The organism is Amphibacillus sediminis NBRC 103570 (genome assembly GCF_001552275.1).
Classification (GTDB): domain Bacteria; phylum Bacillota; class Bacilli; order Bacillales; family Amphibacillaceae; genus Amphibacillus_B; species Amphibacillus_B sediminis.
Genome location: NZ_BCQW01000022.1, coordinates 1 through 48,605, shown reverse-complemented (window position 1 = coordinate 48,605; position 48,605 = coordinate 1). Strand labels below are relative to the sequence as shown.

At 37.8% G+C, this 48,605-nt stretch carries 46 protein-coding genes and 1 pseudogene; 38 read left to right on the top strand and 9 right to left on the bottom strand.

The features are described 5' to 3' along the window. Positions 1–87: 87 nt before the first annotated feature. A complete protein-coding gene (locus tag ASE01S_RS12315; protein ID WP_067842793.1) occupies positions 88–1,794 on the bottom strand; it encodes a sensor histidine kinase in 1,707 nt (568 codons plus the stop codon). Between the two features lie 230 nt (positions 1,795–2,024). On the opposite strand from ASE01S_RS12315, the gene ASE01S_RS12310 reads away from it, so the two are divergent. The 8 genes and pseudogenes from ASE01S_RS12310 to ASE01S_RS12275 all read left to right on the top strand — a co-directional run bounded on the left by ASE01S_RS12310 (position 2,025) and on the right by ASE01S_RS12275 (position 12,037). Beyond that, complete coding sequence (locus tag ASE01S_RS12310) at positions 2,025–3,671, top strand: extracellular solute-binding protein (RefSeq protein ID WP_067842789.1); 1,647 nt, start codon at positions 2,025–2,027, stop codon at positions 3,669–3,671. Between the two features lie 158 nt (positions 3,672–3,829). Next, positions 3,830–4,747, top strand: a complete 918-nt coding sequence (locus tag ASE01S_RS12305; RefSeq protein WP_067842786.1) for an ABC transporter permease — start codon at positions 3,830–3,832, stop codon at positions 4,745–4,747. Between the two features lie 14 nt (positions 4,748–4,761). Then, positions 4,762–5,658 carry a carbohydrate ABC transporter permease gene (locus ASE01S_RS12300; protein WP_067842782.1) on the top strand — a complete coding sequence of 299 codons (897 nt, stop codon included), beginning with the start codon at positions 4,762–4,764 and terminating at the stop codon, positions 5,656–5,658. A gap of 38 nt (positions 5,659–5,696) precedes the next feature. Then, positions 5,697–6,329 carry a YesL family protein gene (locus ASE01S_RS12295; protein ID WP_067842779.1) on the top strand — a complete coding sequence of 211 codons (633 nt, stop codon included), beginning with the start codon at positions 5,697–5,699 and terminating at the stop codon, positions 6,327–6,329. Between the two features lie 404 nt (positions 6,330–6,733). Next, positions 6,734–7,412: pseudogene (locus tag ASE01S_RS12290) on the top strand (response regulator transcription factor). Continuing rightward, the gene (locus tag ASE01S_RS12285; RefSeq protein ID WP_067842776.1) at positions 7,409–9,244 is read left to right on the top strand and encodes a sensor histidine kinase; all 1,836 of its coding nucleotides are present in this window, start codon (positions 7,409–7,411) and stop codon (positions 9,242–9,244) included. Before ASE01S_RS12290 ends, ASE01S_RS12285 begins: the two are co-directional and overlap by 4 nt. A gap of 584 nt (positions 9,245–9,828) precedes the next feature. Next, entirely contained in the window at positions 9,829–10,707 is an 879-nt protein-coding gene (locus ASE01S_RS12280; protein WP_067842774.1) for a polysaccharide deacetylase family protein, read from the top strand. A gap of 292 nt (positions 10,708–10,999) precedes the next feature. Further along, entirely contained in the window at positions 11,000–12,037 is a 1,038-nt protein-coding gene (locus ASE01S_RS12275) for an LCP family protein (RefSeq protein WP_245630375.1), read from the top strand. Positions 12,038–12,131: 94 nt separating this feature from the next. Here ASE01S_RS12275 and arsB read toward each other — a convergent pair whose 3' ends face one another. Further along, positions 12,132–13,205, bottom strand: a complete 1,074-nt coding sequence (arsB, locus tag ASE01S_RS12270) for an ACR3 family arsenite efflux transporter (RefSeq protein WP_067842768.1) — start codon at positions 13,203–13,205, stop codon at positions 12,132–12,134. Positions 13,206–13,378: 173 nt separating this feature from the next. Further along, the gene (locus ASE01S_RS12265) at positions 13,379–13,723 is read right to left on the bottom strand and encodes an ArsR/SmtB family transcription factor (RefSeq protein ID WP_067842765.1); all 345 of its coding nucleotides are present in this window, start codon (positions 13,721–13,723) and stop codon (positions 13,379–13,381) included. A 322-nt stretch (positions 13,724–14,045) separates the two neighbouring features. Here ASE01S_RS12265 and ASE01S_RS12260 point away from each other — a divergent pair, with 322 nt between their 5' ends. Next, positions 14,046–14,585, top strand: a complete 540-nt coding sequence (locus ASE01S_RS12260) for a superoxide dismutase family protein (protein ID WP_373277955.1) — start codon at positions 14,046–14,048, stop codon at positions 14,583–14,585. Between the two features lie 138 nt (positions 14,586–14,723). On the opposite strand, the gene ASE01S_RS12255 is transcribed toward ASE01S_RS12260, so the two are convergent. Then, entirely contained in the window at positions 14,724–15,440 is a 717-nt protein-coding gene (locus ASE01S_RS12255; RefSeq protein ID WP_083512134.1) for a class I SAM-dependent methyltransferase, read from the bottom strand. Positions 15,441–16,187: 747 nt separating this feature from the next. Here ASE01S_RS12255 and ASE01S_RS12245 point away from each other — a divergent pair. The 24 genes from ASE01S_RS12245 (at position 16,188) to ASE01S_RS12145 (ending at position 36,067) form a co-directional block, all read left to right on the top strand. Next, a complete protein-coding gene (locus tag ASE01S_RS12245; protein WP_067842757.1) occupies positions 16,188–16,433 on the top strand; it encodes a spore gernimation protein GerQ in 246 nt (81 codons plus the stop codon). A 14-nt stretch (positions 16,434–16,447) separates the two neighbouring features. Beyond that, a complete protein-coding gene (locus tag ASE01S_RS12240; protein WP_067842754.1) occupies positions 16,448–16,816 on the top strand; it encodes a spore coat protein in 369 nt (122 codons plus the stop codon). Between the two features lie 20 nt (positions 16,817–16,836). Then, complete coding sequence (locus ASE01S_RS12235; RefSeq protein WP_067842751.1) at positions 16,837–17,973, top strand: zinc-dependent alcohol dehydrogenase; 1,137 nt, start codon at positions 16,837–16,839, stop codon at positions 17,971–17,973. 16 nt (positions 17,974–17,989) lie between these two features. Further along, complete coding sequence (locus ASE01S_RS12230) at positions 17,990–18,217, top strand: hypothetical protein (RefSeq protein WP_067842748.1); 228 nt, start codon at positions 17,990–17,992, stop codon at positions 18,215–18,217. Next, entirely contained in the window at positions 18,201–18,500 is a 300-nt protein-coding gene (locus tag ASE01S_RS12225) for a spore coat protein (RefSeq protein WP_067842745.1), read from the top strand. Before ASE01S_RS12230 ends, ASE01S_RS12225 begins: the two co-directional genes overlap by 17 nt. A gap of 385 nt (positions 18,501–18,885) precedes the next feature. Further along, positions 18,886–20,130 (top strand): MerR family transcriptional regulator, encoded by a 1,245-nt coding sequence (locus ASE01S_RS12220; protein ID WP_067842743.1) that lies wholly within the window; start codon positions 18,886–18,888, stop codon positions 20,128–20,130. Positions 20,131–20,341: 211 nt separating this feature from the next. Further along, entirely contained in the window at positions 20,342–21,616 is a 1,275-nt protein-coding gene (locus ASE01S_RS12215; RefSeq protein WP_169793108.1) for an MFS transporter, read from the top strand. A 962-nt stretch (positions 21,617–22,578) separates the two neighbouring features. Further along, the gene (gene skfA, locus ASE01S_RS15585) at positions 22,579–22,755 is read left to right on the top strand and encodes a sporulation killing factor (RefSeq protein ID WP_083512133.1); all 177 of its coding nucleotides are present in this window, start codon (positions 22,579–22,581) and stop codon (positions 22,753–22,755) included. A 228-nt stretch (positions 22,756–22,983) separates the two neighbouring features. Continuing rightward, entirely contained in the window at positions 22,984–24,177 is a 1,194-nt protein-coding gene (gene skfB / locus ASE01S_RS12210; RefSeq protein WP_245630374.1) for a sporulation killing factor system radical SAM maturase, read from the top strand. Between the two features lie 16 nt (positions 24,178–24,193). After that, on the top strand, positions 24,194–25,687 hold the full coding sequence (locus ASE01S_RS12205; protein WP_067842736.1) for a CPBP family intramembrane glutamic endopeptidase: 1,494 nt from the start codon (positions 24,194–24,196) through the stop codon (positions 25,685–25,687). Between the two features lie 19 nt (positions 25,688–25,706). After that, positions 25,707–26,426 (top strand): ABC transporter ATP-binding protein, encoded by a 720-nt coding sequence (locus ASE01S_RS12200; RefSeq protein ID WP_067842733.1) that lies wholly within the window; start codon positions 25,707–25,709, stop codon positions 26,424–26,426. Next, on the top strand, positions 26,419–27,918 hold the full coding sequence (gene skfF, locus ASE01S_RS12195; RefSeq protein WP_067842730.1) for a sporulation killing factor system integral membrane protein: 1,500 nt from the start codon (positions 26,419–26,421) through the stop codon (positions 27,916–27,918). Before ASE01S_RS12200 ends, skfF begins: the two co-directional genes overlap by 8 nt. A 299-nt stretch (positions 27,919–28,217) precedes the next feature. Continuing rightward, positions 28,218–28,613 (top strand): TlpA disulfide reductase family protein, encoded by a 396-nt coding sequence (locus ASE01S_RS12190; protein WP_067842727.1) that lies wholly within the window; start codon positions 28,218–28,220, stop codon positions 28,611–28,613. A 297-nt stretch (positions 28,614–28,910) separates the two neighbouring features. Continuing rightward, the gene (locus ASE01S_RS12185) at positions 28,911–30,092 is read left to right on the top strand and encodes a T7SS effector LXG polymorphic toxin (protein WP_067842724.1); all 1,182 of its coding nucleotides are present in this window, start codon (positions 28,911–28,913) and stop codon (positions 30,090–30,092) included. Positions 30,093–30,175: 83 nt separating this feature from the next. After that, entirely contained in the window at positions 30,176–30,469 is a 294-nt protein-coding gene (locus ASE01S_RS12180; protein ID WP_157065210.1) for a hypothetical protein, read from the top strand. Between the two features lie 17 nt (positions 30,470–30,486). Beyond that, positions 30,487–31,113, top strand: a complete 627-nt coding sequence (locus tag ASE01S_RS12175) for a DUF443 family protein (protein WP_245630373.1) — start codon at positions 30,487–30,489, stop codon at positions 31,111–31,113. 43 nt (positions 31,114–31,156) lie between these two features. After that, positions 31,157–31,243, top strand: a complete 87-nt coding sequence (locus ASE01S_RS16535) for a DUF4176 domain-containing protein (protein WP_373277954.1) — start codon at positions 31,157–31,159, stop codon at positions 31,241–31,243. A gap of 14 nt (positions 31,244–31,257) precedes the next feature. Further along, the gene (locus ASE01S_RS12170; RefSeq protein WP_373277953.1) at positions 31,258–31,467 is read left to right on the top strand and encodes a DUF4176 domain-containing protein; all 210 of its coding nucleotides are present in this window, start codon (positions 31,258–31,260) and stop codon (positions 31,465–31,467) included. Between the two features lie 157 nt (positions 31,468–31,624). Further along, entirely contained in the window at positions 31,625–32,350 is a 726-nt protein-coding gene (locus ASE01S_RS12165; RefSeq protein ID WP_067842719.1) for a hypothetical protein, read from the top strand. 393 nt (positions 32,351–32,743) lie between these two features. Continuing rightward, positions 32,744–32,950, top strand: a complete 207-nt coding sequence (locus tag ASE01S_RS16400) for a GrpB family protein (protein ID WP_306303218.1) — start codon at positions 32,744–32,746, stop codon at positions 32,948–32,950. Further along, a complete protein-coding gene (locus ASE01S_RS12160; RefSeq protein ID WP_306303217.1) occupies positions 32,919–33,272 on the top strand; it encodes a GrpB family protein in 354 nt (117 codons plus the stop codon). Before ASE01S_RS16400 ends, ASE01S_RS12160 begins: the two co-directional genes overlap by 32 nt. Before the next feature lie 144 nt (positions 33,273–33,416). Beyond that, positions 33,417–34,481, top strand: a complete 1,065-nt coding sequence (locus ASE01S_RS12155; protein ID WP_217995657.1) for a TPM domain-containing protein — start codon at positions 33,417–33,419, stop codon at positions 34,479–34,481. Between the two features lie 24 nt (positions 34,482–34,505). Further along, entirely contained in the window at positions 34,506–35,189 is a 684-nt protein-coding gene (locus tag ASE01S_RS12150; protein ID WP_067842717.1) for a PspA/IM30 family protein, read from the top strand. A gap of 383 nt (positions 35,190–35,572) precedes the next feature. Next, positions 35,573–36,067, top strand: coding sequence for an LURP-one-related/scramblase family protein (locus ASE01S_RS12145; protein WP_067842716.1), 495 nt, complete (start codon positions 35,573–35,575; stop codon positions 36,065–36,067). Between the two features lie 230 nt (positions 36,068–36,297). Here the strand turns inward: ASE01S_RS12145 and ASE01S_RS12140 are convergent, their stop codons facing one another. After that, complete coding sequence (locus ASE01S_RS12140; protein ID WP_245630372.1) at positions 36,298–36,909, bottom strand: NAD(P)H-dependent oxidoreductase; 612 nt, start codon at positions 36,907–36,909, stop codon at positions 36,298–36,300. Between the two features lie 296 nt (positions 36,910–37,205). Continuing rightward, positions 37,206–38,108, bottom strand: a complete 903-nt coding sequence (locus ASE01S_RS12135; RefSeq protein ID WP_067842714.1) for an NAD(P)/FAD-dependent oxidoreductase — start codon at positions 38,106–38,108, stop codon at positions 37,206–37,208. A gap of 583 nt (positions 38,109–38,691) precedes the next feature. Between ASE01S_RS12135 and rpsN the strand changes: the two genes are divergently transcribed. After that, positions 38,692–38,961, top strand: a complete 270-nt coding sequence (rpsN, locus tag ASE01S_RS12130; protein WP_067842711.1) for a 30S ribosomal protein S14 — start codon at positions 38,692–38,694, stop codon at positions 38,959–38,961. Positions 38,962–39,331: 370 nt separating this feature from the next. On the opposite strand, the gene ASE01S_RS12125 is transcribed toward rpsN, so the two are convergent. Then, complete coding sequence (locus ASE01S_RS12125) at positions 39,332–40,516, bottom strand: DUF4317 domain-containing protein (protein ID WP_067842708.1); 1,185 nt, start codon at positions 40,514–40,516, stop codon at positions 39,332–39,334. A 92-nt stretch (positions 40,517–40,608) separates the two neighbouring features. Further along, positions 40,609–41,328, bottom strand: coding sequence for a MurR/RpiR family transcriptional regulator (locus tag ASE01S_RS12120; protein WP_067842705.1), 720 nt, complete (start codon positions 41,326–41,328; stop codon positions 40,609–40,611). A gap of 212 nt (positions 41,329–41,540) precedes the next feature. Between ASE01S_RS12120 and ASE01S_RS12115 the strand changes: the two genes are divergently transcribed. The 3 genes from ASE01S_RS12115 to ASE01S_RS12105 all read left to right on the top strand — a co-directional run bounded on the left by ASE01S_RS12115 (position 41,541) and on the right by ASE01S_RS12105 (position 44,602). Further along, positions 41,541–42,992 (top strand): glycoside hydrolase family 1 protein, encoded by a 1,452-nt coding sequence (locus tag ASE01S_RS12115; protein ID WP_067842703.1) that lies wholly within the window; start codon positions 41,541–41,543, stop codon positions 42,990–42,992. 326 nt (positions 42,993–43,318) lie between these two features. Then, positions 43,319–43,981, top strand: a complete 663-nt coding sequence (locus ASE01S_RS12110) for an RNA polymerase sigma factor (RefSeq protein WP_067842700.1) — start codon at positions 43,319–43,321, stop codon at positions 43,979–43,981. A 27-nt stretch (positions 43,982–44,008) separates the two neighbouring features. Continuing rightward, on the top strand, positions 44,009–44,602 hold the full coding sequence (locus tag ASE01S_RS12105) for an ATP-dependent Clp protease proteolytic subunit (protein ID WP_067842697.1): 594 nt from the start codon (positions 44,009–44,011) through the stop codon (positions 44,600–44,602). A 319-nt stretch (positions 44,603–44,921) separates the two neighbouring features. On the opposite strand, the gene ASE01S_RS12100 is transcribed toward ASE01S_RS12105, so the two are convergent. Next, positions 44,922–46,082: a hypothetical protein gene (locus tag ASE01S_RS12100; RefSeq protein ID WP_067842694.1), complete on the bottom strand. Its 1,161-nt coding sequence runs from the start codon at positions 46,080–46,082 to the stop codon at positions 44,922–44,924. A gap of 561 nt (positions 46,083–46,643) precedes the next feature. Here ASE01S_RS12100 and ASE01S_RS12095 point away from each other — a divergent pair. After that, positions 46,644–47,825 (top strand): M20 metallopeptidase family protein, encoded by a 1,182-nt coding sequence (locus ASE01S_RS12095; RefSeq protein WP_067842691.1) that lies wholly within the window; start codon positions 46,644–46,646, stop codon positions 47,823–47,825. Positions 47,826–48,605: the final 780 nt, after the last annotated feature.

Below are 48,605 nucleotides of genomic sequence, written 5' to 3'. Positions count from 1 at the left end.
AAAGAGGAGGCTGACTAAGTTCGTGCCGTCGTGTCACAGCGTCTGCACGAGTACATCCTATGCATCGAACCCCCACTGAACGAAGTTTCACTTTATTAATGGTAATCGAACGGTCACATGGGTGCCTTTATTCAGGTAGCTTGTGTAGTCTAGTCCAAAAGCATCGCCATAGTTTAACTGGATTCGATTATGAACATTTCGAACGCCATAGCCTTTCGTTTTGATGGTTAAAATCTGCTCAACTAGTTCTTGGCTCATCCCTTTACCATTATCACTCACAATAAAGACAATTTGATCATGATCCATCTTTCCATCTATTGAAACAATTCCCTTTAGACCGTTTTCTTTATGATCTAGTCCATGATGGATTGCATTTTCGACTAAAGGTTGTAAAGTCAGGTTAGGCATTTGATAATCCAACAACTGATCATCAATATTCAGATAATAATCAAATGATTGATCATGCATCATCTGTTGAATTTTTAGGTACGACTGGACATTTTCTAGTTCTTCCTTAATCGTAATATAATCCTGGCCGCGATTTAGGGTTGTACGATAAAACGTAGATAAATATTGCGTCATCAAACTAATGTCTTCTTGTCCAGCTAGGATTGCCTTACTATTGATTAGGGATAGAGCATTATAAAAGAAATGGGGATTAATTTGAGCTTGTAAGGCTTTTAATTCATATTCCTGCTTTTCAATCTTTGAGATATAGACTTCATTAATCAGATGCTCGACTCTTTGGACCATTTTTTTAAAGATATGAATAAGTGTACTAACTTCATCATTTGAATTCGTTGTAACGGTAACGTTAAAGTTGCCTGAGTCAATGGCTTTCATATTTAAGGCTAGGCTTTCTAATGGACGAACAATGATTCTTGAGAATAGATATACAAGTAAAACTAACAAAAATAAACTGATTAGTGTCACAATGAAAAATGTAATGGCAATGCTCATAATCGAATGATTAATGGAATGCATCGGTCTCATGATCATAATCGACCAATCTGCACTTGGGATACGATCCTGTTTGAAAATATAATTTCGCTGAAAGGAATCATCTGTAAAGAAATCAGGAATGGAAGCAGGATCAATAAAAGCTTCGTCCGATTGTGTGTTTTTTTGGAAATCAAAGATCAAATGTTGATCTGCATCAAAGATGAAAATTCCATACTGATCCTCATAAAGGCTGTAGAGCGAATCAAACAGTGCTTGATAATGAATCGATAGATTAATGATGCTTCTGGTATCCTTTGCGTTGGTATAGAGTTCAGCTGCAAGATTTAGGAGGGAATGGTTTTCAGACACATAATAAACGGGGCGTGTTGTTTGCTGAATTTGTTCATACCATTCGTTATCCTCAATCTCTGATAAAGGACGAAGAAATCGGTCATAGCGATTGATTTTTTGCTCGGTATAAAGTGTAATCCCAGCAAAGTCACGATTCAAAGAAAGCGTATTAAAAAATAAAGGTTCTAACGTATCTCGGAAAAATAAATACATCTCGTAATTATTGGTAAAATGGTTCGTCAGCTCCGTATTCAAATTATGATCGAGTAAGACATAGTTCAAACTATTATGGTAAGCATTCATTTTATAATCCAAATGAAGTATGGCTTGATTCATCGTCTCCTCTAATACTTCTTGTTCCCGATTATGTAAAAGCTCGTTTATTTGTAGGTATCCGAATATACCCAATAGCAAAAGCGGAAAAAAGCCAGATATTAAACTAATAATCAGTACTTTATTTTTAATTTTTAATTGTAAATAAAACTGTTTGATTTTTTTCATGTTAAGGCTTCCTCCCCCGTTGGTCACTAGTCTTGAGCTGGTCCAACGACTATAACATACCATGCTCATTAAACAATCACAATATGGAGAAGCAGGAGCAGGAAAAAGTGATATGAAAGCGGTTTATTTAATATAGGTATGTCGATGTATTTGCGTTAAACTAAAGCTAGGAATACATGATATGATCATATTAATTTGGCAATGATTTTATTTTATGGGGGTTAGTAAAAATGAACACCAAGAAGGGCTTTATCTATCTTGTTTTATTAATTAGTTTGCTTGGCTTACTAGGTTGTGTTGGAGAAAGTGAGCCAGAGCATAATGAAGATGGTCAGTTAATTGTCAAATTAGGCAAGCAAACAGCAACCAATCCGAAGCTGCCTGAAGGCGACACGTTTGAAGACAACGCTTATATGCGCCTTGCTGAAGAAGTATTGGACATTGAACTTGTGAATGAGTTTGAAGCAAATGGAGAGGACTATGATCGTCAGGTTGCCTTAGCGATCTCCTCGGGAGAGTTGCCTGATATTATGCAGGTTAGCCAAGAGGAATTTGAAGAACTTTATGAAAACGATTTAATTGCAGATTTAACAGATGTTTTTGAGGAACATGCGAGTGATTATATTCAAGAACTCTATGACTCTTATGAGATTAATCCATTAGAGGATACAACATTTGACGGGCGTATTTATGGACTTCCAGCAGCGGTTAATGTAACACCTCCGCACATGATCTGGATTCGACAAGACTGGATTGATCAGCTTCAACTAGATTTTGATGCTGATGGTGATAAATTAATCACATTAGAAGAATTAGAATCTCTTGCATTGACGTTTATTGAAGAGGATCCTGGTAATACTGGCAATCCAGTCGGGATACCACTAGCACACTGGTTAAATGAGCCGGGATATGGTGGTGCCTTTACTATGACAACGATTGGTTCGGTATTTGGTTCTTATCCAAGAAACTGGATTGAGGATGCGGATGGAAACATTACCAACGGTTCATTAACACCAGAAACGAAAGCAGCGTTGGCACAGATTAAAGACTGGTTTGATCGTGGAATCTTGGATCCCCAGTTCGGTACACGTTCATGGGATGACATCATGGCACTAGCGGTTAACGGTCAAACAGGAATTGTAACTGGAGCATGGCATATGCCAGATTGGGGTTTAAGCAATGTTAAAGAAATGCATCCAGATGTTGTGTTTGACGCCTATACGTTAGTTGATGATCAAAATAAAGTCAATATCGCTAGTCAAAGTCCTGGCGGATCAATTGCAGTGGTAAGAAAAGACTTTAGTAACCCAGAGATTTTGATTAAGCTGATTAACCTGTTCTACGATACGTTAAAAAATGAGCCGAATCTGGAAGAGGTCTACCCAGACATTTATCAGTATCAAGTGTTAGATGTTGATGGTGCTGTGCGCCCACTGAATATGGAGATTCTTGGAGCAACCTCAGAGCTTGATCATTATGCAGAAATTAGGGACGCGATCAATGGAGAGATTGAAGTCTCTGACATACCAGATGCTAGAAATCAGTCGATTGCGACATCAATTATGGAATATAGCGATAATCCTGAGGAAGCCTCAACAGCCGCTTGGGCCCTTTATCACTCGCGCATGAAAGGTCTTGAGTTAGGTCAGTATTTAATTGATCATGATCACTTTGAATGGGTCAATCCAGTGTTCTTTGGCTCAACACCAGCTATCGAACAATATTATGGTAATTTACTTTCAATGGAGGAAGAAGAATTTATCAAGATTGTAACAGGCGTAGAATCGATCGATCACTTTGATACATTTGTAGAAATGTGGCATAGTCAAGGTGGTGACGAGATTCTAGCTGAAATTGAAGCAGAAATAGCTGAGTGAGAATACATTCATCCCAAGGAGCTGTCCTGTTCTAGGGCAGCTCTTAATCAAATGCGCCTTGGCGTATTTGCGCCCAGTTTTTGTCGAGCTTTCCACTTATAGAAGTGGGAGACTTTTGCAGAATGAAGTAAAACTATATTTTCAAAGGGGCTAGAATCATGCAACAAAGAAAAAGGACTGCTTCAAAGCGTTTAACTAATCCAAATCTAACGTATCATTTGATGATACTTCCTGGGATTATTTTTTTGCTGATCTTTAATTATACACCGATGTTTGGCTTGGTTATGGCTTTTCAAGACTATGTACCGGCAAAAGGGATATTTGGTTCGGATTTTGTTGGCTTTCAGCATTTTGCTTATATGTTTTCATTACCAAGTATCGGACGTGTATTTACAAATACAATTGTGATCGCAGGAGGTAAGATTATTTTTAATACTTTACTGGCGATTGTTTTTGCCATCCTGCTAAATGAGGTTAGGGTTCGCTGGTTGAAGAAATCGGTTCAGACGATTGTTTATTTACCCAACTTTTTATCATGGGTGGTGCTTGCTTCAGTTGTGGTCAATATGTTTAATTTAGACGGAAATGTCAACCAGATTTTAGAGAGCTTTGGACTTGGCCCTTTCAACTTTCTAGGAAGTAATCAGCTCTTTAGACCACTAATTATTGGTACTGATGTATGGAAAAGCTTTGGCTTTAACTCGATTGTCTATCTTGCTGCTATTACGTCCATTGATCCAGGTTTACATGAAGCGGCTAGCATTGATGGAGCAAACTGGTGGCGTCGTATTTGGCATGTCACCTTGCCAGGGATGCTTCCGATTATCTTATTACTCGCTATTCTGAACCTACCTAATATTCTAAATGGTGGCTTTGATCAAATTTACAACCTCTATTCGCCGGTGGTTTATCAGTCGGGAGACATTATCGACACGTATGTGTATAGAGTAGGGCTCATGGGACGTGATTATAGCTTTGGTACAGCGGTAGGCTTATTTAAGTCAATTATAGGTCTAGTTCTAATTTTATCTGCTAATCAAACAGCCAAAAAATTCACAGAACGGCAACTATTCTAGAAAGAAGGGATATTATGAATCTCCAAAATAAAAGCTTAGCCGCGAAGATCGGTAAAGCGTTGATATATTTGATTATTATTTTTCTTGGTTTAGTGACACTGCTGCCTTTATTAAATATTGTTGCAATTTCTTTGAGTAGTAGTGGAGCGGTAACGGCAAATGCGGTAGGGATTATACCAGTAAATTTCACGTTAGAGCCATACAAAATGCTAGTTGACGATCCACAGTTTTGGCGTTCCTTCGGTATTTCAGTACAACGCGTGTTTCTATCATTAGGCTTGAATATGATTTTGATTATTTTAATGGCCTATCCACTATCAAAAAGAAAGTCCGAATTTAAAGGACGTAGCATTTATATGAATCTATTAATCTTTGCGATGCTCTTTAACGGTGGGATGATTCCAACCTATTTAGTTGTCCGTAATTTAGGTTTACTTAATACAATATGGTCACTTGTATTGCCGAGTGCAGTACCAGTCTTTAGTGTTATTCTAATGATGAACTTCTTTAGAGGAGTTCCAAAGGCTCTTGAGGAGGCAGCGATTATAGATGGCGCAACACCGATGCAGGTTTTATTAAGGGTCTATTTACCGATTTCGATCCCTTCTTTAGCAACGGTTGCCTTATTTAGTATTGTGGGAAGCTGGAATGACTTTTTCTCTGGTCTTATTTATATGACAAGAACGAGTAACTATCCATTGATGACCTATATTCAATCATTAACAGTTGATATTCAACAGATGATTCAGCAAGGCATTAATTCTACCAATTTATCTGAACTCATGGGTGTTTCAGATCGAAACTTGAATGCAGCAAAAATTGTGGTCTCAAGTATCCCATTAATTCTTATTTACCCATTGTTACAAAAGTACTTTATCACAGGGATTGTAGTCGGCTCGGTTAAAGAGTAAAACAATCATTGAAAGTATACTTAGTTGAGGTGTGAGTAATGTTTAACTTATTTGAAATGGATGGGCCGTTTTACCGTGCAATGGCAAAGGTAGCTGATTTGATGATCGTCAATTTTTTGTTTATTATCACTGCCCTACCCATTTTTACCTTAGGTGCTGCTTTAAGTGCCCTTTATGGTGTTCTATTAAATTATGATGCAAAGCGAGAAGATAATATTTTTGTCCGCTATATAAGAGCCTTTAAACAGAATTGGAAGCAGAGCACGGTTATGAATTTATTGGTTGTACTCATATCAAGTGTACTGATCACAAATATCGTGCTATATCCTAGCTATCAAGGTGGCTTTAAGCTCTTGGTCATTAGTTCACTCATCATTGCTTCCATCATCTTATTTTTATTTTCGATCTTGATTTATCCCTACTTTGCAAAATTTCATGATTCGATCAAAAATGCCAGTAAAAATGTGTTGAAGATGATAGCAGATAATATATTTCGGACATTAGGCATTGCCTGCATTAGCTTAACCCCAATTGGCATCATGCTACTGTCTGCGGAATTATTATTACTAGGGCTCTATCTCTTTCTCTTTATTGGTTTTGCCCTTGTTGGCTATATCAATTCACGTCTGTTAAATCAGATCTTTAATAAATACCTTAATCATAGTCATTGATTCATTTAGATTGGATTGCTTATTACGAGTTGTACTCTGAAATGGTATTTTAGCATCTCGAATCCTCTTTGGTATATAAGCAGGTGACCATTCAAGTTAGTCTGTCCCTGTATATACTAAAGAGGTTTTTTTTGGAGGAACAGCGTGGAGAAGTCGCGGTCTAGCGTAAAAGGAACATGTAAAATTTCTGATTGACTTTTGATTTTTTTCAACTTCGTTATTGCCCCTTTAGAACTGATAAAAAATGGTCGTTCTTCTTAAATTTCACCTACAAATTGAGTAATGTGTTCTAATTTTTCGATTCCAGATACTGAATTCTTCATTTAATCTTTACATGTTTCTGTTATAATTTTAGCTATTAATAAAATAACTAGTGATGAATCATTATCATAGAGGACGATTATATGAAAGAAACAATACTGATCGTAGAAGATGAAGATATACTAAGGGAGATAAGTAAGGATTACTTTCTCGATGCTGGTTATCAAGTATTGGAGGCACGCAATGGTGCAGAGGCCTTAACATTATTTGAGAGCTTGAACATTGATTTAGTCATTTTAGACATTATGATGCCGGAATTAGATGGCTGGGCAGTCTGTAAGAAAATTCGGGAACAATCAGTCGTGCCCATTATTATGCTAACTGCAAGATGAAGAAGATACATTGATGGGTTTTGAATTGGGTGCAGATGATTATGTCACTAAGCCATATAGTCCAAGAGTTTTGTTAGCAAGGGCAAAACGTTTACTAGCGTCACAACTTAGCCATAGTCTAACCGAAGATCATGAAATATTAAAAAGTCATCATCTCGAGGTTGACTTGCGCTCACACACAGTCAAGGCTGATGGTGAAGCCATCAAATTAACACATACAGAATTCGAAATACTGTCCTACCTGATGAAAAATAAAAACATCGTCGTGTCAAGGGAACAATTAATTGTGAAAATTTGGGGTTATGAATATGCAGGTGATGAGCGTACGATAAATACACATATCCGCAATTTACGACACAAGCTTGGCAAAAGCGCAAACCATATAAAAACGGTCGTCCGTGCCGGGTATAAATTTGAGGATTTAAAATGAGAAATCGTATCGTTATTAAATTGTTTTTGCTCACATCTGGCTTGTGCTTATTAATTTTAGCTAGCATTTATATTGGTCAAACGATCTTATTTGAGAACTACTATGCTTACAATAAAATGACACAGCTATCACAAGCAGTCGATATCTTTAAATTAGACTATCAAAATCTAAATGAAGATGAAATGAGGCGGCATGAATTAGAGCAACAATTTTATCAGGAACATAATGCATGGATAACGGTGTTAGATAAAAATGGCTATATTAAAGGAACAGATGACTTTTATATAAAATTAGCGGGTAGATTTGTTTATCAAAATGATGAAATCGAATATTTAAATGAAAGTTTAATGATCCCAATCTTTTATTTAGAAAATACGTATAATCCAAATGAGCAGTTCGATTTATTAAAAGATAAGCAAAATCATGTGATTGAAATTTATGCTATTGAAAAAGATGATATCTATTTTCCTTATGAGCTGTTTTTAAGAACAGAAGAAACGGTTCTTGAGTGGCAAGGTCCGCTTCCGTTTAGGCTAAACGAAGGAATAGATAATGTTGACTATTGGAAAAATAATATACTTGCTTCAGAGGTCGATGAGGCCGTCAATAGAAATCAAAAAATGATCTTTGGCAATATTGATCAGATTCAATTACCGAGTCAAAACAACCTTTTATACAACACAATATTATCTAATCGTCTTTTTTTTGAAACGATTAAACAATTTCAAGTTGACTTACTTTATCATGAGCAGGAAATATCAGATACGAAAGAATTGGAATATGAGGAAAATGGGATCAATTATCGTGTGCTCATTGATAAGGAAAAGGATAAGGATGGAGAGATCATTTATTTTATGGCCATGGCATCATTACAGCCAATTGATGAAGCGGTCGGAATGATGGAAGAGTACTATGTCTACCTGATTATAGCTGTGGTGGTTTTAATTTTATTGGTTGCTTTTTATTATTCCAAAAAAATAGCCAGTCCATTATTAAAAATAAATGAAACGGCTAAACGGATTGCAAATTTAGATTTTGCCGAGAGCGTTCCAGTTAAGACGAAAGATGAGATAGGGGAATTATCGAAGAACATTAATTTTCTGTCTGATACGTTACATGAATACATTGATGCATTGCAGCAGGATATTGCGAAAGAAAGGCAGTTAGAAAAAACACGTAAAGAGTTTATTGCAGGCGTCTCACACGAATTAAAGACACCGTTAAGTATCATTAAAAGCTGTATATCTATTCTTCAAGATGATGTAGCAGTTGACAAAAGAGAGCATTATTTCTCGGCGATGAATAAGGAAGTTAACCGGATGGATCGCCTCATCGTAGATATGCTAGAGTTAGCTAAGTTTGAATCAGGAACCTATAAAATGAAGATGGAAGCAATCTTTGTTGATGATCTGATCCATAATGTTTATCATCAGCTTTTGATCAAAACCCAGAACAAAAGGTTAAAGGTAAGTTTAGAGCTACAATCTATCGAAGTTTTGGCTAATCAACATTGGATTGAACAGGTGGTTACAAACTTCCTTACAAATGCGATCCGCCATACACCTGAAACAGGACAAATTATCATTTCTGCTAGCGAAGAAAATGAACGAGTCAAAATCACCATCGAAAATGAGGGCAGTCAGATTGAACCCAATCAACTAGAAAAAATCTGGGATCGCTTCTATCAAAGTGAGAAGAATCAACGTTCCAAAGAAGGAACAGGGTTAGGACTGGCTATTTCTAAAAACATTTTAAAATTGCACAACTCGGAATACGGTGTAACGAACACGAAAAAAGGGGTGCGCTTTTACTTTTATTTGGCTAAAAAGTAAAGTCTAAGGCGTTTGGTTCCTTACTGAAACAGGAGTTAAGGCAGTTGATAAGGAAACCTTAAATATATGGAAGAAGGTATAACACGATAACAAGAAGCTTAGTCTTGAGACTAAGCAAAAAAGAATGAAAAGTTCATCCAGCTTTTAAATATCATTTAGTTGGATGGCTTTTTTTGTACTATTAGATAGTCTAACTTTTCAATTGGATTAAGTTAAAGAAAAACGAAACCTATCACCGTCGGACTTGGCTGTAAGTCGTTTTTTTTTAGTTAACTAGAGCAGCTGGTTACCGGCTTTTAACTCCATTTAGCAGACGTCTCCGGCTTCATATACGTTTTGAATGCCTATTTGTATTTCATTCAGTAGGAGCTGAAACCTCGACTGATTAAAGTTAAGCCCTCTGGCTGACGCCACAGATATTCAGTGGAAATTGATCGATCGAAGCTCGATCAAATCTGGGCATTTGATCTTTTTCAATTTTTAATCGATATTGATGTGATCTTAATCTTATCTTTATTTTATTATATTATTCTAACACCATATCAATATGATCATTAAAAGATGTGAAGGGAAATGTTTGCTCTATGATAAAGAAATATCAACCCATTATTATTTGTTCATTGGCAGTATTACTGCTTTTTGTATTTATAGAGGGAATCAAATTCATCTCAATTAGCTCAACTGAAAATAAACAGGAAAGTGAACAAATATTAGACAATCATCCAGAAGACGAACAAGACGCAACCGACCAAATCGAAGCAATCAATGATAGTGACAAGGATGAAGAAGATGAAGACGAAGACGAAGACGCAACTAGCGTTGAAGAGGACGGTAAGTTTGTTTACTTAACCTTTGATGATGGGCCAAGCTCTGTCACAACTGAAATTTTGGACACACTCGAACAATTTAATGCAAAAGCGACATTCTTTATGCTTGAGCCAGCAATGAGATCCTATCCAGAAGCCGTGAAGCGTACGGTTGAAGATGGCCATGCTGTGGCATTACATGGCGTAACCCATCAAAAGGAGAAATTCTATCACTCGGAACAATCTGCATTAGATGAGATGAAAACAGCTCAGGAAACTTTACTCAATATTACCGGTGTTCAGTCATATCTAATTCGTACCCCTTACGGCAGTATCCCGTATTTGACAGATTCTTTTCGAAAGGTATTGACGGAGAATGGCTTTAAAATTTGGGATTGGAATGTAGACAGTAGTGATTGGAATTTATCTAAGGATCAATATGTGCAAAACGTGATCGCACAGGTTGAAAAAATTGATAAAAGTGGAGGAACACCGATAATTCTTATGCATGATCGAGGGGAAACTGCTCATCATCTGTCCACATTATTAAGCTATTTACAAAAACATGACTTTCAAACCAGAATCATTGATGAAAATCTAGAATCCTATCAGTTTAATTGTTACGATCGTTGTTACCGACTTGATGGTGGTAATTAACTTCATTCACAGAAGTTTCCTACTTCTATAAGTGGTGAGCTGAATCCCTATTTGTAGCCCATTCAGTGCCTTAAACCTCAACTGAATGTTAGATGGCCACAGATTTTCAATGGGAATTGATCGATAAAATCTGGGCGCAGATACGCCAAGGCGCATTTGATATATTAATCTATTGTTTATTCATACTCATTTTTATGTTAAATTATTAAATAGTGTTTAAGTTTTAAATGCGATCAAATTTTGTTCGATATACAATGTATTAATTTAAGTCAAAAAAAGTGAGGTTGAAATAGTGAGAAGAAGAAGATCAAAAAGATGGAAAAAGCCAATAATATTGATTCTATTGGTAGTCCTTATTACTGTTATCGCATATAGTGTAAATGCATTTATCGATGTATATAATGCATCAAAAGAAGCACATGAAGAGATAGATCGTGAGGATAATAAGTCACAGCTTCGAGATGAGGATGTCACCGTTGGTCATGATCCAATTTCGATTTTGTTAATAGGTGTTGAGGATTACGAAACAAACGGCCAAAATGGACGGGCAGATACTCAGATTGTTGTCACATTAAATCCAAATACAAGCCAAATGACGATGACAACGATTCCGCGTGATACAAGAATGGAATTTACCGAAGAAGAAGCAGGGCAATATGCAGGCTTCCACAAGATTAATGCTGCCTACACATATGGTTCTATTACTGAATATGGTGAAAACAAGCTTCAGGTTGAGAAAGTAGAAGAATTACTTGGTATTCCAATTGATGAATATGTTGCTGTTAATTTTGATGGTTTTAGAGATATTGTCGATACATTAGGTGGTGTCACGGTTGATATCAAAGAACCGTTCTGGGAAAAGAATTTCTATGCAGGTGGCGAGAAAATTTACTTTGAACAAGGTGAAAGTAAATTAAATGGTGAAGAAGCCTTAGCCTTTGTCCGTATGAGAAAACGTGAAGTAAATACGGTCTATTCTCGCGAAGAAAGACAACGCCAATTTATCGAGGCAATGATTGATGAAGCACTCTCAGCAGGAACCCTCTTTAAAATAGGAGAAATCTCACGTATCTTAGGGGAAAATGTTACAACAAGCTTGAGTCCAGCTGAAATTTTTAGTTTGCAACAGGCTTATTCTTCATTAAATACGTCACATATTAAAACGTTTGAGATCGCAGGACAGGATGAAAAAATAGATGGCATTTATTATTTCCTTCCAGAAGAAGAAGGCCTTATCGAAGTATCTGAGCAATTAAAGCAAGAGTTAGAATTGCCAAGTACCATGACCAGTACCGGATTAGATAATGACCAAACCTTTAATGCTGAATAATTGTTTAAATTAAGCCAAAGTGTGGTGGAGTGAATTTTTCACTCCACCATTTTTAATTGGACGCTTTCACGTTTCATAGGATCACCACCTGTATTTAACTATTTTTTGAAAGAGATAAATCTTTTGAGAACCAAGGTCGTGTTTGATTTGCTATTTTGACTAAACATAACATGATCGGGACTTCAACAAGTACACCGACTACCGTTGCCAGCGTAGCACCAGATTGTAGACCGAACAGAGAGATTGAAACAGCAACGGCTAATTCAAAAAAGTTACTCGCACCAATCATTCCAGCAGGAGCAGCTATACTGTGCGGTAATTTCCAAAACTTTGCCCAACAGTAAGCAATTGTAAAGATAAAACCGGTTTGAACGATTAATGGGAGGGCAATTAACAAAATGTGGAGTGGATTTGCTAATATGCGCTCACCTTGAAATGAAAAAATAATGATTAATGTTAAAAGTAAGCCAACGATGGTTACTTTATCAAACTTTTTAAGGAATATATTTTGGAAATAGTTTAAGCCCTTATGCTTGACGATAAATAAACGGGTAATAAAACCTAAAGCCAAAGGCACGACCACGAATAAAATCGTCGATAATACTAAAGTATTAATGGGAACGATGACATTGTCTACACCTAATAATAAAGCAACAATAGGTGCAAATAAAAATAAGATGATGATATCATTAATCGAAACTTGGACAAGCGTGTAAGCTGCATCCCCTTTTGTTAAATGGCTCCAGACAAAAACCATAGCCGTACATGGGGCTGCCCCAAGAATAACGGCACCAGCGACATATTCTCTAGCCAAATCGACATGAATTAAATTTTGAAATACGATGTATAGAAAAAAGGCCGAAATAGTATACATCGTAAAAGGTTTAATCAGCCAATTTGTCACACAGGTGACAACTAATCCTTTAGGTTTTTTAGCGGCGTTAACGATGCTAGTAAAATCTATTTTCAGCATCATCGGGTAAATCATAAGCCAAATCAATAAAGCAGTTGGAATTGAGACTTGATAGTATTCAAATTGACTTAATATATGTGGGATAGCTGGGAGGAAATTACCGATAAAAATTCCAATACCCATACATAGAATAACCCATAAAGTCAGGTACTTCTCAAAAATTCCTAAACCTACTGTTTCTGTCTTTTTACTCATTTTTTTCCACCCTTCACTTTTTTGGTTTAAGATCTACTTTTACATTTAAGTTAAGTGACGACAATAAGCTGATGTAGCTTTGTGCTTAATTATCAGTCTGACAGTGCTGGAAACGGCATATAGATGATTATCTATATGTTAGTCGAAAATAAGTCCAGAGCTAGCATGTCAAATTAAACAGTGGTTACTTTTTCCTCAGCAACGTTTTCACATACTGTTTGATTGGGTTGACAAATGCAATGATCTTCATTTGAAAATAGCTTAATGATCGAGGACATAAACTGATTAACAAACGCATCACGTAACGTATAGAAGTGCCATTGCCCTTCTTTTGAAACTGTAACTATGCCTGCTTTTTCTAACATTTTCATATGATGAGAAAGCGTTGGTTGAGTAAAATCAAAATGTTCCAAAACCTCGTACGCACACTGACGTCCACAGGATAGAATATCAATAATTTTCATCCGGTTTGGATCAGCCATTGCCTTCATCATCACTGACATTTTTTCATAATCCATTGGTAGCCCTCCTGTATATATAGATAACTATCTATGTATAATATAGATAGTCATCTATATGCTGTCAACAAATAAGTCCTCATATAGGCTTTATGTTTTCCAAATAACAGATTAAGCTTTTGCAAAGCTCAATCGTTTGATTTGACATTTTTGTTAACTTAGCTAGTAAGCGCGCTAAAAAGTGAGAATTAGATTTTGGTGATTATTGTTTAAATTTGGGATGGTTTGTGAAAGCTAGTGATGAAAACGAATCAATCTTGAAAAGGAGTCAGGATAAATGAGTAAAGGATTGCGTATTTTATTAGCTTCAATCCTAGTGATTATGGTGCTCTCTGCTTGTGGAACGACAGAAAATAACCAAAAAGAAGATGAGTTAGACGATGAAGCTGTTGAAACCAATGCAGCACCAGAAGAGGTACTTGTTGAGCTAATGAATAGTGAAGGACAAATCGTTGCAACAGCCGAACTGACAGAAAAAGAAGCTGGCGGTGTTCGTATTGTCTTAAAAGGAGAGAATTTACCACCTGGTGAACACGGGTTTCACATTCATGAATTTGGCCAATGTGTTCCACCAGATTTTGAGTCAGCGGGAGCTCATTATAATCCAACAGATAGTAAGCATGGATTTTTACATCCTGAAGGCCCTCATGCAGGTGATTTGAAGAATATCATGGTCAATGAAGATGGCACGGTTTACGCTGAGGTAGACGCCCCGATGGTAACGTTAAGTCCCGATGGTGAAAATACACTATTTACCGAAGAAGGCACCTCTTTAATTATTCATGCTGATCCAGATGATTATAAGTCTCAACCTTCCGGTAATGCAGGTGATCGAATAGCGTGTGGTGTGATCGGAGAATAACGGAAATTAAGATTGGCTGTGTTTTTACTCAACATAACATTGAAGAAGATTCACCAACCTCATTTACCAACGATCTAGTCTAAGGTAAATGAGGTTTTTTGTCTTTAATTATCACCCCAACTTAATAGCTTGCTCAAATTATTTCATACAAATAAAAATATTGTAGTCCCAAATGTCCTGATACTTTAAGGTCATTTGATAATGTTGATCCATTATCTCGTTTATTTTTGGTTTAATATTGGTTGAAATATTAAATTCAGGGATGGAATCGTACGGCTTTATTAATTGCGGTTTTCGAATATGGATAGTTTTAAATCCAGCCTGTCTAAAATCATTTACCCAATCCTTTTCAGCAGGAATCGAATTAAACCCGTAAAATTCAGTAAGCTCTGCTTGTAAAGCTGGCGACAGCGCTTGGTTAACGGTAAGCTCATTTGCTATTAACTGACCGTCATGCTTGAGCAATCGAAAAATTTCGCTAAGGGCTGTCGGTTTATTTACAAAGGAGAGGACAGATTCAGAAAGGATCAGGTCAAACTGATGATCTGGCAGTGGTATCTTTTCAATTGAGCAGTGTAGAATGTCAATCGAAAGTTGGTCCTGTTTTATTCTTGCTTTAGCCTTTTCGACCATAGTCGAATTCACATCAATGCCTGTGATGTTTGCCCGATATTTTTTTGCTAAATAAGCGACCGTTTGCCCTGTCCCACATCCCACATCTAGGATAGAGGTATTTCTGTTAATGTTCTGATTAATAAACAGCTCCTTAGTTAGCTCAAATCCACCAGGATGAGCGCCTCCAACACCAAATGTTGCGATCAAATCCAGGTATTTAGAGTTTCGGATCAAAATCACCCTCTTCAAAACGATTATTTATCGCAGTGTAACTGGCTGGGGCTGCGATTACTCGCCCCATCGAAGGGCTTTTGTAAGCCTCCCACTACAAATAAGGGAACACGTCATGTCTAAGTGGGAGATCCAACAGCCAGTAACGGCTCGATTGGTTCAACTAACGTTCAGGGTGGGAGAGGAAGCTGATTAAGTTCGCGACGTCGTGTCGCAACGTCTGCACGCGCACATCCTATCCGTCGAAATCCCCACTGAACGAAGTTTCATTTTATAAGTATGAGAGGCTAAGGAGGGGAGTGACATATCGAGTGAAATATAGCTGATCTGCGTTTGAATTTTTTTGAAATTGTAGGTTTTTATCGCAGTGTAACTGGCTGGGGCTGCGATTACTCGCCCCATCGAAGGGCTTTTGTAAGCCTCCCGCTTCAAGGGGAACACGTCATGTCTAAGTGGGAGATCCAACAGCCGGTAACGGCCCGATTGGTTCAACTAACGCTCAGTGTGGGAGAGAGGAAGCTGCGCCGTCGTGTCGCAACGTCTGCACGCGCACATCCTATCCGTCGAACCCCCACTGAACGAAGTTTCCCTTTATCTGGGGATCTGGTGCCGTTAAAATCAATGAGCCCACCTTGATGACAAAAAATTTCATTTTTTTCTGTGTTTATGTAAGATTTTTAATCGTTAAAGAATGATGTCGTTCCTTTATTGCATACTACTACTATACTGAACTAATCATTAAAGGAGTGAACTAGAATGAACCATCAAACTTTAGCTGCCCATGAAGCGGTTGACTTACATGAAATTGTTAACTTTAAAACACTATGTTTAGCAAAATCAAAATTAATGCAAGGATTGGTCTTTGATGAAGATTTGAAAAAGCTGATGCAGAAAGATGTTGAACAATCAATTCAATCACTTAAAGAGCTGCAGGTTATTTATCAGCGAGCTCCTTTTAAAGCCTCTGTTCCTCAAAGCCGTCCAATCCCGACTATCAATTGAAGGAAGGTTAGACAATGAATAATGATTACTTAGATCCTATAAATGCGTTAAATATGCCTGAGCTTGCGGATACAACATTTGCAATGGATTTTCTACTCCGGACAAAGGAAGGCGTTAGAAATTTAGCTGTAGCTTTAACAGAATCCTCCTCCCCGGCAGTGAGAGCACTTTTACGCGAACAGTTAATGCAAGGAATTGCTTTACACCAAGAGATTACCGAGCTGATGATCCGTAAGAAATGGTTCCATCCCTATGAGCTACGAGAACAATATCAATTAGATCAGCTCTCTGCAAATAATGCAATAAAAATAGGTCAAATGGATCTGTTCCCAGACGACACCAATAGAAAAGGAATGTTTGATCGGACCCCTGACGAACATTAACAATAAAGAGGTGGATGAACATGAAGGCAGTAACCTATCAGGGCATAAAAAATATTGAAGTAAAAGAAGTTGAAGACCCAAAGATCCTGAAGCCAGATGACATGATTGTCAAAGTGACGAGTACGGCTATTTGTGGTTCTGATCTACATTTGATTCATGGTATGATCCCTAATTTGCATGAAGACTATGTAATTGGTCATGAACCTGTCGGTATTGTCGAAGAAGTGGGATCAGAAGTGACTAAGGTTAAAAAAGGTGACCGAGTCATCATTCCATTTAATATCGCCTGTGGAGAGTGTCACTACTGTCAAAACCATTTAGAAAGTCAATGTGATACAGCTAATGACAATGGAGATATGGGAGCCTATTTTGGCTATTCAGGTTCAACGGGTAATTATCCAGGCGGACAAGCCGAATATTTAAGAGTCCCTTTTGCTAACTATACACATTTCAAAATTCCAGAAGACTGTGAAGAACCTGATGAGAAGCTAACCGTTATTTCTGATGCAATGACCACAGGATTTTGGAGTGTTGATAACGCTGGAGTGAAAAAAGGCGATACTGTCATTGTCCTTGGCTGTGGACCAGTTGGGTTATTTGCTCAAAAATTTTGTTGGTTAAAAGGAGCAAACCGTGTAATTGCTGTAGACTATGTCGATTATCGATTACAGCATGCTAAACGTACGAACAATGTGGAAGTTATCAATTTTGAGAACTTTGAAAATACCGGTATGTACCTAAAGGAAATAACACAAGGTGGAGCGGATGTAGTTATTGATGCGGTCGGAATGGATGGTAAAATGACCGATCTAGAATTTCTAGCCAGTGGTCTTAAACTTCATAGTGGAGCATTTAGCGCATTTATCATGGCTACACAGGCCGTTCGTAAAGGCGGAACCATTCAAGTGACAGGTATTTATGGCGGAAGATATAATGGGTTTCCGATGGGGGATATTATGAATCGTAATGTTAATATCCGTACGGGACAAGCCCCCGTTATTCACTATATGCCAGAGATGTTTGAACTTGTCACAGCGGGGACCATAGACCCTGGCGATGTAGTTAGCCATGTACTTCCACTTAGCGAAGCGAAGCATGGCTATAACATCTTTGATACAAAAGTTGATAATTGTATAAAAGTTGTCTTAAAACCTTAGGAAAGGAGAGCAAAGCATGAATTATGCCTTACATGAAGTACTTGAAGTCCAAGAGCTAACAGCGTTTAAAACAGCGTGTTTAACCAAATCAAAAACGATGAAGGCCTTAGTGTCCGATCAAAAGTTAAAAGATATCATGCAGCAAGATGTAGACTTATCCACACGCCAGTTACAGGAGTTTGAAGCTATTTTATCAAATGTAAGCAAAAATCAGGAGATGATTGATTATGAATCCAATAATTGAGAAATTAACGGGTATGGATGCGTTAACGGATCAAGTCATTGCAACAGATTTATTGATTTCAGCTAAAAGCGGTGTGAGGAATTATGCAATGGCCGTTACCGAAGCAGGGACCGCTGAGGTAAAAGAGATTTTAATACGTCATTTAGAGGAAGCGCTTGTTATGCATGAGCAAATTTCAAACTATATGATCGAAAAGGGTTGGTACCACGCATGGAATACAAGTGAACAAATTGATTTAAAATTGCAAAATATTAAAACAGCATTGAAATTACCTACCCTATAAACAAGTAAGGAGCAGTTTGCTATCCATCACAACTGTTCCTTTATTTTTATTTATCGGCAATAACAACTCGGGTCTGTCGATATCGGTAGTCATTTTTCCCCTTTTCCTTCAGATCTTAACCTGTCCCTTCCTTATCACACTAAATTAATGAAGTAAGTAATAGGAAAGCACCCTGTGCTATAATAAAATAACGAGCTAACTTCATTCAGCAGAAGTCTCCCATCTGTAAGTGGTGAGATTGATTCAGAGGGGTAAGACCCCAGTTGAATGAAGTTAAAGTCTCCGGTAGATGCCACAGATATTCAGCGGGAATTTATCCGAGCGAAGCTTGATAAAATCTGGGCGCGCAAATATGCCAAGGCGCATTTAAGAGTAGGGTGACTATATGAAAATCGGAGCCTTTTCTAAACGTAATAATATTACTATTGATACAATCCGTCATTATATGGAGCTTGGCTTAATTTTGCCTGAAAAAAAGGGCGGGCAATATCATTTTGATAACCGATGTCAGCAAGATATCAATGATATTCTGAGCTTTAAAAACATGGGTTTTACTTTAAATGAAATAAAGACAATTTTTAAATATAGGAAGCTTGGCAAATTCTCATCATATCAAAAGGATGAATATTATCGCAACTTGTTCACGAGTAAATTAAAGACATTGAATGAGGATCTTAAAACGTTAAACCAATATAAAAACAATATTGAGTTAAAATTAAAGGAATGGAAAATTGCTGACCAGGAAGATCAAGCTCACAGTTTAGGGATTGACCTAAAGACGCTCGATGTATTGAACTGTCAGCACTGCTCCAATCAGCTTGACCTTACTCAAGGTAATGTGGTCAATGGCCAAATTATTAGCGGAAAGCTAACCTGTCCATGTGGTAAAACATACACCATTGATTCGGGAATCTTCATTGATCCAACCCAAACCATAAATGATCATAATGAGCAAGAATATAACCGCTTTTTGAGTGAGTATATTCAATTAACGGACTCATCGTATATAGATAATTTGAATATAGGAATAGAATGGGGCTATAAAAAACTAACCTCAGCTGATTTAAAGGGGAAAATATTATTGGAGCTCGGTACAGGACTTGGCTTCTTTTTAAGAAATATTTATACAGATTTGCCTGATGATTGTCTGTACATTGCCGTTGACCATAACATTTATCGACTAAGGTTTGTTAAAGAGCTATTGGAAAGATCGAAGCTGAGTAAGAGGGTTCTATTTATTTGTTCTGACTTTTTAAACATACCTATAAGAAACAAAGTGGTTGACTTTTTACTCGATTTCACAGGAACAAGCAATTATAGCTTTGAGCACAAAGAGTTTTTACTAAATTATACAGACAAATATGTAAAAGATAACTCTAGTTTATATGGTGGCTACATTCTATTTAAGCATTTTAATGTCAATAGCTTAATACAGGAAGAGTATCGGAGCAACTTTATTTTAGAAAACATAAAAGCTTCAATTAGCCAATTAAACTATCAATTAAAGAGTGAACAGCAGTCGGATTATATTGAAAAAGGCGGAAAATATGAGAACTATTTTGTTGAGGGCGAAAAGGTATATCTATATTACTATTATGGCGTGAGGTCATTAAGCGATGGCTTAGACTAATAGATGTATTACAGGTTTTACCGAAAAACATAAAATCTACTCCATTGCTGTCTTTAGCGGAATGCCATGACGATGAGTAAAATATTGAAGGATAGGGTTAACCCTATCTTTTTTATTTTTTTCCTTAAAAATTGATTAAATGAGTTATTGATGTTGGCATTAGGCTATCTTGTAAAATCAAGTTACGTAAGAGCAACTAGGAGTGATGAATATGCCAACATTTATGCAAGTTAATAAAGGTGAGCTAAGCAATATCGCCCTGTTTTCACTAGGGAAATTTGTTTCGGTATTGGGTCATGCGATTTATACCTTTGCTATTGGTTTATACGTGCTGCAATTGACAGACTCGGGTTTAAGCTTCGCCACGACATTAGTTTTAGGTACGATTCCTATGGTCATGATAAATCCTTTTGCGGGGGTTTTAGCAGATCGCATCGATAAAAAGAAGCTCGTTGTTGTGATGGACTTGACTAACGGTGTTCTGTTTATCGTCATGTTTGTCATTAGCTCTGTTTGGGGGCTAAGCCTAGCTATGGTGTATACCAGCACATTTCTGATCTCGATTGTGACAACGGTATTTTCAGTTAGTATCGAGATTGCCAAACCCAATCTCGTATCAGGCAGAAATTTAATTAATCTTAACGCTATCAGCAAAATAATCGACTCTGTGTCAACCATTTTAGCTCCAATGATCGGGGGACTAATCTATGCATTATTTGATATTAAATTGTTCATATTGTTTTGTGGTGTATCCTATCTGTTATCTAGTATTTCAGAAATCTTTATTGACTTTGATTACAATCATGCGAGTCGGACTAAGCAAAGCAAGCAGGCTAAATTTGTCGAGGATTTAAAAGAGGGGTTCAATTATATTTCGAAGACAGGATGGCTGTTAAAAGTAATCGGGGTCTTTGTCTGTCTGAATTTTTTTATTGGGTTAACCATTAATGTCCCGTTGCCTTTTATTCTTAATCAAATACTGGAGCTAAGTTCGGAGCACTATGGGATTATTCAGAGTGGCTTTCCAATTGGGATGATTATGGGTGCGCTAATAGTAAAAAAAGTAAGAGAGCGGTTAGCTTATGATCAATTGTTAAAGCATATAAGTATTATTCTCTCTATACTGATGGGCTTGATCGGTTTCCCTTTAATGTTTGTAGGTCAAATCTATGATAGTTTCTACCTTTTATACTATAGTCTCGTAACTGTCATGCTAGGCTTCTGTTTAGCATTGATAGATATTTTATTATTTTATCAGCTCCAAACGACCATACCTGAAGCCTATAGAGGTAGAGTGATCAGTATTGGTATAGCACTGGCTAAGCTTGTTTTACCGTTAGGTTTAATTTTATCGGGAAGTCTCGTAAATCGATTACCGGCTGCAGTTCTACCTATGCTCGGAGGAAGCGGCTTTTTTATTATTAATCTATTGATGTTTAGACGGACATCCTCTGATCGAAAGGTTAATGAGCATAATAGTGGCTAAAGTGTAGTGTTATTATCAAAATTTCATCCATTTTACTGAAACATAGGTATTGGCGGAAATGTCTGTTAGCCGCATCGTCTTTCTTTTCCTCTAGAAAGGATAACAAATACATGCCAACTAGTTATTTATTGAAACGAGGAACGATTATGAACTTCAATCCTAGCGAACTCTGTTTCCGCAACCAGAATCAACGCTAAAATTATATTATATTTTTACGAGGTGCAGCCTTACTATCTGTATTTTGAAATGAGTGATCCAATCCCTGCCATAAAAAAATAGGTGATTAGAGTAATTAATAAATGCGTAATTTGTATAGTTTCAACTCCAATCAAACCCAAAAATCCAAGTGTTACAAAAAATAATATTAAAAATATCTGTGAAGCATATGCCCATAATTTCAATACATTATTTGTAGTACGCTCATCAGTATGGGGGGTTTTATCCGATTTTACATACACCATAATAATATTAATCAAAATCAATATTATTGCACTAGTCATGGTTCCCAATAAAAAAATACAATGTCAATTCATATTTTTGTACATTTTATTAATAATCAGGGAATTAAATGTTAAATTGTTAATAATATGTGACAGACAACAATAGACATTTAGTGAGATTATTGCTCTACCAATAATGATCTACAGGGTGTTAGGTTATTCCTAATATAGCTTACCATTTGATGCAGTGTCCTTTTTCTATCAACATTTACCCAGCTATCATACTCATCAACTAAATAAAGTGGTATCTCGTAAGCGAGATTGTTACCATTGGTCCCATTCCATTTTCAATAAACTCAACAAACAAAACATCCCAGACTAGCTTCTTAGGCTTATTTTTCAGCACCATTTGGAAAAATCCTTATCCCATTAATTGATCAATAAAATATCATATTGCCAATGTATTAACATATAATGGTAGGGAAATCATTTGATTGACAATCTTAATAGGGAGGTGTGAGGATGACACAACAGGTTAAGGATGAAAAGGCTTGGGAAGCGACCCATTCAGCAGCACAAACAACGGATTCAAGACCGTTAGTCAAAACAGTGGGCTGTGTTGCATGCTGGGCTTCTAAAATAATTTCACTGACTCAAGCTTGCTGGCCACCACTCGATCCTGCCACCACTACGCTGTAACGTTTAACCTCATTGAGCACAAGTCTCCCACTGCTAGAAGTGGTGAGATGCTACTTACTTGTATTTCATTCAGCTGGGGTATAAACCTCGGCTGAATAAAGTTAAAGCCTTCAACGGATGCCGCAAATTTTCAGCTCGATATAATCTAGGTGTCTATGCGTCAAGGCGCGATTAGGGAGGGCACAACTAATTGTCGTCCTCCTTCAAAAAAATTAAGGAGGAATTATTTTGTCAAAAGCGAACGCACCTGAATTCTATATCCACTTACAACCTCATAGTGCATTACTTGTTGAACGAAAAAGTATGTACTATTTCAGGTTAAGTGGCGAGGCTGTTGAAATAGCGCTATTACTCGCTAAAAATAGATCCTTAGCTAAAACGGCTCAAATTTTAAGTGTCATTAAAGGAGAAACGATTACCGAACAAGATTTGGTTGCCAGGCTAGAGGCGCATCCCATAACAGAAACATGGATACATAATATGCCCTCCCTAGTGGTGACGGGGTCTACGACGTCTTATATTCCGATCAGCTGTACTCTACAACTGACAAATGGCTGTAATTTATTTTGTTCATTCTGTTTTTCTTCTTCAGGAAGACGGCTTAAAGGGGAATTAAAGCCTGAAGAATGGATTTCAATTATGCATCGGTTAGCAGCCAATGGGGTAAGTGATCTAACTTTAACCGGTGGAGAGGCTAGCTTAGTCAAAGGCTTTAAAGAGATCTTAGTCACAGCTAGTTCTTTATTTACCAACATTAGCCTCTTTTCTAATGGGTTGAACTGGAAAGATGAGGAGATTGAGCTTGTCGCTCATTTAGGTAATGTGAATGTGCAAATCAGTCTGGATGGTTCAGCAAAAATTCATGACCAATTACGAGGAAAACAAGGTGCCTTTATCGAATCTATTCATACAATAGCAAAAATGTCACAAAAGGACATTCCTGTATTAGTTGCGATGACCGTTAATCCTGAGAATTATCAATCAGTAGCAGAGGTGGTTGAGGAAAGTGTTCGTGCGGGTGCTAAGGCATTCCGAGCTGGCCTAACCTTACCTCTAGGTAGAGCAGAGGATCATGCTTTTTCGTTAACACAGGAGCAATACAAGCACGTGCAGTCTACATTAGTGGAAGCCCAGCAGAAATACCGTGATAAAATCCATCTTTATTTGTGGGATGACAACAATAATGAGGGCTGTTCAGAGTTCAGTACACCAGGCTATCTCCAATGGTATATAAGGGCGGATGGTTTGGTTACACCATGTCAAATCGAGCCAGTAGCTTTAGGGAACATCCAAACAGATTCATTAGAAAAATTAGGACAACCCTCAAGGTTATCTTCTGTCCAGCAACAAGCCAAAACATGTCGCTGTCTAGCGAAGATTGATTTTCCGGAAGAAGTAGATCTTCCGCATGCATATGTTTAGTGAAGGAGTTAAAACAATGACCGAGGCTATTATTATCGTTGCAGGAGTATTGTCGCTTTTATTGTATTGGCGCTTCAGACCGTCTAGCTATACCTCTTCATTATTATCAGAAGAGGAAGCGATTCAGATTGCCACGCAGTATATCGATCAGCTTGTTGGAGTGGATGTTAAGGACTGGAAAGTTTTTACGAGCTACTGGTATGACCAAAAAGTTATTAATCGTATGCATCAATTAAATTTGCTTGATAAATGGCGGCAGCTATTATTTGACTGGGGACTAGTAGAAGCATGGCGACTACGTTTCATTCATCAAAATAATTCAATAGCGATTAACATTAGTGCCAAAAAAGAGGTCACGTTTTTAGACACGACGATTCGGAACACAGCGCTCTTACGTGAAACTAAACCCATTATAACCACTTCAGAGGATATTGTTAGGCTGTTAAGTAGTGAAAATGACAGTGTGCTTTGGAAAAGTTTACAGACGACGGGTAAAGGTGAAAGAACAGAAGAATTAGCCAATATTAAGCAGTACTGGTACATGATTAATCAAGAAGAAGTTAGGATGAAACTGACGGTAGTCTTGTCGGATGACCGCGTCACACAAATAAGTAGTGATACAGAAATAAACACGAATGCTATTCAATCACTAGTTAGAAAGGAGTATCGAGAAAATGCCCTCAACTTAAGTAGTTTTATAGGTTCTTTAGCTGCGGTGATTGTTGCTATTTTTGTCTTTATTCATACCGAACAAGTGATCAATGCCACCAGTAGTATGGTATTGACCATCTTAATGGTTAGTTCAATCTTGTTAACAACTATAGATCATATCAAAATGAGTGTTATCCATGCATTTGATTCGAGGTTAACATTGAAATCGATCTATACGGTAGGAACGCTATCAGCTTTAGTAGGAATGATCACTTATGGCTTTCTCACCTTTCTGCTCTCTTTTGTTGGCCTAAATCTAGCTGAGCTAAATGGTAGTCTTACCTTTCAAAACATGATGACACAGTTAAGTACAGGGATAGGGGTTGGCTTGATTTGCCTATCCATCTCAGGAATATTCTTTTATCTGCTCCAACTTGGCGGTTATGTTCGTATTTCTCCTGAGTTATCTTCCCGATCGATTTTTTTATCTGGCTATCGCTATCGGCAATCATTAAGTATGTCCGTTCAAAGTGCGCTACTAGAAGAAACCATTTATCGGCTACTTGCTATTTCCTTGTTGACTTTACTATTTGATCAAACCGTTTTGGCTATCGTAATAACGTCTATTTTATGGGCATGTTTGCATCAAGGGCAGGGTTTTTCACCATCCATTTTCAGGTGTTTGCAATTAGTGATGATCGGTTTAATCTTAGGCTATATTTTTGTTCATTTTGGCTTCCTAGCTGCCTTCATTGCCCACTTTACCTATAATTTCTTAACAACATCTCTGCCTTTAATCGAATATCAATTAAGTAAATATAGAGCTACAGAATCTGTGTCAATCAATACAAATCGTTAAATGAGAGGTGATATGACTAATGCTGGAAGTAAAGAACGTAACCAAAACCTATCAGCAGGGGGAAGGGATCTTTGATCTGAGCTTTCAGGTTAGACCTGGAACGATTATGGGGGTAGTTGGTGCCAATGGTGCGGGTAAGACAACCTTATTCCGTTGTATTGCAGGGCTTTTCCAGCCCAATTCGGGGATGATAAGCATTGAAGGGGAACACCCAGGTACAGAGGCAGCTAAACATCTGACCGCTTATGTACCTGATCAGGCCTATTTGTTCCCTTCCCTTACGATTGCTGAGCATATTCAATTTAAGGCCAAGGCTTTTGGTCTTAGTAGTGAAATTGAAGAATCTGTTAGGAAAGCATTAGCTACGGTAGAGCTTACTGAATTAGCTGATCGAACGAGTGGAAGTTTATCAAAAGGGCAAAAACAAAGAGTAATGTTAGCCGCTGCCTATCTGCATCAAGCCAAGCTATATATTTTGGATGAACCAACAAATGGATTAGACATTCCTTCTAAACAATGGTTGGCAGAGTGGCTGTTGACACAAAAGGCACAGAATAAAATACTACTTGTTTCATCTCATAGTCTTGATTTTATTAAGGATGTTGCTGATCAGTGTCTATTAATAGAAAAAGGTCATTTTAAGGGAATAGATGATGTGCCACACGATAAAGCTGCTAAGCACGACTGGGGAAACCGAATTATCCAACGCTTAGGAGGGAGCGTTCGACTCTATGATTAATATCATTGATTTACAGCTGAAAATGATCAAAAAGAAACTAAAAAAGTGGTCCTACCAGTCTGGCCATGTCATGCTATTGTTGATTATTTTGTTAGTTGGTCTAGGCTCTCTTCAATATAACTTATTTGCTCGAGTAGATTACAGCCATCCATTATGGCAAGGTTGGGTCATACTAGGTTTATTACTTTTAAATGCGTTATTTGGTATGATTTCAAGCCGAATTCCTTGTCATTTACATGATATAACGTGGATTTACTCTGTCCCAAAATCAACTTTCCAAATTTTAATCGCTTTGTTTTTATCAAAAATGATCCCGCGCCTCAGTATTTGGTTGCTCTCCGCTGTTACGGTTGAATTTATCATGATTTTGTCTGGAGCTTGGAGCCATATCTTTGTTAAAGCTCTAATCTGTTATTCAATCTTTTTCGTTTTTGATCTAGTCGCGTTTGCTTTGTCTACACTAAGAGGAAATGTGAAGGCATCATCGTTCTCTACAGCGCTGATTGTAGTGCTAGGGATAGGGTTTGGGATCCTAACCTATTTTATCTTTAATGAAAATGTCCCCTCTCTATTTTCTGGTATGATCATCGAATTAGGTCAAATACTGAATGGGACACTGCACCTTAGTTCTAGTATCTTTTTAATTAGTCTGATTTCCTTCTGTCTGATTATCATCTACCTCTTCTGTGAAACACCAAAATTTAAAGAAAAGCTTGTTTTTGAAGCCGATTTTTGGTCGCAATATGAAAGCTTTAATACGCTGATTAATTCTGCGCGGGGTCAATCAAGCTATACAAGCTGGTGGGGAGGTAAGGTTTTAACGAACAGCTTCGCATTTGTTTGGTTTGAATTATTGCTATTACGAAAGGGCTATAAGAGTCTACTTTTTCACTTTATCGTTACGGTGGTGTTATCCTTCTTCTTGTTCAATATTTCACCATTGTTTTATTATGTGATGTTCACTTTTCTTATATTAGCTAATCTAGTAAGTGGTTTTGTCTCTGGGACGATACGGCATTATTACTCGGATACGCTATTAACTACACCCGGGAGTCTATTCGTAAAGGTGTTATTAATTGAATCAACATCACTTTTGCCAAACTTCTGTTCATTGATTTTATTAAATGTTATCGCCCAATATTTAGGCGTATTACCTAGCCTTTCTATCGTTATTTTGATCCATCTGCTCTTTCTCCTTTCGTTAATGATTCGTATCCATGTGTTTTCCCGCTTAATCGTTAATCGTGAGATAACGGCATGGACGTATTATAAACATGTTATAGCTTGGAGTTTGCTAACCATGATGACGGTTCTATTGATCTGTCTCTTTCCATTGAATCATAGCATGCTATTGAATACTGTAAATATTACGATCTCTATCATCTTGTTAGCGTCGATAGGCATGGCATTCCGCTTTATCCATCTATTCAATAAGCTGCAAATTACGAGGAAAGACAGCATTGCAGTGAGCCGTACTCAAACAAGCGACTAAAAGGGTGTACCCCTGATCATGTTTAGACATGATGAACAGAGTATTGAGTAGATTTTGGATATAATGAACCTCAATATAGTCGGAGTTAAGCCTACACGATGTAGGTCATGCAGACGTTAGCACAAGACGTCTTCACGTCCAATAGAATGTTAGTTTGAGCAATATCCTATTGCCTCGAGTGAATCAGGACCTTAGCGTCCGTTATCTTCTGTCTAAATAGATTTAATTCCTCTCTCCATTTTGTGGCGGGAGTTTGACAGACGGTTATCCGTGATAAAGCAGGAAGGGAGTAATGAGGTATGACAAGAGAATTAATCTTGAGTGAATTAGAGCGTCATTTTGACCTTGTAGAATCGAATCAGATTGAGATGGTTTGCTTTTGGGCCTTAAGCTGTGGACTTTGTAAACAGGTATTGGAGAAGTTATCAAATTATCGAGGTGACTCGATCATAACAGTTCATGTCCCCTTATGTGAATCTGATCATGATGATGAACAAGTCAATCATTTTTTAGATGAACATCATATATCGTTGCCCGTTTACTTTGATCGTGATCAGCAGTTTTTTTTACAAATTGAATCAATCTACCTGCCGACCTTAGTGGTATTAGATCAGGTGACTAACACCGCCACAAACATCTATTACTTAGATGAAATTGAAGCAAAAATGAAGGAGAATTTACTCAAAGCAGACTAAGTTGAGCATATAGATCAAAACTTTCGGGCGTATTGGTAAATTGAGCGAGCTGGTTTAATCGGGGAAATAGTATGTTTTCTCTGATTAAACTTACTCGCTTACTTATTTGTATAAAACAACGGGTTTAATTTGCTATCTGGCGATTGTATGTCTGGTTAGCGCTAAGCTCATGGCTTTATTATTGCTATTATTCCCCGGAAAATAATAGACTTCCAATTCCTGGAAAGGTAAAATGGAAATAGGATGGATAATACTTGCACTTAGGTTGTCATCGAAATAATGGGAGGAGGGATATTCTTGGGGCATAAAGTAGACATATCTGAAGTTATAGACTTTTCAGATGAATTCAAATTAACATCAGAGGAGATAAAAGATAGTCTTTTAAAAGTGGAGCTATGCATAGAAGAGTTTTGTAATATGAGCTCTTTTTCAGGTGAAACAGCAGATCAAGCAAAATTATATTTTATAGATTTTCATCTTACAGTATTGACTACTTTTAAAGGGGTACTTACTGATCTATTTAATAAATTGAACAACCATATTGAAACCTTTCAATCAAGGGTAGATAAAAGTAGTCGTGCTATTGTCCAAAGTCATTATCTTACAGATGTTATGGAGGATGTTAATAAAGGCAATAGGACTTTACAGGCAGAACATAAGGTTGTCAGTAACATTATTCGCAGTGTTTCGGATATAAGCAGTGCAACCACCCCTTCTTTAAGTGATATTGAACAGGCACATCATAGTGTAGTAAATAAAGTAGAGGATTTACTAGAGGATTTAGTCTCGTTTACACGTATAAATAAAAACGGTGTGTTGCAAGTTGGGAATATCCTTAAAGAAATAGAAACTACTTTAAATCACGTTGGGGCTGTGAATGGAAATGCTAGATTTACTAATTATAAAGGTGATTCGACAACTAAGGGATTAGCGACATTAAAAGATTATAATAAGACTATTGTAGATATAAGGCAAATAAATAGTAAATCTATTCAATATATGTCTATATATGAGATCGAACGATTGATGGGCGCTACACTAAAAGATATGGACGAGACAGGGCGAAAAATCTTAAATTATGCTTTAATTGATTTAAAAAACGGGAAGATTGATCGAAAAATTTACTATAGCATATTTTCAACAATGATTAAATCTACTAAACAATTAAGTGAAAAAGAGCTAAATGAAGAAGTACCACAAAGCGTTATCAGATATTTGTATGATAATAAGGTGGAAATTGGGCTTGATTTGGCAGTTAATTTTATAGTTGAATCTGCAAAATATATTGGCCAGGAAGTAAAGGTAATCGGGAAAGGAGTTGGAGCGTTAGCGACTGATATTAGAACTATAGGGGAGTTGTTTAGTCGAATTTCAAATCGGACAGGTAATATAATTAAAATAATTGGGAATGCCACGATGAAAACCTCTAATTTTATATCGAAAACAGGCCAATTTGTTCAAATATCAGGTAAAGTATAGGGGGAAGCTTCATAGTTGCTAGTGCAGCTGTAGGGATGTACGAAGATTTATATGAAAATGGAAAGTCTGTTGGAGAGGCAATAATGCACAATGCTACAAGTGCAGGAGTGGGCATGGCGGGTGGTGCTATTGGCACAGCTATAGCCGCGGGCTTCTCTATTACGCCAGTTGGTTGGACGATAGGAGCTGGGCTTCTTGCTACTTGGGGGTTTAATTTAGCTTATAATTACAATTTTTTAGGAGTTCAAGATGGTCTGGACTATGTAGGTCAAAAATTAGACGATGTTGGCAATTGGGTTGTAGATTCTGTCGAGGGTGCTGGACAGGCAATTAGTAAAGGGATTGACGCAATTAATCCTATGAACTGGGCGTGGTGAATGAGATGCAATGTGAAGTGCAAAGAGTTGCGAAGAATCCAAGATATAGAATTTTGAAGATTGATGGAGAGACCTACGCAATAGATATGGGTAAGTCAGTAATGAAATCGCTATTTCCTTTTCTAACATGGATAGTACCTAATACTATTTATAAAGTAGATGAAGACGAGATTAATAGTAAGTTAAGGCACGTGGAGAGAGATAAATCGAAGGATAAAAGTCTTGCTATATTGGGAACGGGAATAGGTATATTTTTAGCCAATTTACTAACCCCCCTAACAGATTATTTTAACATATCAAGCACAATGTTAGTGAACGGTATTGTTGGAATAGTGATGTTATTAGTTGTGATGCTATTCCGAGTATATTTGGGTAACAGGTATAAAAGGAAATTTGCTAAAATGATAGCTTTTGATGAAGCCTTAAAAGTTCAGGTTTTCATCAGACCAGAATCATTTAAACACTTTATGCAATGTTTTCTTAGTTATTGTTTTATTTTGATTTTTCTTCTTGCTATGTTCGCATTTTTTATTATACACGGTAATATAGTGGCAATAGTTGTAGCAACCTTTTTCTTTTTTTGCTTAACACTCCTTAATGTAATGACTATCTTAGATGGTCCGACTCCAGTGAGATTTAAATGAAAATGCGGTAAAGTTCTTAAACAAATGTCAAGGAGGTAAAAATATGTTACCAATAGGTTCAATAGTATATCTAAAGGATGGAACCAGTAAGCTAATGATATTAAATAGAGAGGTCCAATTCTTGAAATAAATGGTGAGAAGCAATTGTTTGATTATTCAGGATGTTTATACCCACAGGGCATAGTCCCGGACAATGTCTTATATTTTAATAAAGAAAATATAGATGAGGTAGTGTTTAAAGGATTTCAAGATGAGGAAGAGGAACGATTTCAAAAAATATTTAGTGATTGGCTAGTGGAAAATCAAAGTAACCTTGTTAAGGGAAAAGTAGAGGGCCCACTTAATAAAGGATAGGACAATAAGTAAAAACAAGTGCAAAGGATCGATTCAGTCACATTATATTAAAATGTAAAATACCTGCGAGATTTGTGATCGAACCGATCAAAAAAAGATGTCAGACCAATACCTAAATAGTGAATGGATAGTTCATTAAAAAGATAGGAAGAGCATGATGAGGAAAAAAACGTATATCTTAGTTACAGTGGTTTTATTTTTTATCCTAGTTGGTGTAATGCTCAAATCACCTCCTCCGCTGAATGATTTTTTGATTGAGGATGAGCCGGAAATCATAGACGAAGATCATGCAGAAGAAGATTTTATTGTTGATCCGATTGAGTACATAAATTTAAAGTCAGAAAACCGATTGCTGAAAGAGGAATTAGAATCACTTGAAAGGTCTTATTTTGCTAGTTGGATTGAGTTAGTCAAAATTATTGTTGATGCTGGTCAAGCAAGTCAACTTGTAAGTTACTATTATGGTGATACAGCTGAACTCATTTATGCCGAGGCGGATGAGACAAGATATATACTCTATTTTCAAGACGATCAAGACAAATCCCCCTATCACTACCTAGTCGTGGGTTTCGAAAATGGAATCGGAGAGTTTTTTGCTTTTTTAGATAGTCCAGGAGATGATTTTACTTGGTACGGCGGAGGCGAGGTCTATAGTGGCTCTATTCAAAATCCTGATATCCAATCCGTCCAAGTCGTCCAAAATGAACAGGTCTCTCAAGCTGAGATTATCTCTGTCGATAATGATTTGAGGGTTTGGTATTCTCTAATTGATTTTGAGCGAAAGCCTTTAACAGCGGAACCAGATGATATCCGAATTGAGGCACTTAATAGTCAAGGGGAAATCATTTGGCAGGAAGCATTTAAAGGAAATTTAGGAGGTTAGCAATACTATTACCGTTATTGGTAAAAGTAACTGAGTTAACGACATACATAATTATACTGATATCTAGGTATTAAGGGACATTAAAGAGGTCGGATGAGTCTGGCTTCTTTTTTCGTTATAATAATCTTAACGTGTGTGGTCAAAAATGCCCAATGATATAAGCGCGCATATCGAGACAATAATTAGTTGAGCAAAGGAGAGAATGTCTTTAGAAACATGAGTGAGGCATATGCGACTCAACCATGAGTTTGTTGATTAATCAAAACCAGGATAAAACAGCAATAACTATTTGAACTAAATGGATTAATAAATATCACGCAACAACCATGGAGCTTTGCAAACTGTGAAGAAAAACAAAAGCGTGTCATAACCTAAGCATAGGAGGGCACATTAATGAGGAAAGTAGAAGTACACACGTTTAATGAAGGCTGGCTAGAAAGTTATCAAGAGGAATCGAAAGTATTAATTGAAGTATTTAACTCAGAAATAGTAGCAATTGAACATATCGGTAGTACTTCAGTAAAAGGAATGAAGGCCAAGCCTATTAACGATATCATGATTACTGTTAATGACATTAATCGAATGGCTGACCATGGTTAAAAAAGGCTATCAAGCAAAAGGTGAAAATGGAATAAATGGGCGTAGATTTTTCCAAAAAGGTGGAGACAATCGTACTCATCATGTCCATATCTATCAATTGGGCCGTCGAGAAATTAAACGTCATCTTGCCTTTCGGGATTATTTACGAGCCCATGCAGTTGATGCTAAGACCTATGGAGACTTGAAAGCATCACTTGCAAAACGTTATCCCAATGATATCGAATCCTATATCAAAGGAAAGGAGCAGCTCGTTGTCGAGATTGAAAAACGAGCGTTAAAGTGGTTTGAAAGTGAAATGGGTAGCAGCAATCTAGCTGAATAAATCGATTCGTTTAGCATGACCAACGAAATTGAATCAGTGTGTCTTAAGGAAGAGAGTGTTCCGGGATTACATAGATATATTATTGGGATACTCGTTTTTAGATAGATCAAACAGGGTATAGCTATAGTTAAGGAGTGAAGTATTATGGGTAGAGGTGGAGGAAGTCGTGGAGGCGGTTCATTTGGTGGCGGAAGCCGAGGTGGCTCATTTGGCGGAGGTGGCCGAGGTGGTTCCTTCGGTGGTGGAAGCCGAGGCGGTGGCTTTGGCGGTGGTCGAGGCGGTGCAGGTAGAAGCAGTGGAACATTTGGTCCAGGGAAAAATCGAGGCGGATCTGCTGGTAGGCCAAGTGGTGGAACAGGAGGTTATCGTCCTGGCCTAGGACCGATTTATCATTCCCGGCCTTACTATGGGCGGCCATTTTGGCGTCGTCCGCGTTATTACGGAGGCGGCGGCTGTGGTGGTTGCGGGATCTTCTTGTTTATTTTACTTGGTTTGTTTTTAGTCGGAATTTTTAACACATCTATTTTGAATACGCCATTTTTATCAAGAATTACCCCTTCAACGATTGAACGTGAGCCGTTGCCTGCGGGACTTGTAGACGAAACCGATTATTACACCGATGAGTCTGGTTGGATAAGTAACCAAACTGTCATGCTTGATGGACTGCGCCATTTTTATAAAGAAACAGGAGTTCAGCCGCATGTCTACATAACAGATAATATTGAGGGCAATACCAACCCTTCTTTATCAGAGGTTGAGGGCTTTGCTAATGACTTGTATGATGAATTATTTACGGATGAGGCACACCTTTTACTTGTGTTTTTTGAAGCAGTTCCGGAAAATTATGCGACTTACTATTTAACGGGTAGCCAAGCTAAAACCGTTATTGATACAGAAGCGGGGGATATTCTTCTTGATTATCTTGATAGATACTATTACGATAAAAACATGACAGATTCAGAATATTTTAGTCGTTCTTTCCGTGAGGCAGCAGATCGGATAATGGAAGTGACACGTTCTCCGTGGATTACTGTTTGGATAATCATTGGCGTCGTATTACTTGTATTTTTACTCTTCAAATGGTGGTCGAAAAGGCAAGCCCAAAAGGAAAAAGAAGCGAAGCGAACTGAAGAAATGCTAAACAAGCCTTTGTCAACATTTGGTGATAGTCAAGCAGACGATTTATCAAAAAAATACCAAGATGATTAAGCTAACTTAAAGGAGGAAATAAAGATGTCAATTTTGTCACGTTTTCAAGATATAATTAGCTCAAATGTAAATGCTGTACTGGATAAGATGGAGAATCCAGAGAAGATGATTGATCAATATCTACGTAATATGATGAACGACTTGGCTGAGGTTAAACAAAACACAGCGAGTGTTATGGCTGAAGAGACAAGAGCGAAGCGTCTTGTCGATGAAAATGAGGCTGAGGTTGTCAAGTATACCGAGCTAGCCAAAAAAGCACTAAATGCGGGTAATGATGATGATGCTCGGGTCTTTTTGGCCAAGAAGCAGGAACTCGAAGATGTTGGGGTAGGTTTGTCAAAAACTTATGCTACCGCTCATGAAAATGCTAGTAAAATGCGTCAGATGCACGATAAGTTAGCCTCAGATATTGAAAAGCTTAAAGGGCGTCGTGCTTTAATCAAAGCGCAACTCTCAGTTGCAGATACCCAGGAAAAGCTGAACGCGATGAGCAAGTCAGTTGGTAAATCAAAAGGTGCAATCAGTTCATTCCAACGTATGGAAGAAAAAGCCGCGCGTCGACTAGATGAGGCAAATGCGATGGCTGACTTGAATGAGGAGCCAGTCGATCAAGCGAAAAGCCTTGAAGAGAAATACGCTGCTAAACAAGGCTCAGCAGCTGTAGAAGATGAGCTGCAACGTATGAAAAATGAAATGGGATTAGAATAAGATAAAGAAACAGAAGGGCAAAACCCCCTTATTCCAGTCTGTAGACAAACCTCTCATGAAAATCAGTTTTATGAGAGGTTTGTTCTGTTTTAAAGGTATGAAGCTAGCGGCATTCCGTGTTCATTTTTCCTCAAATTGTAAAGCACCGTATGTGCGGAGGTTTTTTTCTTGTCTGGCTTTTCTCAGGGTATAAATTTCTCGATTCTAATCTGTGTGTCTTACATGGTCGGCTTCATTCATCATATTTAGAATACTAGGAAAATCATTCCTATTTGATCTCACCTCACGTTATCGTGATAAATTATTTTCACTAATGTGGAAATGGGTGAACACTCTTTTGATATAATAGAAGAACATTAAGTTTCTAGAAAAGAGGGAGTTTTATGGGCAAGCTGTACATTAAACAAAAAGTGTTTAGTATTGGGGAATCCTTTACAGTTAAAGACGAAAATGAAGTTGACAAATATTTTATTAAGGGTAGTTTTTTATCCATTCCTAAGACGTTTACAATTAAAGATGCTAATGGGAACGAAATAGGTGTTATTACCAAGAAGGTGTTTAGCTTCTTACCGAAATTTTTTGTCGAGGTAGATGGTCAGGAGGTTATGACCATACAAAAAGAGTTTAGCTTTTTCAAAGCACGTTATCGCATCGATGGCTATGGTGTCAGCGTACAAGGTGATTGGTGGGATAAACATTTTGAAGTACTTAGTCGAGGAAAGGTTATCGGACATGTTAACGAAAAATGGTTTACATGGGGTGATACCTATGAAGTTGATGTACATGATGAAAATTTTGAGCATATTATGATTTCATTAGTTATAGCCATTGATTTTGTTAAGAATGAAGAACGTTCAACAGCTCATTCAAATCATTGAAATAAATAAGGCTTTACGCTGGAGTAGCTTACTTCCTCTTAGAGCTCAGCCATCGTATCCAAGAACTTTTTTTAAAATAAGATTTTCGCTAATACGATGATGCTTGATTAAAGGGATCGCTCTCAACGCTTTTTTTAGTAGGAGGATCCCTTTTTATTTTTCAAGCTCGATTGTTTCAAATAACTTTTTTGATTGCTTATTGGCATACTAGAGTCCTTGTAGGCAGAATTCTATAAAGCTTGTATCCGTTGTTCGGCATCTTGCAGATAGAGCTCAAGCTCTTGCTCAGATAAGTAAGGGACTCGACCATAAAAGACATGATCAATCACTTCGACACTATTACCATTAAATAACCAATCAGATGTTACCGTACGAATAGCCTGACTTAAGGGATTCTCTGCTCCTTCGATCTCTTGAGGCTGCCCTGTTGGGGTCAAGAATAAGGCACGCTTACCTTGAAAGCGTTGAAAGGCTTGGTCATTGTCAAAGCTGTATGCAAAGCCATGCTGGAAGACACGATCGAAATAGCCTTTCATAATTGCCGGCATCCCATTCCACCAGATTGGAAAAATATAAAGGTAAAGATTACTCTCTAACATCAATTGTTGTTCTTTGATAACCTCCGCTGGAAATGTTGCATGATCACGAACAAATGCACCGTCCTCAATGTGAATCATATCCCCAGCTTCCAAAATGGGATTGAATTTCATTTTATATAAATCTCTTACATTAACCTGATAGCCTTTGGTCTCCAATGCTGCTGTTACACGATCCAATAATGCGTGTGAAAAGCTACCTTCTCTAGGATGTGAAAAAACAATTAATGCTTTAATATCAATCACGCCTTTCTCTTTCTCTATTATCCATTCTTCAGCTTCTAGCTGGTCAAAATTATACGCCTCAATAAGAACAAAAACAACTCTAAATAGACAAGGGTAGAGGTGAAAATAGAACTAAGAAGCATTTAAATTCAATAAAGAAGAGTCGCAGGCTGCTAGATTAGAATCGCAACAAAAAATGATTAATTTTTAGAGGCTGTGTTTGCCACAGAAAGCAGTCCGAGCAAAGGATTCAAAAAGATACGGATTAAAAGGATATTAACAAGTTTAATTATTCTAGTCCGATCACGCATACTATGCTAATTAAATAGCGACACGGCCAAATCACTGTTTACACCCATGGCAGCTCTTACGCCATTACCGGCCGCAATAATCAGCTTAGCAGGATTAACCGTTGATGCGTCGCCGGCTGCGTATACACCTAGAACATTGGTTCTTCCTAGATTATCGACGACGATGCCACCATCCTGATTGAATTGACAGCCAAGTGAACTTGCAAAGGTGTTAGCTTGACGATGTGAAGTTGTAACAAAGCCACCGACCCTAGTTAATATGGATTGATCCTCAAAGACAAGGGTCATTATTTTTCCATTTGTACCCTCAAGTTGTGTAATAGCTTTTTTATTTATCTCAATTCCATTTTGACGTAGTGACTGTTCCTCAGTTGGTGTTAAAATGGACTTCCCGTTCGTGCAAACTACGAGGTCTTGACTCCATTGAAAAATAATTTTGGCTAGGTGTGCGGCATCCTTGTCTTCTGAAATGAGGACAAGGGGTTGATCCCTTAACTCCCAACCATCACAATAAGGGCAACTAAAGAGACTTTTTCCATAGAAATGGTCAATTCCCTCAATCTCAGGCAGGCTTTCTTTCAGTCCTGTTGCTAAAATAATTTTTTTACTGTTATATGCCTGTCCTTTGTCTGTAATAATAGTATATGTCGTATGGTCAACTGTACTTACTGTTTGAACTAAACGGTTCTGAAGAGTGACTGAAGGGTATTGAGCTATATCCTTATGGGCCAAATCTCTAAATACTTGTGGTTTAATCCCATCTTGAGTGATAAAACCATGTGATTGTTGCGTAACTTGATTTCTAGGTTGATTATCATCGAAGAGCATGACCTTCCTTTTAGCTCTTCCTAACATAAGAGCTGCGTTGAGGCCGGCAGGACCACCGCCAATAATAATACAGTCCAACATGAATAAGTCACTCCCATTTAGCATAAATTGATTACCTTTGATCTAACTCTTAATAGCTTGTGTCACTTTAACCAATCTATACATAGCCCCGATCTGGATCTAGCCATCTAGTTAGGATAATTTAGCTTAAGTAAACGACTTACTACTTATCACGCTCCCCTTTTTTGATGTTATCAGTTAGATGGGGTGGTTGTTTTCTAGCTTTATCGCAGTGTATCTGGCTGGGGTTGCGATTACTCGCCCCATCAAAGGGCTTTTGTAAGCTTCCCGCTTCAAAAAATAAGGAACACGTCATGTCTAAGTGGGAGATCCAACAGCCCGTAACGGCCCGATTGGTTCAACTCACGTTCAATGGGGGAGATAGAAAGCTAACTAAGTTCGTAACGTCGTGTCGCAACGTCTGCACGAGCACATCCTATGCATCGCCCCCCACTAAACGAAGTGTCACTTTATCCAACTCATAAATAGTAATCATTACTATTTACAATCGGTTGAATTTGTTTTATAATAGTGTTTTTAACACAAATTCATTAATTTCACTTTAGATAGATTAAATTTCCATTTTGAAGGGAGGGATAGCAGCATGGCTAAAAAAGCGAAAATAGCAAAAGAACTTAAGCGTCAAGCTTTAGTTGAGCGCTATGCTGAATTAAGAGAGGAACTTAAAGCAAAAGGTGATTATAACGCACTTGGCAAGCTACCAAGAGACTCATCACCGACACGATTAAACAATCGTTGCAATGTGACTGGCAGACCTAGAGGATATATGCGTAAATTTAATATGTCACGTATTGCTTTTCGAGAATATGCCCATAAAGGCCAATTACCTGGTGTTAAAAAATCGAGCTGGTAAAGAGCCTCTAAGGGTATGACAGGGACAACGACTTTGCCGTTGTCCCTGTTGTTTTTTCGCAGTGTAACTGGCTGGGCTGCGATTACTCGCCCCATCGAAAGGCTTTTGTAAGCCTCCCACATTAAGAAATAAGGGAACACGTCATGTCTAAGCGGGAGGTCCAACAGCCAGTAAATGCTCGATTGGCTCAACTAACGTTCAGTGGGTGAGAGAGGAAGCTGACTAAGTTCGCAACGTCTACACGAGCACATCCTATGCGTCGAAACCCCCACTGAGCGAAGTTTCACTTTATTGTATAAATGGTGGATTTTCTAGGTACTAGACTGGCTAAGTATATCGACGAGTTAACTCTTATTTCCCTGAGTTGACGCTATTCTTCTACTTTTTCGCCAAACAGCTCCGGAACGATGGTAAAGCCGTCAATAACGGTATCTTCATCAACTTCAATCATTAAGTAGCGTTTACCACTAAAATGAACCTGTCTAACATGGCGCAGGTCCTCTGGACTTACAGCGATGTTCGCTACTTTCGTCTGGATCTTAATCGATTTGGATGTATATTTAGGTACAATGTTTTTGGCTTTTAACTCATATTTCTCATCATCAATTACATTGTGAAAAGCCGCCTGGATTTTTTCAGTATCTACATCCTCTATTCCACTATGCTTAAGTACTTGTTCAACGTCTTTGTAATCTAATTTAGCTGGTTCTTCTTCTTGGTCACTTTCCTCAACAATTTGGTTAATTTCTTCATAAACGCTGGCTAGTGTTCCGGTATTAAGCTGATGCCCAATAGCGTCCCGGACAATTTCCTCAAAAATGATCTTGTCCTCTTTTGCTGTTATTGTCTCTTCTGCATTGAGAACATACTCAATAAACTCTGGATCTGGTTCATTCGCTTTACTAGCAGAATAAAGGATATGATTAACGTCAGCAGCATTGTCCGTAAAGCATGGAAATAAAAATCCACCGATAGGTGCTGTTAAATTAATAATCGGATCAACCACTACATTGTATTTAAATTGTTTTTCGACATAGTCAAAGAGTAGCTCTTTTTTCGGATCTTGGGTTTTATTGATACTACATAGGATAAAGGGATGTGAATAAACGGTGTCACGATCACTTTGATCAGGGTCTTGGTTACTTCTTTTGATTGGCTTGAAATATTCACCCTTAATAAAACTAACAACGATATCCATTTCATACTGCTGTTTGTTAAGGATTTTTTCAACGAGTTGGAGCATCTGCTCTTTCCAGCTATCGGTTTCCTGACTAAGTAATCCTTGGTGAAGAATGAATTGACTTGAATGCTCAAGGTTAGTTTGAAATTTTAATTCAAATAGTTTCTCGTCAAGGGAGCCGGTTAAGACTTTTTTGAAATTGGTCAAAAAGAGCTCTTGTTCTTCTTGATCCAGTAATTGAAAAGGTTGACATTGTTGATGATAGATCTCACTTGTTTCCTTCATAATATAGACATTAAATATATCGTGGATATGTAGTAAATCATTTTCTTTTTTAAATTGTTTACGAAAATGCGCAATATCTTTTTTGTTCATGTAATCTCTCCTCCTACGTCCTTTGATCTTAACATATTTTTAAACTTGGGATATAGGAGAATACGCGCATTTTTAATGGTAATCGAATCAAATTATAGTTGATGTAGTTCTCTGGCAATTGACTCAATGATAAAGACTACAGGGACTTGTGTTGTAATATTACTTTGCTGATAGAATTCTTCAGTTATATAGTATGAAATGTTTAAATCGGAAATCTTAGCAATGGTAGAAAGTTTATTGTTGGTGATACTGATCACCTTACTGCCTTCTTGCTTGAGCTTATTTAGCTGTGATACGGTAAAGGGATTTTCTCCTGATACGGACAAGGCAATCGTGACACTGTTGTACCGGAGCTTAGAATGGATAGGATAGGAAAAATCCTTAATGTAGGTCGAGAATTTACCTAAACTAGAGAAATAACGAGCGCCATATTCAGCTAGTATTCCTGAGCTTCCATTACCAATAAAAATAACGGTATCGGCTGCTGAGACGAGTTCAGCTGCCTTCCGAATTTGTTGGTCTCGCTCAGTACTTAACGTACGTTCGAAAAATTCAAGCATAGCATGCTGACTACTTTTAATTCGGCTTTTTTTATCTTGCTTAAGCTCCATTTTTAGCTTTGTTTTAAACTCAGAAAATCCATCACAATTAAGCTTGCGACAAAAACGCAAAATCGTTGCGGTTGAGACATGGGTGGCATCTGCAAGCTCTCGAATCCGCATGTATGCAACCTTTTCACTATTTTGACAAATATAATTATAAATTGAGGTTTCGAGTTCATTAAATGAGGCAATGACTTCGCTAGTGAACATTGGTAGTACCTACCTCCATCATTAAGAGATAACTTTATTATAGCACAGTTAAAAACATAGTGTTACATTTATGACACAAATAACCCTTAATGGGATATCGAACAGGATTTAGCCCTGACCTATACACGTGATTACAAAGGGTTTATGCTAAGGATAGAACGTGAAGAAGATGCACATTTTAAGGACTGGTTAATAATAAGGAGGTTTTTTTGATGGCAAAAGGACGTTTTCCAGAGGGCTTTTTATGGGGAGGTGCAACAGCCGCAAACCAAGTAGAGGGAGCTTTTGATCAAGATGGGAAGGGTTTATCTATTTTTGATATGGTTCCGTTCGTTCCTAAGGAAGAACGTGGTGATCTTGAAATGGAGGTTCGTAGTGAAGCAGAGCTAAATGCACTGTTAGCCGGAGATAAGGGTGATAATTTTCCTAAGCGTCGAGGAATCGACTTTTATCATCGTTATAAGGAAGATATTGCGTTATTTGCCGAGATGGGTTTTAAAACATATCGTCTTTCGATTTCTTGGCCGAGGATTTTTCCGAATGGAGATGATCTCGAACCGAATGAAGCAGGCTTAGCTTTTTATGACAAGGTATTTGATGAACTATTAAAATACGGGATTGAACCGCTAGTAACGATTTCGCATTATGAAATTCCATTAAACCTTGTACAAAAATATAATGGCTGGCATGATCGACGGTTAATTGACTTTTTTGTTCGCTATGCTGAGACTCTATTTAATCGTTATCAAGACAAAGTCAAGTATTGGCTAACCTTTAATGAAATTAATATTTCAACGATATCACCTTATATCGGTAGCGGAATGTTAATGGATCGATTAGAGCATAAGGAGCAGGCCATTTATCAAGCACTCCATCATCAGTTTGTGGCAAGTGCCCGTGCGGTAAAGGCCTGTCATGAGATCATTCCAGATGCAATGATCGGTTGTATGCTGGCAAGGATGGAAACATATCCTGAGACATGTCACCCAGATGATGTCTTAGCAGCCTTAGAAGAAGATCAAAAGAATCTTTTCTTTACCGACGTTCAAGTCCGGGGCGCATACCCTAGCTTTATGTTGAAATATTTTGAGAAGCACAATATCACTATTGAGATGGAGCCTGGAGATGAAGAAATTTTGGCAGCTCATCCGGTTGATTTCTTGTCATTTAGTTACTATATGACGATGGTGGCAAGTGGAGCGCCAGATAAGACAAAGCAAAGAGGGAACTTCTTTAGTGGTGTGAAAAATCCATATTTAGAATCATCGGATTGGGGCTGGCAAATTGATCCAAAGGGCTTGCGTATTACATTGAAAAAATTATACGATCGTTATCAAGTACCATTGTTCATTGTTGAAAATGGCTTAGGCGCTTATGATACCGTTGAAGAGGACGGCTCGATTAATGATGACTATCGCATTGAGTATTTGCGAGCTCATATTGATCAAATGGGCGAGGCGATTTCAGATGGTGTTGATGTTATGGGCTATACAAGTTGGGGTTGTATTGATTTGATCTCCGCTAGTACGTCAGAAATGTCGAAGCGATATGGCTTTATTTATGTTGACCAAGATGATTATGGTAATGGAACCTTAGCGCGTAAGAAGAAAAAATCATTTGAATGGTACAAGCGCGTAATCGCAACAAACGGTGAAGAATTATAGCAAAGAAGACGTCTGTTCGGACAAAGAATAGGCGTCTTCTTTGTATTTTTATTAAAAAGCTAGCGCTCCACTAAAGACTTTGCGACCAGTTTTTTAAAAGTAAGAGATAGAAATCATAAACATAGTCGTTCTACTTTGTCTCACAACAAGGGAGTGCCTATCTTTAGGCAGATGACCTTTTTCTTTTCTTTGTCAAGCACGGTTTCGATCTATATGACAAAGCAGAAAGATGCTCTAAGCAGGAATGATTTGCTAAAATAAATTTAATCGACCCGTATCTTTTTTTATGATTATTCCGTTTAATGAGTTGAAAGGGGTTTTTAGTAATGCATTTTAATACAATGTGGGAACAACATCGCTCGTCTATTTGGAAGGCTTGTCTTTACTTTACGCAAGATTATCATGATGCCGAGGATTTAATGCAGGCAACTTGGATTAAAGCACACCAGTATTGGCAAAGACACCAACCAGAGAAGGTTACGAAAGCATTTTTAGCTATGACGGCCAAGCATATTTGGATTGATCTGCAACGGAAAAAAAGCATTGATGTGACCCCACTCGACCAGATTGAACTTGATCAACTCTCGACAGAAGATCCAAATCATTCTAGTGAATTGTCCTACATATTAAATGTATTAATCAAACACCTAACAACTAAGCAATTGGTTTTATTTTTATTGGCAGATGTTTGTCATTGCAGTCTTAAAGAAATAGCTGATTTAACGCAGTTATCTATTGGTGCAATTAAGGCAAGTCTATTTCGAGCTAGACAAAATATTAAGCAGCGTGTCCGTCACCGAATAACAGAAGATATAGTAGTTGACGACGATGAGTCAATGATGCGTGTCCAGTTATTCAGTTTAGCCTTGCGAATTGGCGATGTCCAACTATTGGCCAGCTTACTGACAGATACGATTTCCGTTCCGAGTTTGTATGTTCAATACCAGCAAAAGGATACCTCGGATAGCGACATCATGTTAGTAGCCTAATCATTGAAAAAAGATAGGGGGATTAAAATGAGTGTAGCGATACCATATGTCGTGGAGCAATCACATTTAGGGGAAAGAAGTTATGATATCTATTCAAGATTATTAAAGGACAGAATTATTTTTATTGGGTCAGAAATTGACGATACACTAGCAAATAGTGTAACTGCTCAGTTGCTTTTTCTAGCATCACAGGATAGTGAAGCTGATATTTCCATGTATATAAATAGTCCAGGTGGGTCTATTTCAGCTGGCTTTGCCATTATGGATACGATGGAACATATTAAGGCCGATGTTCAGACCATTTGTATTGGGATGGCTGCATCCTTTGCCGCAGTTTTATTAATAGCAGGAGCAAAAGGAAAACGTTATGCTTTGCCACATTCCGAAATTATGCTACATCAACCTCTTGGTGGCATGAAAGGTCAGGCAACTGATATGGATATTTATGCCCGACGGATTATTAAACAACGCCAAGCGATTAACCAGCTTATTGCTGATCGTTCTGGACAGCCTTATGAAAAGGTAGCTAATGATACGGAGCGGGACTTTTTCATGTCAGCTCAGCAAGCTAAGGACTATGGCATTGTTGATCAGATTTTAGTTCAGCCTTCATCGTATTGAATTTTTTATTTCATAGAAGTAGCATTCAGCTATTTTGTTTCAAATCGTGTCCGTTCTTTGGTTTAAAGGACCTACTTTTATTGCCGTGTAACTGGCTGGGGCTCCGATTACTCGCCCCATCGAAGGGCTTTTGTAAACCTCCCCCTTCAAGAAATAATGGAACACGTCATGTCAAAGAGGGAGATCCGACCGCCAGTAACGGCCCGATTGGTTCAACTAAACGTTCAATGGGGATGGAGAAAATCCCCACTGAACGAAGTTTGACTTTATAAAAACAGCTTTGGGAACAAAAGGTTGTTCAATCCCAAAGCTGTTTGTATTAATCGTAATGGGGGATGCTCATTTCATTTTCAAATTCGTATTTAATCATGGCATAGTCATCTTCCCAGTAATCCATGGCTTCTTGAAGAATACGTTGCTCTTCTTCCGTTTCAATGGTTAAGTTTTCTAGCCATTGATAGCCTTCTAATTGCACCTCGAACTCATATTTTATCATTGCATAGCTATCCGACCATTCTGATTCGACACGCTCAAAAATCGTTTGCTCAATTTCTGTATCTAAGGTTAATGCATTTAACCACTCGTAGGCAAGTACTTCTTCTTCGACCATTATAAAGTCATAGCCCCAGAGATAATAGGCATCGGCCAAGCGGGCCGCATCGTCTTCATCATCCATTGTTAAATTTGCAAGCCTGTAAAACGATTCCATTTGGTGTTCATACTCATCCTCTTGCGAAAGCTGATCATCTGGCCACTCATAGACAGCCCCCTCATAAACAACACTATCGATTTCCTCAGGGTCCAAGGTTGCAATAATGTTTTGCGTTCCTATGCTAAACTCAGTTTGATATGTAAGTGTATAATACGCCTCTATATACCGAATTGAGTCATATTCCATGACATTTTCACCGGTGAGTAATTCACCGATTTCGCCGTATTGATCAATTATTTTTTGCGGTTGAGTTACTTTGGTTAATCCTGGAGAAAAGGCTACCCACACCTCTATATTTCCACTAGGAGCCCCAGCAATCGAAGTACTCCCGTTAAAAGAACCATTTTGGATTTCTAATATTCCCTCAAAGTAAAATGGACTGGCCTCCAAGTGTTCAATTTCAATGAGGAGCAAGGCTCCATCTGGTAAGTTGGTCTCTCCTGAGATAAAGACCTGATCATCTTCGACTGAAGCAACGAGCGAAATATCTACGTTACCATCTGTCCTTTGCTGGCTTTTTGCTACATCTGTCTTATGGAAAAACGTTATATAAATAATACCAATTAAAGCAAGAGCTAAATAAACGAAAAAAATTGAAAGTATCCCTTTTAGTGCTCGGGAACGATCATCATATCTAACCAATAAAATAATTCCGAGTGGTAAACAGACAAACATCATCAGCCAAGTAAACCAAGGTCGTTCATAAAACTTTTGGTTTGAATAGAGATCATCATCCCACGTTCTTTCTCTATAATTTCTATCTACCATCAAATCACCTCCATTATTTCATACATCTCTTAATTATAATGTAAAAAAAGGAAATGAAAAAGAGGAGAAACGTCTTTTTTATCGCAGTGTAACTGGCTGTAGGACTCCTACTACAAGAAATAAGGGAGCACGTCAAGTCTAAGTGGGAGATCCAACAGCCAGTAACGGCCCGATTGGTTCAACTAACGTTCAGTGGGGGAGAGAGGACGTTGACTAAGTTCGCGCCGTCGTGTCGCAACGTCTGTACGAGTACATCCTATACGTCGTAACCCCCATTGAACGAAGATTCACTTTATTAGGTGATAACGTTATGTAGTTTTTAATTTTAACTTCATTCAGAGGATTGACCTGGCAGAATCCAGTTAATGCCTTGGCGGATGCCACAGATTTTCAGCTGGAATTTATTGAGCCAAGCTCAATAAAATTGCAAAAGTACACCATAGCACATTTGATTAAGCGCCTAAGCAAGTTAGGGCTGGTCAGCATTTAATAAATGAAGTATGATACTTAATAATCCGATCGAATTAATCGGTTTATAAGTTGTGAAGGAGAGGCAGACATATGAGTGGAATTGAAGCAGCAATTAGGATTGAAATAAAAGAACAAGAAACAGAGGTCGTTTCATGGCGGCGTTATTTGCACCAGCATCCTGAACTTTCTTTTCAGGAAAAGGAAACAGCTTTTTTTATTGAACGAAAGTTACAGGAGTTTGGTTTTAATGTGCAGACAGGGATAGGTGGCTATGGATTGGTCGCAGAATTGAAAGGGGATCAAGCTGGACCTACGATTGCTTTTCGAGCAGATTTTGATGCATTACCTATCCATGATGAAAAAGAGGTCTCATATCGTTCGCAAAAGGCAGGGGTGATGCATGCATGTGGGCATGATGGGCATACAGCTGCTCTGTTAGGGTTCGCCAAAGTCTTAATCAAGTATAAAGATCAGATCAAAGGTAATATTCTATTTATCTTCCAACCAGCCGAAGAGATCCCACCAGGTGGAGCGAAGGCAATGCTAGAACAAGGCATCCTAAAAGATGTCGATTACGTTTTTGCAGCCCATTTAGGATCAGATTTGCCAACTGGTAAGCTTTCGATTGGATCTGGATATAAAATGGCAGCAGTCGATAAATTTACTATTACAATTAAAGGGAGTGGCGGCCACGGGGCAAGGCCACAGGATACCAATGATCCGATTGTGATTGGGAGTGATCTGGTCAATAGCTTACAAAAAGTTGTAAGTCGAAGAGTTGACCCGCTAAAAGCGGCTGTTGTTACGATTGGATTATTTCAAGCTGGTCATTCATTCAATGTTATTCCTGATCAGGCCAAACTAGAAGGGACAGTTCGGTCCTTTGATGCTAATGTACGTAAGCTAGTCGAGCAGCAAATACGCACGATTGTCAATGGGATTGCTGAGGCATATCAAGCTGAGATCATCATTGATTATTTGAATGGTTATCCCGCATTATATAATGACCCTGAGTTAACCGCTCAAATAACAGCTATTTTTAATCAACAATTTAGAGATCAGGTTATTGATTTTGAGCCAATGATGGGAGCAGAGGACTTTTCTTACTTTTTACAAGAAAAGCCAGGAACATATTTTAGAGTTGGTTCACAGAAAGATACCGCTACGGCTTATCCACACCATCATCCTATGTTTGATTTTGATGAGCAAGCATTGACACAGATTCAAGAAGCATTTTTAGAAATTGCGCGTGCCTATGTTTTTAAAGCCTAAGACAAGGAAATACAACGATGAAATGAAGCAATTATTACTATTTAGATCCCATAAAAATAGACAAGGAAAGGCAATTCGATAAGGCTTAAGCAGCTATTTGTGAATTCGATTTGTCATAATGAGGATATTCTCGAAGATTAAATAAAACGATGATTAGGGTGCTGACTAAGCAACTAGTTGAAGAAAGACTAATAAGTAAGGGGAAGGGTTTATACAAATTAATAAAATGTATCGCATTTACTCAATGATTTTGTTGATAGTTGTATTATTTGTATTGACTAGCTGTGGATAGGAAAGTCGTGAAGATTTGATTAAAGCTGTAGAATCAATTGATGTTACTAATGAAAATATTGGAGGCATAATGCTAGGGGACATTATCTTGGATGAGGATTTTATCGCAGTGTAACTGTCTGGGGCTGCGATTACTCGCCCCATCGAAGGGCTTTTGTAAGCCTTCCACTTCAAGAAATAAGGGAACAGGTCATTTCTTAGTGGGAGATCCAACAGCCAGTAACGGCCCGATTGGTTCAACTAACGTTCAGTGGGGGATGGAAAACCCCCACTGAATGAAGTTTCACTTATTCAAAAAAATGGTTACTTTGATCCGCATCCCGATAATAAATACTCAGAATGACTATCAATAATTTCACTCATTGTGGAACAAATGATGAAACTTCCCTTAATGATTTCTATTTATCATTTCTTCAGGAAGTGAATAAGGTTTAATTTGTCTCTCTACTTTAACGATGAAATATTTTCCATAGTAGATATTATTTCCGC

What these genes read in the sequence shown, in the direction of transcription:
- ASE01S_RS12315 (WP_067842793.1), bottom strand. Translation starts at nt 1,794, where the DNA reads ATGAAAAAAATCAAACAGTTTTATTTACAATTAAAAATTAAAAATAAA.
- ASE01S_RS12310 (WP_067842789.1), top strand. Translation starts at nt 2,025, where the DNA reads ATGAACACCAAGAAGGGCTTTATCTATCTTGTTTTATTAATTAGTTTG.
- ASE01S_RS12305 (WP_067842786.1), top strand. Translation starts at nt 3,830, where the DNA reads ATGCAACAAAGAAAAAGGACTGCTTCAAAGCGTTTAACTAATCCAAAT.
- ASE01S_RS12300 (WP_067842782.1), top strand. Translation starts at nt 4,762, where the DNA reads ATGAATCTCCAAAATAAAAGCTTAGCCGCGAAGATCGGTAAAGCGTTG.
- ASE01S_RS12295 (WP_067842779.1), top strand. Translation starts at nt 5,697, where the DNA reads ATGTTTAACTTATTTGAAATGGATGGGCCGTTTTACCGTGCAATGGCA.
- ASE01S_RS12285 (WP_067842776.1), top strand. Translation starts at nt 7,409, where the DNA reads ATGAGAAATCGTATCGTTATTAAATTGTTTTTGCTCACATCTGGCTTG.
- ASE01S_RS12280 (WP_067842774.1), top strand. Translation starts at nt 9,829, where the DNA reads ATGATAAAGAAATATCAACCCATTATTATTTGTTCATTGGCAGTATTA.
- arsB (WP_067842768.1), bottom strand. Translation starts at nt 13,205, where the DNA reads ATGAGTAAAAAGACAGAAACAGTAGGTTTAGGAATTTTTGAGAAGTAC.
- ASE01S_RS12265 (WP_067842765.1), bottom strand. Translation starts at nt 13,723, where the DNA reads ATGGATTATGAAAAAATGTCAGTGATGATGAAGGCAATGGCTGATCCA.
- ASE01S_RS12260 (WP_373277955.1), top strand. Translation starts at nt 14,046, where the DNA reads ATGGTGCTCTCTGCTTGTGGAACGACAGAAAATAACCAAAAAGAAGAT.
- ASE01S_RS12245 (WP_067842757.1), top strand. Translation starts at nt 16,188, where the DNA reads ATGAACCATCAAACTTTAGCTGCCCATGAAGCGGTTGACTTACATGAA.
- ASE01S_RS12240 (WP_067842754.1), top strand. Translation starts at nt 16,448, where the DNA reads ATGAATAATGATTACTTAGATCCTATAAATGCGTTAAATATGCCTGAG.
- ASE01S_RS12235 (WP_067842751.1), top strand. Translation starts at nt 16,837, where the DNA reads ATGAAGGCAGTAACCTATCAGGGCATAAAAAATATTGAAGTAAAAGAA.
- ASE01S_RS12230 (WP_067842748.1), top strand. Translation starts at nt 17,990, where the DNA reads ATGAATTATGCCTTACATGAAGTACTTGAAGTCCAAGAGCTAACAGCG.
- ASE01S_RS12225 (WP_067842745.1), top strand. Translation starts at nt 18,201, where the DNA reads ATGAATCCAATAATTGAGAAATTAACGGGTATGGATGCGTTAACGGAT.
- ASE01S_RS12220 (WP_067842743.1), top strand. Translation starts at nt 18,886, where the DNA reads ATGAAAATCGGAGCCTTTTCTAAACGTAATAATATTACTATTGATACA.
- ASE01S_RS12215 (WP_169793108.1), top strand. Translation starts at nt 20,342, where the DNA reads ATGCCAACATTTATGCAAGTTAATAAAGGTGAGCTAAGCAATATCGCC.
- skfA (WP_083512133.1), top strand. Translation starts at nt 22,579, where the DNA reads ATGACACAACAGGTTAAGGATGAAAAGGCTTGGGAAGCGACCCATTCA.
- ASE01S_RS12205 (WP_067842736.1), top strand. Translation starts at nt 24,194, where the DNA reads ATGACCGAGGCTATTATTATCGTTGCAGGAGTATTGTCGCTTTTATTG.
- ASE01S_RS12200 (WP_067842733.1), top strand. Translation starts at nt 25,707, where the DNA reads ATGCTGGAAGTAAAGAACGTAACCAAAACCTATCAGCAGGGGGAAGGG.
- skfF (WP_067842730.1), top strand. Translation starts at nt 26,419, where the DNA reads ATGATTAATATCATTGATTTACAGCTGAAAATGATCAAAAAGAAACTA.
- ASE01S_RS12190 (WP_067842727.1), top strand. Translation starts at nt 28,218, where the DNA reads ATGACAAGAGAATTAATCTTGAGTGAATTAGAGCGTCATTTTGACCTT.
- ASE01S_RS12180 (WP_157065210.1), top strand. Translation starts at nt 30,176, where the DNA reads ATGCACAATGCTACAAGTGCAGGAGTGGGCATGGCGGGTGGTGCTATT.
- ASE01S_RS16535 (WP_373277954.1), top strand. Translation starts at nt 31,157, where the DNA reads ATGTTACCAATAGGTTCAATAGTATATCTAAAGGATGGAACCAGTAAG.
- ASE01S_RS12165 (WP_067842719.1), top strand. Translation starts at nt 31,625, where the DNA reads ATGAGGAAAAAAACGTATATCTTAGTTACAGTGGTTTTATTTTTTATC.
- ASE01S_RS16400 (WP_306303218.1), top strand. Translation starts at nt 32,744, where the DNA reads ATGAGGAAAGTAGAAGTACACACGTTTAATGAAGGCTGGCTAGAAAGT.
- ASE01S_RS12160 (WP_306303217.1), top strand. Translation starts at nt 32,919, where the DNA reads ATGACATTAATCGAATGGCTGACCATGGTTAAAAAAGGCTATCAAGCA.
- ASE01S_RS12155 (WP_217995657.1), top strand. Translation starts at nt 33,417, where the DNA reads ATGGGTAGAGGTGGAGGAAGTCGTGGAGGCGGTTCATTTGGTGGCGGA.
- ASE01S_RS12150 (WP_067842717.1), top strand. Translation starts at nt 34,506, where the DNA reads ATGTCAATTTTGTCACGTTTTCAAGATATAATTAGCTCAAATGTAAAT.
- ASE01S_RS12145 (WP_067842716.1), top strand. Translation starts at nt 35,573, where the DNA reads ATGGGCAAGCTGTACATTAAACAAAAAGTGTTTAGTATTGGGGAATCC.
- ASE01S_RS12135 (WP_067842714.1), bottom strand. Translation starts at nt 38,108, where the DNA reads ATGTTGGACTGTATTATTATTGGCGGTGGTCCTGCCGGCCTCAACGCA.
- rpsN (WP_067842711.1), top strand. Translation starts at nt 38,692, where the DNA reads ATGGCTAAAAAAGCGAAAATAGCAAAAGAACTTAAGCGTCAAGCTTTA.
- ASE01S_RS12125 (WP_067842708.1), bottom strand. Translation starts at nt 40,516, where the DNA reads ATGAACAAAAAAGATATTGCGCATTTTCGTAAACAATTTAAAAAAGAA.
- ASE01S_RS12120 (WP_067842705.1), bottom strand. Translation starts at nt 41,328, where the DNA reads ATGTTCACTAGCGAAGTCATTGCCTCATTTAATGAACTCGAAACCTCA.
- ASE01S_RS12115 (WP_067842703.1), top strand. Translation starts at nt 41,541, where the DNA reads ATGGCAAAAGGACGTTTTCCAGAGGGCTTTTTATGGGGAGGTGCAACA.
- ASE01S_RS12110 (WP_067842700.1), top strand. Translation starts at nt 43,319, where the DNA reads ATGCATTTTAATACAATGTGGGAACAACATCGCTCGTCTATTTGGAAG.
- ASE01S_RS12105 (WP_067842697.1), top strand. Translation starts at nt 44,009, where the DNA reads ATGAGTGTAGCGATACCATATGTCGTGGAGCAATCACATTTAGGGGAA.
- ASE01S_RS12100 (WP_067842694.1), bottom strand. Translation starts at nt 46,082, where the DNA reads ATGGTAGATAGAAATTATAGAGAAAGAACGTGGGATGATGATCTCTAT.
- ASE01S_RS12095 (WP_067842691.1), top strand. Translation starts at nt 46,644, where the DNA reads ATGAGTGGAATTGAAGCAGCAATTAGGATTGAAATAAAAGAACAAGAA.